This window comes from Agarivorans litoreus, assembly GCF_019649015.1.
Classification (GTDB): Bacteria; Pseudomonadota; Gammaproteobacteria; order Enterobacterales; family Celerinatantimonadaceae; genus Agarivorans; species Agarivorans litoreus.
The window spans coordinates 4,169,116-4,226,786 of record NZ_BLPI01000001.1 but is presented as its reverse complement, the minus strand read 5'-3'; the positions used below and the strand labels follow the sequence as shown (position 1 = coordinate 4,226,786).

At 42.8% G+C, this 57,671-nt stretch carries 50 protein-coding genes (2 of these 50 only partly in view); 12 read left to right on the top strand and 38 right to left on the bottom strand.

Features of this window, described 5'->3' with window-relative positions; genetic code table 11:
* From nifH to K5L93_RS19395, 6 genes are all read right to left on the bottom strand, one after another.
* On the bottom strand, window positions 1-355 hold the beginning of the coding sequence (nifH, locus tag K5L93_RS19420) for a nitrogenase iron protein (protein ID WP_016403298.1). It extends 524 nt beyond the left edge of the window; 355 of the gene's 879 nt are visible here — the first part of the coding sequence; the start codon lies at window positions 353-355; the stop codon falls past the left edge of the window.
* Between the two features lie 397 nt (window positions 356-752).
* Window positions 753-1,670 (bottom strand): 1-phosphofructokinase, encoded by a 918-nt coding sequence (gene pfkB, locus K5L93_RS19415; protein ID WP_220721310.1) that lies wholly within the window; start codon window positions 1,668-1,670, stop codon window positions 753-755.
* A 9-nt stretch (window positions 1,671-1,679) separates the two neighbouring features.
* On the bottom strand, window positions 1,680-3,410 hold the full coding sequence (locus K5L93_RS19410) for an alcohol dehydrogenase catalytic domain-containing protein (protein ID WP_220721309.1): 1,731 nt from the start codon (window positions 3,408-3,410) through the stop codon (window positions 1,680-1,682).
* Between the two features lie 32 nt (window positions 3,411-3,442).
* Window positions 3,443-6,067, bottom strand: a complete 2,625-nt coding sequence (ptsP, locus tag K5L93_RS19405) for a phosphoenolpyruvate--protein phosphotransferase (RefSeq protein ID WP_246615099.1) — start codon at window positions 6,065-6,067, stop codon at window positions 3,443-3,445.
* A 132-nt stretch (window positions 6,068-6,199) separates the two neighbouring features.
* Window positions 6,200-7,600, bottom strand: coding sequence for a PTS mannitol transporter subunit IIBC (locus K5L93_RS19400; protein WP_220721307.1), 1,401 nt, complete (start codon window positions 7,598-7,600; stop codon window positions 6,200-6,202).
* Window positions 7,601-7,612: 12 nt separating this feature from the next.
* Window positions 7,613-8,113 carry a PTS sugar transporter subunit IIA gene (locus K5L93_RS19395; protein ID WP_220721306.1) on the bottom strand — a complete coding sequence of 167 codons (501 nt, stop codon included), beginning with the start codon at window positions 8,111-8,113 and terminating at the stop codon, window positions 7,613-7,615.
* Between the two features lie 241 nt (window positions 8,114-8,354).
* Here K5L93_RS19395 and K5L93_RS19390 point away from each other — a divergent pair, with 241 nt between their 5' ends.
* On the top strand, window positions 8,355-9,122 hold the full coding sequence (locus K5L93_RS19390; protein ID WP_220721305.1) for a DeoR family transcriptional regulator: 768 nt from the start codon (window positions 8,355-8,357) through the stop codon (window positions 9,120-9,122).
* A gap of 44 nt (window positions 9,123-9,166) precedes the next feature.
* Here the strand turns inward: K5L93_RS19390 and K5L93_RS19385 are convergent, their stop codons facing one another.
* Genes K5L93_RS19385 through K5L93_RS19375 form a run of 3 tightly spaced genes read right to left on the bottom strand, consistent with a single transcriptional unit; the run spans window position 9,167 to window position 14,374 of the window.
* The gene (locus K5L93_RS19385; RefSeq protein WP_220721304.1) at window positions 9,167-12,226 is read right to left on the bottom strand and encodes an efflux RND transporter permease subunit; all 3,060 of its coding nucleotides are present in this window, start codon (window positions 12,224-12,226) and stop codon (window positions 9,167-9,169) included.
* A 2-nt stretch (window positions 12,227-12,228) separates the two neighbouring features.
* Entirely contained in the window at window positions 12,229-13,293 is a 1,065-nt protein-coding gene (locus tag K5L93_RS19380; RefSeq protein WP_220721303.1) for an efflux RND transporter periplasmic adaptor subunit, read from the bottom strand.
* A gap of 1 nt (window position 13,294) precedes the next feature.
* On the bottom strand, window positions 13,295-14,374 hold the full coding sequence (locus tag K5L93_RS19375) for an efflux RND transporter periplasmic adaptor subunit (protein WP_220721302.1): 1,080 nt from the start codon (window positions 14,372-14,374) through the stop codon (window positions 13,295-13,297).
* A 165-nt stretch (window positions 14,375-14,539) separates the two neighbouring features.
* Here K5L93_RS19375 and K5L93_RS19370 point away from each other — a divergent pair, with 165 nt between their 5' ends.
* A complete protein-coding gene (locus K5L93_RS19370; RefSeq protein ID WP_220721301.1) occupies window positions 14,540-15,253 on the top strand; it encodes a TetR/AcrR family transcriptional regulator in 714 nt (237 codons plus the stop codon).
* A 32-nt stretch (window positions 15,254-15,285) separates the two neighbouring features.
* On the opposite strand, the gene K5L93_RS19365 is transcribed toward K5L93_RS19370, so the two are convergent.
* From K5L93_RS19365 to K5L93_RS19350, 4 genes are all read right to left on the bottom strand, one after another.
* Window positions 15,286-15,642: a hypothetical protein gene (locus K5L93_RS19365; RefSeq protein ID WP_220721300.1), complete on the bottom strand. Its 357-nt coding sequence runs from the start codon at window positions 15,640-15,642 to the stop codon at window positions 15,286-15,288.
* Entirely contained in the window at window positions 15,643-17,001 is a 1,359-nt protein-coding gene (locus K5L93_RS19360; RefSeq protein ID WP_220721299.1) for a voltage-gated chloride channel family protein, read from the bottom strand.
* Window positions 17,002-17,190: 189 nt separating this feature from the next.
* Window positions 17,191-18,471: a 4-aminobutyrate--2-oxoglutarate transaminase gene (gene gabT, locus K5L93_RS19355; RefSeq protein ID WP_220721298.1), complete on the bottom strand. Its 1,281-nt coding sequence runs from the start codon at window positions 18,469-18,471 to the stop codon at window positions 17,191-17,193.
* A 15-nt stretch (window positions 18,472-18,486) separates the two neighbouring features.
* Window positions 18,487-19,944 carry an NAD-dependent succinate-semialdehyde dehydrogenase gene (locus K5L93_RS19350; RefSeq protein WP_220721297.1) on the bottom strand — a complete coding sequence of 486 codons (1,458 nt, stop codon included), beginning with the start codon at window positions 19,942-19,944 and terminating at the stop codon, window positions 18,487-18,489.
* A 102-nt stretch (window positions 19,945-20,046) separates the two neighbouring features.
* On the opposite strand from K5L93_RS19350, the gene K5L93_RS19345 reads away from it, so the two are divergent.
* Window positions 20,047-20,970 carry a LysR family transcriptional regulator gene (locus K5L93_RS19345; protein WP_220721296.1) on the top strand — a complete coding sequence of 308 codons (924 nt, stop codon included), beginning with the start codon at window positions 20,047-20,049 and terminating at the stop codon, window positions 20,968-20,970.
* 721 nt (window positions 20,971-21,691) lie between these two features.
* Here the strand turns inward: K5L93_RS19345 and K5L93_RS19340 are convergent.
* On the bottom strand, window positions 21,692-22,975 hold the full coding sequence (locus tag K5L93_RS19340; protein WP_220721295.1) for an L-cysteine desulfidase family protein: 1,284 nt from the start codon (window positions 22,973-22,975) through the stop codon (window positions 21,692-21,694).
* A 181-nt stretch (window positions 22,976-23,156) separates the two neighbouring features.
* Window positions 23,157-23,753 carry a cob(I)yrinic acid a,c-diamide adenosyltransferase gene (gene cobO / locus K5L93_RS19335; protein ID WP_220721294.1) on the bottom strand — a complete coding sequence of 199 codons (597 nt, stop codon included), beginning with the start codon at window positions 23,751-23,753 and terminating at the stop codon, window positions 23,157-23,159.
* 131 nt (window positions 23,754-23,884) lie between these two features.
* Between cobO and K5L93_RS19330 the strand changes: the two genes are divergently transcribed.
* Entirely contained in the window at window positions 23,885-25,810 is a 1,926-nt protein-coding gene (locus K5L93_RS19330; RefSeq protein ID WP_220721293.1) for an exoribonuclease II, read from the top strand.
* 68 nt (window positions 25,811-25,878) lie between these two features.
* Here K5L93_RS19330 and prc read toward each other — a convergent pair whose 3' ends face one another.
* The 4 genes from prc to K5L93_RS19310 form a co-directional block, all read right to left on the bottom strand.
* A complete protein-coding gene (gene prc, locus K5L93_RS19325; RefSeq protein WP_220721292.1) occupies window positions 25,879-27,891 on the bottom strand; it encodes a carboxy terminal-processing peptidase in 2,013 nt (670 codons plus the stop codon).
* 26 nt (window positions 27,892-27,917) lie between these two features.
* Window positions 27,918-28,547: an RNA chaperone ProQ gene (proQ, locus tag K5L93_RS19320; RefSeq protein WP_220721291.1), complete on the bottom strand. Its 630-nt coding sequence runs from the start codon at window positions 28,545-28,547 to the stop codon at window positions 27,918-27,920.
* 81 nt (window positions 28,548-28,628) lie between these two features.
* Window positions 28,629-29,108 carry a free L-methionine (R)-S-oxide reductase MsrC gene (msrC, locus tag K5L93_RS19315; RefSeq protein ID WP_220721290.1) on the bottom strand — a complete coding sequence of 160 codons (480 nt, stop codon included), beginning with the start codon at window positions 29,106-29,108 and terminating at the stop codon, window positions 28,629-28,631.
* Window positions 29,109-29,112: 4 nt separating this feature from the next.
* Window positions 29,113-29,373, bottom strand: a complete 261-nt coding sequence (locus tag K5L93_RS19310; protein ID WP_220721289.1) for a YebG family protein — start codon at window positions 29,371-29,373, stop codon at window positions 29,113-29,115.
* Between the two features lie 293 nt (window positions 29,374-29,666).
* Here K5L93_RS19310 and K5L93_RS19305 point away from each other — a divergent pair, with 293 nt between their 5' ends.
* The 4 genes from K5L93_RS19305 to rsmF are packed head-to-tail and all read left to right on the top strand — an operon-like array spanning window position 29,667 to window position 34,729.
* Complete coding sequence (locus K5L93_RS19305) at window positions 29,667-30,107, top strand: paraquat-inducible protein A (RefSeq protein WP_220721288.1); 441 nt, start codon at window positions 29,667-29,669, stop codon at window positions 30,105-30,107.
* Window positions 30,091-30,693, top strand: coding sequence for a paraquat-inducible protein A (locus K5L93_RS19300; RefSeq protein ID WP_220721287.1), 603 nt, complete (start codon window positions 30,091-30,093; stop codon window positions 30,691-30,693). Before K5L93_RS19305 ends, K5L93_RS19300 begins: the two co-directional genes overlap by 17 nt.
* On the top strand, window positions 30,686-33,289 hold the full coding sequence (locus K5L93_RS19295) for an MlaD family protein (RefSeq protein WP_220721286.1): 2,604 nt from the start codon (window positions 30,686-30,688) through the stop codon (window positions 33,287-33,289). The genes K5L93_RS19300 and K5L93_RS19295 overlap by 8 nt, the downstream gene beginning before the upstream one ends.
* Window positions 33,290-33,301: 12 nt before the next feature.
* Window positions 33,302-34,729 (top strand): 16S rRNA (cytosine(1407)-C(5))-methyltransferase RsmF, encoded by a 1,428-nt coding sequence (rsmF, locus tag K5L93_RS19290; RefSeq protein WP_220721285.1) that lies wholly within the window; start codon window positions 33,302-33,304, stop codon window positions 34,727-34,729.
* Between the two features lie 110 nt (window positions 34,730-34,839).
* Here rsmF and K5L93_RS19285 read toward each other — a convergent pair whose 3' ends face one another.
* The 13 genes from K5L93_RS19285 to yceD all read right to left on the bottom strand — a co-directional run bounded on the left by K5L93_RS19285 (window position 34,840) and on the right by yceD (window position 45,183).
* Window positions 34,840-35,619, bottom strand: coding sequence for a TatD family hydrolase (locus tag K5L93_RS19285; protein ID WP_220721284.1), 780 nt, complete (start codon window positions 35,617-35,619; stop codon window positions 34,840-34,842).
* Between the two features lie 5 nt (window positions 35,620-35,624).
* The gene (locus K5L93_RS19280) at window positions 35,625-36,548 is read right to left on the bottom strand and encodes a DNA polymerase III delta subunit-related protein (protein ID WP_220721283.1); all 924 of its coding nucleotides are present in this window, start codon (window positions 36,546-36,548) and stop codon (window positions 35,625-35,627) included.
* A gap of 11 nt (window positions 36,549-36,559) precedes the next feature.
* The gene (gene tmk, locus K5L93_RS19275) at window positions 36,560-37,189 is read right to left on the bottom strand and encodes a dTMP kinase (RefSeq protein WP_220721282.1); all 630 of its coding nucleotides are present in this window, start codon (window positions 37,187-37,189) and stop codon (window positions 36,560-36,562) included.
* Window positions 37,190-37,194: 5 nt separating this feature from the next.
* The gene (gene mltG / locus K5L93_RS19270; RefSeq protein ID WP_220721281.1) at window positions 37,195-38,190 is read right to left on the bottom strand and encodes an endolytic transglycosylase MltG; all 996 of its coding nucleotides are present in this window, start codon (window positions 38,188-38,190) and stop codon (window positions 37,195-37,197) included.
* Window positions 38,180-38,971, bottom strand: coding sequence for an aminodeoxychorismate lyase (pabC, locus tag K5L93_RS19265; protein WP_220721280.1), 792 nt, complete (start codon window positions 38,969-38,971; stop codon window positions 38,180-38,182). The genes mltG and pabC overlap by 11 nt, the downstream gene beginning before the upstream one ends.
* Before the next feature lie 73 nt (window positions 38,972-39,044).
* A complete protein-coding gene (gene fabF / locus K5L93_RS19260) occupies window positions 39,045-40,289 on the bottom strand; it encodes a beta-ketoacyl-ACP synthase II (protein WP_220721279.1) in 1,245 nt (414 codons plus the stop codon).
* Between the two features lie 75 nt (window positions 40,290-40,364).
* On the bottom strand, window positions 40,365-40,601 hold the full coding sequence (gene acpP, locus K5L93_RS19255) for an acyl carrier protein (RefSeq protein WP_016403339.1): 237 nt from the start codon (window positions 40,599-40,601) through the stop codon (window positions 40,365-40,367).
* Between the two features lie 165 nt (window positions 40,602-40,766).
* Window positions 40,767-41,501 (bottom strand): 3-oxoacyl-ACP reductase FabG, encoded by a 735-nt coding sequence (gene fabG, locus K5L93_RS19250; protein WP_016403340.1) that lies wholly within the window; start codon window positions 41,499-41,501, stop codon window positions 40,767-40,769.
* A 13-nt stretch (window positions 41,502-41,514) separates the two neighbouring features.
* Window positions 41,515-42,447 carry an ACP S-malonyltransferase gene (gene fabD / locus K5L93_RS19245; protein WP_016403341.1) on the bottom strand — a complete coding sequence of 311 codons (933 nt, stop codon included), beginning with the start codon at window positions 42,445-42,447 and terminating at the stop codon, window positions 41,515-41,517.
* Between the two features lie 15 nt (window positions 42,448-42,462).
* Window positions 42,463-43,422, bottom strand: a complete 960-nt coding sequence (locus K5L93_RS19240) for a beta-ketoacyl-ACP synthase III (RefSeq protein WP_220721278.1) — start codon at window positions 43,420-43,422, stop codon at window positions 42,463-42,465.
* A gap of 7 nt (window positions 43,423-43,429) precedes the next feature.
* Complete coding sequence (gene plsX, locus K5L93_RS19235; RefSeq protein WP_220721277.1) at window positions 43,430-44,455, bottom strand: phosphate acyltransferase PlsX; 1,026 nt, start codon at window positions 44,453-44,455, stop codon at window positions 43,430-43,432.
* Window positions 44,456-44,466: 11 nt separating this feature from the next.
* On the bottom strand, window positions 44,467-44,640 hold the full coding sequence (rpmF, locus tag K5L93_RS19230; RefSeq protein WP_016403344.1) for a 50S ribosomal protein L32: 174 nt from the start codon (window positions 44,638-44,640) through the stop codon (window positions 44,467-44,469).
* Window positions 44,641-44,652: 12 nt separating this feature from the next.
* On the bottom strand, window positions 44,653-45,183 hold the full coding sequence (yceD, locus tag K5L93_RS19225; RefSeq protein WP_016403345.1) for a 23S rRNA accumulation protein YceD: 531 nt from the start codon (window positions 45,181-45,183) through the stop codon (window positions 44,653-44,655).
* A 130-nt stretch (window positions 45,184-45,313) separates the two neighbouring features.
* Here yceD and K5L93_RS19220 point away from each other — a divergent pair, with 130 nt between their 5' ends.
* Window positions 45,314-45,898 carry a Maf family protein gene (locus tag K5L93_RS19220; RefSeq protein WP_220721276.1) on the top strand — a complete coding sequence of 195 codons (585 nt, stop codon included), beginning with the start codon at window positions 45,314-45,316 and terminating at the stop codon, window positions 45,896-45,898.
* Between the two features lie 41 nt (window positions 45,899-45,939).
* Here the strand turns inward: K5L93_RS19220 and rluC are convergent, their stop codons facing one another.
* The gene (gene rluC, locus K5L93_RS19215) at window positions 45,940-46,890 is read right to left on the bottom strand and encodes a 23S rRNA pseudouridine(955/2504/2580) synthase RluC (protein ID WP_220721275.1); all 951 of its coding nucleotides are present in this window, start codon (window positions 46,888-46,890) and stop codon (window positions 45,940-45,942) included.
* A gap of 413 nt (window positions 46,891-47,303) precedes the next feature.
* On the opposite strand from rluC, the gene rne reads away from it, so the two are divergent.
* Window positions 47,304-50,279, top strand: a complete 2,976-nt coding sequence (rne, locus tag K5L93_RS19210) for a ribonuclease E (protein ID WP_220721274.1) — start codon at window positions 47,304-47,306, stop codon at window positions 50,277-50,279.
* A 173-nt stretch (window positions 50,280-50,452) separates the two neighbouring features.
* On the opposite strand, the gene K5L93_RS19205 is transcribed toward rne, so the two are convergent.
* From K5L93_RS19205 to udk, 3 genes are all read right to left on the bottom strand, one after another.
* On the bottom strand, window positions 50,453-50,926 hold the full coding sequence (locus tag K5L93_RS19205) for a low molecular weight protein-tyrosine-phosphatase (RefSeq protein WP_281422588.1): 474 nt from the start codon (window positions 50,924-50,926) through the stop codon (window positions 50,453-50,455).
* 43 nt (window positions 50,927-50,969) lie between these two features.
* Window positions 50,970-52,838 (bottom strand): AsmA family protein, encoded by a 1,869-nt coding sequence (locus K5L93_RS19200; protein WP_220721273.1) that lies wholly within the window; start codon window positions 52,836-52,838, stop codon window positions 50,970-50,972.
* 115 nt (window positions 52,839-52,953) lie between these two features.
* Window positions 52,954-53,601: a uridine kinase gene (gene udk, locus K5L93_RS19195; protein WP_016401799.1), complete on the bottom strand. Its 648-nt coding sequence runs from the start codon at window positions 53,599-53,601 to the stop codon at window positions 52,954-52,956.
* Window positions 53,602-53,804: 203 nt separating this feature from the next.
* On the opposite strand from udk, the gene metG reads away from it, so the two are divergent.
* Complete coding sequence (metG, locus tag K5L93_RS19190) at window positions 53,805-55,853, top strand: methionine--tRNA ligase (RefSeq protein WP_220721272.1); 2,049 nt, start codon at window positions 53,805-53,807, stop codon at window positions 55,851-55,853.
* A 36-nt stretch (window positions 55,854-55,889) separates the two neighbouring features.
* Here the strand turns inward: metG and yccX are convergent, their stop codons facing one another.
* Window positions 55,890-56,165 carry an acylphosphatase gene (gene yccX / locus K5L93_RS19185; RefSeq protein ID WP_220721271.1) on the bottom strand — a complete coding sequence of 92 codons (276 nt, stop codon included), beginning with the start codon at window positions 56,163-56,165 and terminating at the stop codon, window positions 55,890-55,892.
* A 6-nt stretch (window positions 56,166-56,171) separates the two neighbouring features.
* Window positions 56,172-56,771, bottom strand: coding sequence for a GNAT family N-acetyltransferase (locus K5L93_RS19180; RefSeq protein ID WP_220721270.1), 600 nt, complete (start codon window positions 56,769-56,771; stop codon window positions 56,172-56,174).
* 335 nt (window positions 56,772-57,106) lie between these two features.
* On the opposite strand from K5L93_RS19180, the gene moeA reads away from it, so the two are divergent.
* On the top strand, window positions 57,107-57,671 hold the beginning of the coding sequence (gene moeA / locus K5L93_RS19175) for a molybdopterin molybdotransferase MoeA (RefSeq protein ID WP_220721269.1). 677 nt of this gene lie beyond the right edge of the window; only the first 565 of its 1,242 coding nucleotides appear in the window; it begins with the start codon at window positions 57,107-57,109; its stop codon lies beyond the right edge, outside the window.

The following is a 57,671-nucleotide window of genomic DNA, read 5'->3' as shown; positions in this document are numbered from 1 at the left end:
CTTCTTCATAAGCGCCTTCTTCTTCTAAGAAGTTAATCGCTGTGATTACGCCACGACCAGCACAACCAACACCTGGCTCTGGGCCACCAGACTCAACACAACGTACACCGCCGTAGCCCACTTTAAGTACATCTTCTAATTCGATGTCTTCAACCGAACCCGCTTCCGCTGCCATTTCCATAATGGTGTTTTGCGCTTTTGCATGTAAAATTAGACGTGTTGAATCGGCTTTTGGGTCACAACCAATAATCATCACCTTTTTGCCCGCTTCCGCTAAAGCACCAACTAAGTTTTGAGTAGTGGTAGATTTACCAATACCGCCTTTTCCGTAAATTGCACATTGACGAATAGCCATAACATTTCTTCCTATTAGCTTGATAAACGGTTCCCACTGTAGCTATTGCCAGAACCGTTCCAAACTCCATGAAACAAGATAAGTCATTGTATTTATTGTATTTATTGATAGTTATCGGCAAATTATTGAGTACACAAGACAAACAATTTAGGCCGCAAATGTAGGCTTTGTCGTAAATACAACTAGACGTTTTAGGGTAGCTAGAGAGATCTCTGCTAATCTGTTTAGAAAATCTAAAATAGGAAAGAAGTCGGGTTCGATGGGTAAGCGTAAGCAACAGTAATGGCATTGTTGCTGCTAACAATAGATAACACGATTGCCTTTTATTACTTAGCTAGGCCCAAGAAACAAAAAAGGCTTATCATTCGATAAGCCTTTTTGCTGCAGTTTCTAACACTTAGTTTATTTCTTTTCTAAGTTGCTCTACTTGATCAAGTGAACCTAAATCAGTGCCCTGTCGACTAGCAGATGCAGCACCACAGGCCAAGCCATAAGGTAAAGCCTGAGCTAATGATTCGCCTAAACTTAGGCGCCAAACCAACCCGGCCACCATGGAGTCTCCGGCACCAATGGGGTTAGCTTCAACAATACTCGGGCTGGTAAACTCGGCGCATTGCTGTTCATTCGCCATTAACGCACCTTTTTTACCTAGAGACACCACTAAGTTCTTCGGTCCCATGGCGAGTAAAGCTTGGGTCCAGCCCTGAGTTTGTTTTAACTCCTCGCTACTTAAACCCAATAGCTCTTGAGCTTCATCAAGGTTAGGTTTAACTAAGCTTGGCTGAGCCAATATCCCTTCTCGCAGAGCCTCTCCACTGGTATCTAATACCGCGTGTGCGCCAGCATTTTCAATCAGTGTAATAAGCTCTGCATAAAAGTTTGCTCTTACGCCCTTAGGTAAACTGCCACCCAATACCCACCAGTCACCAGCGTGGAGGTTTTGTTTAACTTGGTCGACTAAGCTTTTTAGCTCTTCTGGGCTAACTTCTGGTCCCGCTTCATTCACCTTAATATGTCGCTTATTCCCCGCTTCCACAACGGTAACGTTGGTGCGGGTTTCGCCTGCTATTTGAGTAAATTGGCATTTAATGTCCATTTTACTCAATTCGCTTGCTAGGCGTTGACCAGTAAAGCCACCAATAAAACCCATTGCGGTGCTTGTTACACCAAGGTTTTTAAGCATCCGAGATACATTAAAGCCCTTTCCACCGCAATCTAGGCGTGATTGATTGGCACGACTTACACTATCAAAAGCAAACTCATCTATTTGCAGCTCTAAATCAGCAGCTGGATTTAGTGTTAATGTGTAAATCATTGGCATTCCTTATAAGTAAGCTTCGAACAAGGCTTTTTCGGCTGCAATGTTCCAGGTGTTACCTTTACCTAAGGCGTTTGCCACAGTAGGTAACTGTTCAGCTAGTTCATCTAAACCTAATAGCGGTAAATCTTCTAGTTGTGGGAAGATCAGGATTTTACCTGGGTACTTAGCATCAATCATCGCTTCAATACCATCTTTAGCCACATTCATACCGCCAATAGCCGCAACACAAATGGCTGGAGCAATGTTACCTGCTACGGTGTTATCCATCACTACTGTTTGGTCTTCAATAGTTAAGCCTGACGTTCCTGTGTATTGGGCATTACTAAGGTAAACAGAACTAAAGTCTACCGGTGCCAAGGTGCCATTAGGAACACCAGCAAACAATACCAACATGCCGTCATCTTTCATAAAGGTTGCAGACTCGGCCATGATATCGGCATTTGGTACACACACCACGACGTCGTCGGCTAACTTGCCTTTACTATGAGTCTCTACAAATTCTGGCAGGCTTACTGGGTTGTTAATTGGGTTGTAAGTCACCAATTCACAGTTGTTGCTTTCAGTTAAACTAGCAAAACGCGCTTCAATTTCAGCTAAACGCTGGTCATTGATGTCGGTCACAACCACTTGACGAGGACCGTCTTTAAGCTCAATTGCGCGCTGAACATGCATTTGCCCCATTGGACCACCGGCACCAACAAAAACTGCAAAGCCATCTTTTCTTAAATCACAGCGGTTGCGCTGCTCACCGTAGGAGTCGGCTACATCTACACCACTATTACCAATAAAGGCAACGTAGTCGTAATGTAAACGGCCAACATCGGCATTGACTAAACCATCTACTGGTTTCTTACCCACCATATTCATAGTACCGCGACGAGCAACATATTTTGCAATACTTGTCAGTTCGTCGGCTGATTGTGGCGCTAGAACCACAATGTCATCAAAGCCCACGCCATCGGTAAACTCAGCCACTGCTTGCTCTAAGTTACTCGCGTTAATGTCGTTACGGATCAACACATTTTTAGCTTTGCTTTCTACCAAAAGACGAAAAGCTTCCGGTACGTTGCTAAGAATAACAGTAGCAGGTGCTTCTAAGCCTTTAGAAAAACCATAAGCTGTTTGGTCATCAGCTTGACCAGTAATCCACATTACACCGCCTTGTTTTGGCTCTAAGCGACGACGCTGGGTATATGACGCCCAAACACATCCCCAAGGCTCAAGTAAGGCTGCTTCAGCGAAACCTAGTTCATCAGACACTTTAAGCAAACATGAACCGGTATCAGTTTCTAATACTTCGGGCCCAATTAAGTGATATTGAGTTAAGCCGCCAGGAACCGTGTAGCCGTATGCGGTACTCTTACCATTTTGGTAAATATCTGGCTGCATCGCATAACGCTCACCCACTTTGTATTCACCACTAAGGCCTTCGCCCACTTTAACTACCGTGAGAGTGGCTTCATGGCCCAAACGCGTTGGTTCTTTGCGTAAATCTCGGTTGTACAGTTTAGGGTGCGAGCTACCTTGGTTAATTAACTTAACATCAGAAAAGCACAGGCCTACTGCGTCAACTCGCACTAGCAGTTGGTTATCTGCTGGTTCAGGTACATTGAATAGTTCTGGTTGATTATCTTTACCAATGTTTTCCACACCGGCGCCGTACATGTTCCAAGTGCTGGTGGTATTTGGTGTTGCTTGGTCTAGTTGTTGATATTTTTCGTATTGACTAGTCATCTTGATACCTACTCTTTATATTCTGTTTTCTACTAAATAAGATCATCATGGTTTTTGTACATCGCCATGACGGCTTCGGAGCTACACATTTGTAGGGCTTTTTCTGCTTTAGCCTGCAACTTGCTGTAAGACACCGAACGAATGATGTTTTTTACTGCTGGAACATTGGCGGGGCTTACCGACAGCTCTTGAACCCCCATTCCCACTAATAAACAAGCTATGTTAGGGTCGGCAGCCATGTTGCCGCACACGCCTACCCACTTACCGTTGGCAGTGGCTGCTTTAACGGTCATAGAAATTAACCTCAACAAACCTGGATGGTAGCTGTCAGCTTCACAGCACAACTCTGGGTTTAGTCTGTCCATCGCTAAGGTGTATTGGGTTAAATCGTTAGAACCGATAGAGAAGAAATCGACATGTTTAGCTAAGGTGTCGGCCACTAAAGCGGCAGATGGCACTTCAACCATAATGCCTAAGGGCAGTTCAGGTGCATTAAGTGACACACGAATTTTATCGGCCATTTCTTTGGCTTTGGTCCATTCAGACATTTTGGCGATCATTGGGAACATAATGTGGATCCCTGATTTACCAAATTGCTCTACTTGCCAAATTGCTGTGCGATAGATGGCTTCTAGTTGACGTTCAAACATGTCTTGGTGTTTAAACGATAAACGTACGCCACGAACCCCTAAAAACGGGTTATCTTCGTGCGGCATATCCATCCACGACACCGGTTTGTCACCACCAATATCCGCGGTTCTTACAACAAGTTGACGATCGCCAAGCTCTTTTGCGATGCTTTTAAGTGCGTCTATCTGTTGCTCAATGGAAGGTTCTTCGCTTGAAGCTTCAAACAAAAACTCGGTTCTAAGTAAGCCTGCGCCTTCTCCGCCATTTTCCAAGATACTTGGTGCATCTTTAGGTTTAGCAATGTTACAAACTACTTCAATATGGCGACCATCTTTAGTTACAGCAGGTTCATGTTGATGCTCTGCTTCGGCTAAACGCATTTGTAACCAGGTATCGATGTTTTGGCTTGCTTGCTCTAGTGTTTCGTGACTTGGGTTAATCACTACGCTAGCGCTTTGCGGATCGACCACTGCCATTTGTTGGTCTGCCACTTCGCACAACTTGCCAGCGCCAACACCAACCACTGCAGGAATACCCAAGCCTCGTGCAAGAATTGCCATATGACTGTTAGGTCCACCTAATTCGGTAGCAATGGCTTTTACCGCTTTGCCTTCTAAGCCAGCAGTTTGCGAAGGAGAAAGATCTTTTGCCAACAAAATGAATTCTTCATCAGGGAAACTGAGTGTTTCAGCTGAGGTAAGAATGGCGATAACACGCTGGCTTACATCATTTAGATCGGCTATGCGTGCCTTTAGTCGCTCGTCTTCAACTTTAGATAAAGCATCAATTTGTGACGTTAAGGCTTGTTGCCAAGACCAAGCTGCGCTGTTGCCTTGCTCTATGTATTGCAAGCATTCTTGATTTATCGTTTCGTCGCTTAGTAGCTGCTTTTGCGCTTTTAAAATAGCGGCCTCTTGTGGGGCTTTTTCTAACAGCTTGTTATGTAACTCGTCGCTTTGTTCAGCGGCTTTGCTTAGCGCTTCTTGCAGTGCTTGCTTTTCATTACTTTGGCCACTGCCCTGCTGCTCAACATTAATGTTTGAAGCACGCAGTACGAATATAGGTGCAGCGGCAATACCCGTAGAGGCTGCCATCCCCTGCAACACCGCATCACCCGTAGCATTAGCTAAAGCCGGCAAGCCTGCTAAAGGATTAAACTCCGCGTTAGCGTTATCTTCTTCACTGTCTAAGCCCGCTTTAATCATGTCTGATAAAAGCTGAACCGCTTGTTCGGCTTGCTCACCTTCGGCAGAAACAACGACTGAATCGCCCAATTTTGCGCCCATGGCCAATAATGCAGCCATAGATTTTGCATTAGCAGATTGCTCACCGTTTCGAATGCGAATTTGAGTATTGGCAAAACTGGCCGCTTGTTCACTAAGCAAACTTGCTGGGCGAGCATGCATACCTGCTTCATCCACAATAAGAGCACTTTGGCTAATAGCAAAATCATCTTCAACCACTGCTTCTGCCGAAGCACCAGCGCCTAAGGCGTTAATAATGTCGAACTTATTTTCAGTAATAGCTAGTTGGGCAGACAAAGTTTCATCCATTACAACCGTAGTTAGGGTTTGTAAAAGACTAAGATGGTCTTCGCCTTTAGCGGCAATGCCGACAACCAGTTTCACGCTATCGCCGTTGTCATTCCAAGTAATCCCCTGTGGAATTTGCACAATCACCACACCACTTTGCGCAACTAAGGGTTTTGCTTCGTTAACGCCATGGGGAATAGCCACACCGTTAATTAAATAGGTACTTACTTTGTTTTCTCTTGCTTGCAAAGCCTCAAAGTAATCGGCGTTTACTAAACCTAGTGCCAACATTTGTTCAGACACAAAACGCAATACTTGTTCTTTGCTATTAAAATTTTGATTTAGAAAGATTTGCTTAGTTTCCACCTGTAGCGAATCTGGCTCTTTTTTAGCAGCAACTGGCTGCTCAATAGTGGCTGACTGCACCAATTCTGGTTGAGAGGCAACCTCTGTCTCTTTCTCACTGGAAGCGAATAAACTTTTAAAAAAGGACATGCTTATCTCGTTTTGTTGATTTAGCAAAACACCGAGCCGCGTAGGCTGGGCTATTTGACGTAAATGGTTAATATAGATGCGGCCTACAGCGTAGCTGCTGTGCTGTAGGCGCAACCTAATAAATGACTAAGCTCAGGCTTTAAGGCTTGCGACTAACTTGTCGTAGAAGCTTGCATCCATGAAGTTTCCTATGCTCACGTGGCGAGCACTAGGTAACTTCTCTTTAGCTCTGGCAGACAACTCTTGTTGAGTAATTACAATGTCGGCTTCATGCAAATCGTTGATGGCTGAATTGGTAACATTGATATCTAAGCCTGCATCTTTAATCTTGCCTCTTAGCACTGTGGCGCCCATGGCTGATGAGCCCATACCTGCATCACAAGCAACAACAATAGATTTCACTTCACCGCCGGCTGCGATTGAAGCGCTAGCACCTGCAGGGATTTGACCTTTTGATTCTGCTTTGTTGGCATCAACCGCTGCTTGCGCAGCTTCTAAGTCATCAGTCTCTGATGCGTCTCGACGAATAATCACCGATGCAACGAGGAATGAAGTTGTTGCTGCAACAGCAATAGAACCTAGGGTTAGCATGATACCCATACCACCAGTAGACATAAGCACTAAGGCAAATACCGAACCTGGAGATGGTGGACCTACTAAGGCATTACCAGTAATCATATTGAAAGCAACGCCCGCCATACCACCAGCGATTACGGCGATGATTAAGCGTGGTTTCATTAAGATGTATGGGAAGTAAATTTCGTGGATACCACCAAAGAAGTGGATAATAGATGCACCATACGCTGATTTTTGAGCAGTGCCTTTACCTACAACCATGTAGGCAAGTAAAATGCCTAAACCAGGACCAGGGTTAGTTTCGATAAGATAGAAAATAGAAGCGCCAACTTCTGCAGATTGCTCGGCACCAAGTGGGGTAAATACGCCGTGGTTAATTGCATTATTCAAGAACAAGATCTTAGCTGGCTCAACAATAATCGATACTAAGGGCAACAACGAACGGTCTACAATCCAGCCCACACCATCGCCTAACGCGGTAGTTAGCACCGAAACCACCGGGCCAATAATCACATAAGCAACCATTGCCATGATCATACCGATGATCCCAAGTGAGAAGTTGTTTACCAACATCTCAAAGCCCGGTTTAATTTTGCCATGTACCCAAGTATCAAACTTGGCAATAGCAAGACCACCCAGCGGACCCACTATCATCGCACCCATAAACATGGGGATGTCGGTTCCCACAATAACACCCATGGTAGTCACGGCACCGGCAACAGCTCCGCGATCTCCGCCAACAATTTTACCGCCGGTGTAACCAATCAGTAGAGGTAGCAAATACAAGATCATTGGTCCAACTAGGGCGGCCAAACTCTCGTTAGGTAACCAGCCTGTTGGGATAAATAATGCGGTAATCAAACCCCACGCGATAAATGCCCCGATATTTGGCATAACCATCGCACTCAAAAAACGTCCGATTGACTGAACGCCAACCTTTAAATTGTTCGCAGACATTAGTCTAACTCCTTATTCCTTTATGCTCGTAGTTGCTTTGAAATTTGACTCAAACGCCAAATTCAAGCTGTCGAGTATCACTCGCTCTTCATTTGTTGTTAGCCATAGTTCTATCATCGAAGGATCTGTCATTAATTGAGCTATCGACGAAAATACGTATGACTGAGACTCTCTAAGCTTTTTTAAATTTTCTTTTAGAGGTACAGCAAGCAAGAAGATGATGCGAACATCCTCATCCTCTTCGTTCCAGTAAAACTCATCACCCTTTACTCGAACGAAACACAACACCGGTTCATTGATGTGCTGAGTAATTACGTGGGGAATAGCAGTGTGTTGTCCGGCAAATGTACTAACTATGTTCTCGCGTTTGATTATGTCGTTATATAAGCCGGTTGGGTCTGTGGTTTTGCGTAACAAAAACAATTGAGCACATATACTGTATAAAGCTTCATCTTTAGACTCAGCTTCAAAGTCGAGCAATATGCTTTGTTTTGTTATCAGATCCTGATTCATTGTTATCCCTCGCATCACGTTAAGCCGAGTATAGAAAGTGGAATTTATGTGTCAAAGAAGGTGATTAGATTTGACGTCATATAACGATTGGCTTTAACAAAACAATAACACCAGCGCACTTACAATCATTAGCAATCATTGCCAATCAATGGTAATCAAAAACTCTGTGATCGAGATAAAAGTTTTCAAATTGCAATCAATTACAATCATTTTGAATCACATACTTCTCAAGAGTTTTCAAATGCCAGCCAAGCTTCGTCATAACAAGATTTTAGAGCACCTCCAAGAGAATACTGTGGCCAGTGTTCAACAATTAGTGGAGCTTTTAAATTGTTCGCCGGCGACGGTTCGCCGGGATATTATCGATTTAGATATCCAGGGAAAACTAAAAAAAATACGTAATGGCGCCGAAAAGATACTCTCGCCCAATGTTGTTAGTTCACCTGGAATGGTGGGGTTTTATCCGAACATTTCTGACTATGAGAACTATGAAGAGTCAGACCGCATTGCGCGTAAAGCTGTGGACCTATGCGAAGTGAAAGACAATATCTTTGTTGGTGAAGGACAGATCCCATTCTTAATGGGGAAATATTTAACTGATACCCATGTGCATGTTTACTCTAACTACCTGCCTTTGCTTACTTATTTGATTTCACAGAGCTACCCTCACCTAGTTGTTTTGGGTGGGCAGTACATTAAAAGCCAAAGCTTATTAGTGTCTCCAGATAACCATACTTCGTATCAGGGGCGCTATCTAATTGTGAGCGGAGATGGTCTTACCGAAGCGGGTTTAACTAAGTCTGCTTTACTTACCTTTATGGAAGAAAAGAAAATGCTGCAATACGCCGACAAAGTTGTCGCGATGGTATCGGCAGATAAAGTCGGCGTATTTGGAGGATTATCGCTGTTTAGTTTAGATGAGATAGACATTGTGATTACCGGAGAAAATGCCGATAAGGCGATGATTGAACTGCTTCGCGGGAATAACATTCAAGTGTATTTGGTCTAAATATTACTGATAGTAAAAAGGGCGCTAATTGCGCCCTTTTTCATTTATGCTTGGCTAGGTTTTATTCGATAAAACAAGGCGTACAACACTGGAACAATCACTAGCGTTAACACTGTAGCAAAACCAAGTCCGAACATAATGGTTACCGCCATTGAGCCAAAGAAGGCATCAAATACTAACGGCATCATACCCAATATCGTAGTTAATGCTGCCATACTCACCGGCCTTACCCGGCTAATAGCACTATCAACTACCGCTTGGTATGGGTCTTTGCCTGAGTGAGTTTCAATGTTAATTTGGTCCATCAATACAATGCCGTTCTTTAACACCATACCACTTAAACTCAACACGCCTAATAAAGCAGTAAAACTAAAGGCCGAGTTGGTAGCAAGTAGGCCAATCGCCACACCAATCACCGCTAACGGCACCGTGAGCCAAATAACAATAGGCTGGCGAATAGAGTTAAACAAAAACACCGTAATGATGAACATAAACAGATAACCCATTGGCAATGAGCTAAATAGTGCTTCCTGTGCATCGTTTGATGACTCGTACTCACCTCCCCACTCTATCGAATAGCCAACAGGTAAAGCGATAGCTTCAACTTGAGGACGTAAACGACCAAACAAGCTAGCTGCCGTTTCATCCCCAAGGATGTCATGGTCTGCCAATACTGTAAGCGTGCGCTTGCGGTCCTGACGTTGAATAAGCGGTTCAACCCAGCCTAAGCTAATGTCATCCACTACTTGTTGAATAGGCACATAAGTTTGTAGCGCGGGGCTCCAAAGCTTTAAGTTTTGCACCGTTGAAAAATCAACCCGTTCTTCTTCTGGTAAACGAACAACAATTGGCAGCATCTCGGTGCCGTCTCTAAACAAGCCGATGGCGCTTCCACCAAAAGCCATTTGTAAGGTGTCAGCTAAATCCTGTTTAGAAATACCTAAGCGGCGCGCTTGAGACTCGTTAAACTGAGGCAGCAAGTCTTTAGTTCGTTCGCGCCAATCATGACGAATATTTCGCGCCCCCGGGTCGGCACTAAAAATGTCTTCGACTTGGGTGGCTAAATCTCTAAGTACTTGAGGATCCGACCCAATAATTCTCGCTTCGATCTTAGAGGCTGGAGATGGGCCTATTTCCATTAATCGAAATTGAAAGCTCACTTGCCTAAAAGAATCACGTAAGCTGGTATCAAGCTCGCGCATCAGATCTAGCATTTGTTCACGGTCCACCACTCGAATTTGCAGCTGGGCAAACGCTTCGTAGCTTTTCTCAGGGCTGTAAGTAAGGCTAAAGCGTTGCAAGCCTTGACCAGTTGTAGAAGTAACAAACTCTACTTGCTCTTTGTCTAACAAAAAGTCTTCTACTTTTTGAACTTGCTTATAGGTGTCACGAATATCGGTGCCTTCTGGCATCCACATATCCACGTAAAACATTGGCGTATTTGACGGCGGAAAGAATGAGTTCTTTACTAGGCTAAAGCCGTAAAATGCTCCAGCTAACATCATTATCATCACTGCTACCGTTAGCATTCTAAAGCGCAAACAAAACTTCAATAAACGGCCAAACACAACAAATAGAACACCTTTGTAGGGATCATCATCGTTTTGTTGTTTCTCGCTGCTTTTAGACGACAACAATAAGTCAGCAAGAAAAGGCGTTAAGGTAATGGCGGTAATCCAGCTTAAAAAGAGTGAGAAACAAAGTACCCAAAACAATGAGCCCATAAATTCACCCGTTGCATCAGGCGATAAACCGATTGGAGCAAAGGCAACAATGGCAATCACCGTTGCGCCTAGTAACGGCCACTTAGTTTGCTCTACGATGTCTTTAGCGGCTTGGACTTTGGTTCGACCTCGTTGCATGCCAACTAAAATACCTTCAACAACTACAATGGCATTGTCGACCAACATACCTAGTGCAATAATTAAAGCGCCAAGCGAGATCCGCTGCAACTCAATGTCGTAGATACTCATCAATATGAAAGTACCCATCACCGTTAATAGCAACACTGCGCCAATTATCACTCCACTGCGCAAGCCCATGGTAAACAACAGCACCACAATCACGATACCCACCGCTTCTGCCAAACTCAGCACAAAACCGTTAACCGACTGCTCAACTTCTTTGGCTTGATTATAAAGCGTGTGGATCTTAATCCCCGCAGGTTTAATATTTTCAAGCTCGGCTAAACGCGCATCTACAGCCTCCCCCACCTTAACCACGTTAACCCCAGAAGAAAACGAAATACCTAGATTTAGTGCAGGCTCGCCATTGTAATTAAGCAAGTTACTGGGTACTTCCTGCACGTCACGGGTAACTGTAGCTACGTCTTTTAAGCGAATAAGGTTACCGGTATCGCGGCCATGAATAATTAGGTTTTCAAAGGTTTCGATAGAATTTAGTTCACCAGTTGGGCGTAATTTAAGCGTTTGGGAGTTAACAGTAACCTCTCCGGCACTTATCACGGCATTTTGCTGGGCTAATAATCCGGCTACAGTGTTCATATCTAGGTTTAGCGCCGCCACACGTTTAAGCGACATTTCTACAAACAATTGCTCCTGTTGGTCACCCGCCAAGCTGATTTTGCCAACGCCATCAACTACTTCTAACTCACGGGTTAAGTAATCAACATAGCGCTTTAACTCAACGTAAGAATAGTTCTCGCCGGTAACCATTAACATGACGCCATAAACATCACCAAAGTCGTCCATAACCTGAACTGGGTTTACGCCTGGCGGTAACGAAGGCTCCAGATCATTTACTTTACGTCTTAGTTCGTCCCATATTTGCGGCAGTTCATCAGGACCATAGTCCATCTTCATGCTCACCATAATTTGCGACAAACCAGCCGAAGAGGTAGAGGTTACCTTATCTAAGTAAGGCAACTGGCGAATCGCCTTTTCTAGCGGGTAAGTTAGCTCTTCCTCTACTTCTGTTGATGTAGCACCAGGGTAAGAGGTAATAACCATGGCATCTTTAACCGTAAAGGCAGGATCTTCTAAACGCCCAAGGTCTGTAAAAGACACTACACCACCAACCGCTAGAATGACCAAAAACATCCAGCTAATAACTTTGTTTTTTATTGAATATTCAGCAATAGTCACGCTTATTGCTCCTGAGATTGAGTGGTTACAGAAAGTCCATTTCTAAGCTTGGCTAAGCTTGAAACAATGATTTGGTCGCCTTGGCTTAAGCCTTCGCTTACTAACACGCCTTCAGTGTGTATTTGTGCTACTTGAATCTCAACTTTCTGGGCACGCCCTTCGGTCACTTTCCATACATAAAATTGTTGATCGTTATTGCCTGGATCTAATGCTGTCATAGGTAACAAATATCCACTGCGCCCTACAAGGCCAGCCGCATCTAAATCAACAAACATAGTGACAGAGGTTCCAGGCAAAATTGCTGGCTCGACTTGCGGCATGCTCATCCACACTTCAAAAGCCTGAGTCTCGGGATTAGGCTCCGAGGTATGCTCTAAAAGGGTAACAGGATAGAGCGTATCGTTACCTGCGTATTTGGCTTTAGGTTGATAGCTATAATTACGCTCTGTTGGGTCTATTTGAGCAAGCAAGTTATCGGGTAGTTGCAGCCGAACATACACTAAATCATCTCGATAGATAGACAGCACTGTCTCGCCGGGCGTTATTGTTTCAAAAGACTGCTTTGGCACTTCAGCAATAAGGCCTTCAAATGGTGCGCGTAGCTGGCTGTATTTTAGTTGCGCTTTAGCCAACTGATAATCAACACCTGCCAACTCATAATTAGCGTTAAGCACATCGTATTCTTCTTGAGACAATAGGCTTTTACCTACCAAGCCTTGGGCGCGGTTTAACTGACGCTCAGCGAGGCTAAACGTTGCCAGAGCATCGTCGACTTGTTGTTTTAGCTTTCGATTATCAAGTTGCGCTAACAATTGGCCCTTTTTAACGTGTTGACCAGGCTTGATCGACATTTGTGTCAATTCGCCAGCAATACGAAAGGATAACGGCGTCAATTCTGCTGGCTCAACGCGGGCATTAAACTCTCGTTCCGGCTGAGCTGCAGATTCATTAATACTAACTGTTAATACCGACAAGGTATTATCGGTGACGGTTTCTACTGGCTCACTGCAAGCAGAAAGCAATGTGGTAACGGTTAACGCAGCCAATGTATGGAGTCTTAACAACATTTTAAATACCTCCTTCACGTTGCCAAGGCCGTATTATTTGGCCAGCATTTAGCGATTTAGCGCCAGCAACTACAATGCTATCTCCGGCATCTAAACCTTTAATAACCAAACCTTGTTGATTTAGTTGTACATTCACCGCTTCTATTCGCATCGTTTCAGGCACCACTCGCCACACTTGTGCTTGCTGCTCATCAACTTGGATAAAAGCACCTTTAGGTAAGGCTAAGCCATTATCGGTTTCAGACTCATTACGTACATAAACCTCACCAGACATGCCGGGTAAGATGTTTAAGTGCTCTGGTCTTATGATGGTTAAGGTAACCGTATAACTATTAGTATCAGGATCTGGTTGGGTAGAGATCTCTTTAAAACGAGCGGGTAACTCGACACCTTTAAAATTACCTAAAGTAACCCAGAGTTTTGCTTCACGCAGTTCGGCTAAATTCAGGCTCTCTGTAATGCTTACCGGTAAGTTGAACACTAAGTCTAACTGCTCATCGCCTAACAAACTCAATACCGGCTGTTTTGCACCGGCAAACTGGTATTGTTTGGCGTAAGTCAGCGATACAACGCCAGAGAAGGGTGCGTGAAGTTTGGTGTAGGCTAAATCAGTGGTGGCTTGATCCAAATTAGCCTGTGCTTCTGTGTAGGCTGTAAGAACTTGATCGTAGTTATCCTCAGAAATTAATTTCTTAGCAAATAGTTGCTCAGATCTTGTGCGACGGGCTTTTTCTAAATCAAATTGAGCTTTACGCGCATCAACAGCCAACTGAAAATCATGAGGGTCAAGAGCGGCAAGTAAATCCCCTTTATTTACAAGCTGCCCCATTTTCACGTTCATTTGCTGTATTTCACCGGACACTTGAAAGGCCAATTGAGCTCGGCTAGTTGCCTGAACCTGCGCCACAAAATTGTAGTCAACAGCGTTAAAGGTTTCAGGTACTTCCAACAACTTGACGGGTTTTACAATTTCATTAACAGGCTCTGAATGAGCAGGTTCACAGGCTTGCAATACCAGCATCATCAGGCCTACAAAACTAAGCCGCTGCCAAACAGCCTTGTTTGTTAGATATGTTCTCATTAGTTGCTCCGTTTGAACAAACAGTCCAATATACTTTCCAGTCGGAAAGTATATTGATCACCCTCTTGCTGATCAAGTTTTACTTTCCGCGTGGAAAGTAAAACTTATGATAGACTACGCTTAGTTTTAAAAGCACCGTGAATTAGAGTTAAGTAATTGTAGAAGATGACTGAAAAACGCACCGGACGACAAAGCGCCAAAGTAGCAGAAGAAACCCGTACCAAGATTTTAATCGCTGCCGCAGATCTTTTTGCCAGTAAAGGCTATGCCGTTGTATCACTGCGCGCGATTAGTGAACAAGCAGGTGTGTCTCATACCCTCATCCGTCATCATTTTGGCTCTAAGCTGCAAATTTGGCAGCATATATGTGACTGCATGCACCAGCGGTTTTTAAACTATGTAAACTTGCTAGTTTCAGAGCAAAAACAAGGCCTGTCTTGTCGTCATCAGTTGTTTGATTTACTGGTTAAGATCTTAGCTGCACTTCAAGTCGATCCTCAGCCGGTTAGGCTGCTTAATGATGCAGTAAACAATGAACAAGAATTGTTTGAGTATTTTTTAGAAGAAGATGCTCAAGTACGAAAGATTCTTGAAGACCTAGTGATTGAATGCCACAAGCAAGGGTATGTAAAACACTTCAACATTGCTGAACTAAAATGGTTATTAACCATTTTTGCTACCTCCTCTTCAACCTTAGCGCCACTGTTAGCTAAACCCTATCCGGGTGAAACCGAAGAGTTTTGCCAATTAAAAAGCTGGCAAATGTTTAGCCGCTTACTGGCTAGCCAACTCGATATTGATGAACAAGATATACCAAAACCCGAGAGACTAAGTGATTTAGTCATTGACGGTTCACCCTGCCCATTTAAAGCTCAGTAACAAGCTATAGAAATGGCTTAACATTGCCAAGGCTAATCTGGAAAGATGACCTTATTCCACTCAGGAATGGGAGTATTATAGGGGTTTAGTCGCCAAGGCCTTGCCTTGGTCTTCTGTTCGATGATCTTGCAATACAGGCTAAGGTGATGAGTTTTGTAGCCTTTGGCAAATTTAAAATTCTCTTGTTTGTCATCAATCTCCATCCACACAATATCTGGGCCCGCAGAAAGTTGACAACGGATAGGTCGATCAGTGTTTGAGCTTACGGTTGCTTTTAACTCTTCACCTTCAAAATGAGTGGTTAAATTGCCAGGGTAAGCAAACGCTATATTAGGCCATAGCAATATAACCAATACTAATAAAGATGAGTGAGGCGTTTTAACTTGCATTTATTTGTTTCGTTTTTTCAACCAAGACACCAAACGGTTATTGGCCGCCCTAATTTCACCCAAGGTTTTCTCGTGCGCCGCAAAGTTTGTAGACTTTGGCACTGCCACCCGTTGCGCAGAATAAATACCGGTGTGACCGCTAAAGTAATAGGCAACGAAACAAGCTACAGCAAAATAGAGTAAATGATCAGAGCCAAACAACTCAACACCCATAATGGTACAGGCTAACGGTGTATTGGTAGCTGCGGCAAACACTGCAATAAAGCCAATTGCTGCAAATAAATCCACTGGTGCGCCCATTATCCACGCCAAGGTGTTACCTAAGGTAGCCCCGATGAAAAACAATGGCGTTACCTCACCACCTTTAAAGCCAGCAGCAAGAGTGATTGCCGTTAGCAACAACTTAAGCATCCAGCTGTACCATTCTGCTCCTCCTTCGTTAAAGGCACTAATGATACTTACCCCACCTTCTCGGTAACTGTTAACTCCCAAACCTATGTAGTCTTGATTGCCTATTAAGCTCACAATGCCAATAACTATGAGTCCGCCAATTACTGCTATCAAATAGGGGTTCTTAAATAGGTGTTTAAAGATATCTTTAAGTACAAACACCGTTTCGCCAAACAGGTAGCCTGTTATACCAAACGCTATAGCGGCGATAAGTACCTTACCTAACATGATCAAATCAACATGAACCAGATGCTCAAACAGCATCACGTGTTCCAGAAAATCGATTTTATATTGGGTATGAGGCGTGCCCCAAGCGGAGCATACTAAGTCAGCTAAAATCGCTGCAAATAAAGCGGGAATGACTGAGTCAAAGCGGATCCTACCAACCGCCAACACCTCAATTGCAAAAATAGTAGCGGCAAGAGGCGTACTGAATAACGCGGAGAATCCAGCAGCTACCCCTGCGCTAAGCAAAATTTGATAGTCTCGGCCACTAAGTTTGAATAGCTTCCCGTAAGCGGCACTGCATGCTCCGCCGATTTGCACAGCGGTTCCTTCGCGACCAGCAGAGCCACCAAACAAATGCGTAACTACTGTAGAAATTAGCACTAAAGGCGCCATACGAGCAGGAATACCTGCACCAGGTTGATGGATCTCATCAATGATGAGATTGTTGCCTGATTCGGAGTTTTTTCCAAAACGGCGATAGATAAAAACCACCACTACGCCGGCCAAAGGCAAGAAGTACAACAAGTAAGGGTTATCGGCTCGGGTATGGCTAGCATAATCGAGCAAATACAAAAACAAGGCGTTTAACGAACCTACCACAAAGGCCAAGGGGATTAGCAATAACAGCCACCTTAGTAAAACAAGTAAAGTGCTCGGGCTATTGGGCAAAGGGTGCGGCATTCTATTTCCTATAAAACGTTAATTACTTAAGCAATTTAGAAAGCGAGGCTATCACAAAACATTGCTTTTAATCATGACCTTAGATAACAACATAGCTAAGCAGCAAGCGCTTGTATAGCTTTAAAACAACAAAAAAAGCAGCGCTTAGTGAGCGCTGCTTTAAGTTAACTTGTTTGAATTTGCTTTGAATTAACTGGCTAAAGATCTAAACAAGCGACAAAACTGCTGCATGCCTTCATCAACTATCTCATCCTCAATAGTTAGTGCTGGTAGAAAGCGAATCACATTCCCATAAAAACCACAGGCTAATAGTACAAGGCCATAATTTGCGGCATTGGCAATAAGCGCTTGAGTTAATGCGGTATTGGCTCTAGTTACATCACCATTTTCGATAAGCTCCATGGCAATCATCGCCCCTGAAATGCGAATGTCGCCAATCAGGCCGGGAAATTGCTGCTGCAACGGATGCAAGTATTCGCCAAACTGTTGGCCAATTTGATTAGCACGCGCCACCAAATCTTGCTCTTCAATCACATCAAGTACTGCTAAAGCCGCACTACACGCTACCGGTGAGCCACCGTAGGTACCGCCCAATCCACCAGGTAAAGGAGCATCCATTATTGATGATTTACCAACCACCGCCGATAATGGAAAGCCGCCGGCAATGCCTTTTGCCATGGTAATCAAATCAGGCTCAACATCGGCGTACTCGCAATTAAACATTTTACCGGTTCTTCCAAATCCAGTTTGGATTTCATCCATGATTAAAACGATACCGTGTTGGTCACAAAGCGCTCTAAGTGCCTGTAGGAATTCTTTAGGAGCAGGATAAAAACCACCCTCACCTTGAATCGGCTCAACGATTAATGCCGCTACATCTTCTGCAGCGATATCGACCTTAAAGATATTGTTGAGTGCTTGCAGGCTCTGCTCACTGCTTATACCGTGCATTTGCATAGGATAAGGGGCGTGATAAATATCTCCGGCAAAGGGCCCAAATTGATGTTTGTAAGGGGTAATTTTTCCGGTTAACGCCATAGTAAGATTTGTTCTCCCATGGAAACCGCCATTAAACGCAATAACCCCGCGACGCCCAGTAGCAGCCCGTGCGATTTTAACCGCATTTTCTACCGCTTCTGCTCCGGTAGTTACAAACATGGCTTTTTTATCACTATCACCTGGCGCAATAGCGACTAGCTTTTCTGCTAACTCCACTGCGCTCTCGTAGGGATTAATCATTACACAGGTATGGCTAAACTTATCCAGTTGCTGTTTTGCTGCAGCCACAACTTTTGGGTGGCTATGGCCGGTATTACATACAGCAATACCAGTGGCAAAATCTATATAGCGCTTACCTTCTACGTCCCACAGCTCAGCATTTAACGCTCTCTCAGCATAAACTGGATAAACATTGCCTTGGCCGCGTGCAATGACACTTTGTTTTCTTTCTTGTAGTTGCTGGTTATTCATCCCTGTCTCCTATTGTTAGCTGTTTACGCCGCCCATACACAAATACTTAATTTCTGTGTAGTCATCTAAACCATAGTGCGAGCCTTCTCGCCCATTACCCGATTGTTTAACGCCACCAAACGGTGCAGCAGCATTTGAGATAATCCCTTCGTTGATGCCAACCATGCCATATTCCAACGCTTCACCAACACGCCATACTCGACCAATATCGCGAGTGTAAAAATAAGCTGCTAAACCATATTCAGTATCATTGGCTAAGGCTATGGCCTGCTCTTCTGTATCAAACATAATTAGTGGTGCTACAGGGCCAAATATCTCATTTTTGGCAATCGGCATATCATTGCTTACCTGAGTCATAATGGTGGGTTGATAAAACTGTTTTCCTGCTTGATGAGCTTGCCCGCCATAAATAACCTTTGCGCCGGCTTTCTGTGAATCAACCACCAATTCATGCACAGCTTCTTTTGCTTGCTCACTTATCATTGGACCTATATCGACATTCGCTTGCATCCCGTCACCCACAGTGAGTTTTGCTAGTGCTTCTGCCAGCTTTTCGCTAAATTGTTGATAAACACCCTTTTGAACCAGAAAGCGGTTAGCACACACACATGTTTGACCAGCATTTCGGTATTTTGAAGCTATCGCTCCTTGCACCGCGGCATCAATATCGGCGTCATCAAATACAATAAATGGCGCGTTTCCTCCTAACTCCATAGATACTTTTTTAACCGTACTCGCACACTGAGCTATAAGTTGTTTGCCCACCGCCGTGGAGCCAGTAAAGGTAAATTTGGCCACATCTGGGCTTTCGGTTAGTAACTTGCCCATGCCCCTGGCATCTTCACCTACAACTACATTAAACACACCTGGTGGAATGCCGGCTTCTTCGGCCAATTGCGCCAACGCTAGCGCCGAGATTGGGGTAAGCTGAGCTGGGCGAACCACAAAAGTACAACCTGCCGCTAAGGCAGCTGCAGCTTTTCGTGCAATCATGGCGTTAGGAAAATTCCAAGGCGTTACTGCAGCCACTACACCCACAGCTTGCTTAACCACAACAATACGTTTGTCACTAGCTGGCGCTGGTATTACATCGCCGTAACAGCGTTTACCTTCTTCAGCAAACCAGTCTAAGAAAGCGGCACCATAAGCTATTTCTCCCTTTGCTTCAGCTAAGGGCTTACCTTGCTCTTGGGTGAGAATGCTCGCTAAATCGTCTTGATGCTGCATAATCAGTTGATACCATTTTCTCAGCAAATTACCCCGCTCATTGGCCGATTTAGCAGCCCACGCTTTTTGGGCAGCCTTAGCAGCCTGGATTGCCAATTCAACACCTTGTAAGCCGCAGTCATCAACCTCAAGCAAGCATTGCTGATTAGCCGGATTATGTACTGGAAAACGCTGCTGAGAAGCATGCCAACAGCCATTGATGTAAGACCGTGTTTTTATCAAACTTGAGTATTTAATCGCTTCCATTAGTGCTCACTTCCCTTGTAACTTGTTTTAGTCCATTGAATACCAATCTAAAACGATGTTAAATATCAAACAATAAAACTTTAGTTTGGTATCTATAAAACTATGTTAGACCCCTTATCTGGAAAACAGCTTAGTGAATATGATTTGCGCTTGTTAAGAGTATTTAAGGCAGTCGTTGAGCATGGTGGCTTCGCGGCTGCTGAACATAGTTTGGGGATCACTCGTTCAACCATTAGTGTTCATATGTCTAGCCTTGAAAGCAGAATGAACATTAAGTTATGTGTTAGAGGCAGAGCCGGTTTTGCCCTTACCGAGCGAGGCCAAACTGTTTACCAGGCTTGCCTACAGCTGTTTTCGTCTATTCAGGAATTTGCTTCGCTGGTAGATAACTTGGGAAAACCTCTTACTGGCGAGCTTGTTATCCTTTATTCCGATCTGCTTGATCACAGGAGTATTGAAAACATAGCCAAGGCAGTGACCGCAATTAAACAGCAAGCACCAAGACTTTGTATATCACTTAACATGGAATCAGTAGCAAACATTGAGTCAGCCTTGATCAACAACCAAGCTCATGTTGGGTTTTACCCTGCTTACCGAAGCATTGACGGACTCTTGAGTGAAGTAGTGTTTAGTGAATCTATCTATTTGTGTGCCAGCAAGCAATCACCGTTGTTTAGCACTCTCGACGCAGATATAGATCGCGAGCTACTAGCTAAACATGCTGCGATTCACCCTAGTATTGAGCTAAACCCAAAAGGACGCGCTCAACTTCAGCAACTTAACTTTGGCGCTAAAGGATACCAATTCGACAGCCGGTTAGCCCTAATACTATCTGGCGCCTACATTGGCTATTTACCCTTAAGTGAAGCGCAGCGCTATATAGACCAGCAAACCATTCGTTTAATAAAACCCAATGAATACAGTTATCCCTTTGAGCTTAGTTTGGTACATAAAATTAACCCCAACGAAAAGCAAAAAGTCCAACTAGCCATGGATGCTTTACAAACGCAATTTGTCACTCATTAAAAGTTAGCCATAGCGACAAACCAAAGTGCCCAACTAAGGCTATGCACCAGCCCGGCTATAATAGCGATGAACCAAAGCCATTTGGCGCTAACACTTGGCTGCTGAAGTGACCGGGTGAACCGATAAACAGGAAACAATACCACCACTATAAGCATTAACGGCGGTAAAATTTCCCCCATATTCGGACCAAAGCTGAAGACCCTCAACGCACGAGTTAATCCGAAGAGCAACAGAAAATTGGTTAACGACCTACAAAGGTTTGCCTTAGAAGCTGCCACTAAAACTAAGTAACTATAGGTAGGAAAAAGCAAATAAGGCATCAGTAATATTTGCTCTATGGCTAGGGTCTGTTGATCTTTGGTGTTGAAATTTTGTTCGAGATAAGCGGGCTTTAATCGCGGCGAGCACTTAGAAGCCTAGTGGGCTAAGCAAGAAGTGCTTAACAAAGAGTAAAGTTCGATTATCCGAACCCTTCGGGCAGCATTTCTTAGCCATTTATTCAGCGTTAGCGAGCGAATATTAAGCCCACTTAACTGCACACTCACTGCCTTGCCTAAATGGCTAATAAATTGCTTTAAAAACCATCAGCAAAGATCAACAGACCCTAATAATTGTTTTGGGCGAAAGTGTCATAAATTCATTGTTTAAGACTAGCAAATCTTATTAGCAAAGCGCAAACTCACAGCAAAGCTTGGTTTTCAATTGCTCTTAATTTACAAGCTTAGCTAGCCTGCTTGTTCTGCATAGTGGCGATAATGGCTTCATCCGTAGAAAGCATGGCAGTTTTGGACATAATTCCGAGTTGAGCGATACTATCATCGGCTGATTCAAACACAATTCCTTGCTGAGCCGATACGCTACTACCCGCAACAGCGAGAATGGCAGACTTAACTGCACTACTAGCTCCAGTTGATACCTTCATTGCACAACCGGCTTTGGCGCCATCGCAAAACACCCCTGAAACATCTCCAACCATAGAGTTAATTGCACGATGAATTGCAGCCAACTTACCTCCCATCAACCAAGTGAGTGCTGCACTAGCCCCCATAGCCGCGGTAGTGGCAGCACACAAGGCTGACAATTTGTTTTGCTTCGACTTAACGTAAATAGCAACCAAGTGGCTTAGCATTAAAGCGCGAACAAAAGCATCATCATCTAACTGTTTTATTTCTGCATAAGCCACAACCGGCATGGTTGCAGCTATGCCTTGATTTCCGCTACCCGAGTTACTCATTGCCGCTTGTTGCGCTCCGCCCATTCGAGCATCTGATGCTGCCGCGCCCAAACGCATCGCACGATTTATCAAATCATCGGCAAGTAGCCCCTGCTCTACTTGCGCTTGTAAACTAGCGCCTAGCGCTAAGCCGTAGTTCCCCGACAACCCAGTCTCAGCTAACGCTCGGTTTAAGCTAGCGGCACGTTTAATAAAAGCAATCTGTGTAAGCGGCACGTTTTCAACAAAGTCTACGATCTGCTCTATTGAAAGTTTAAGGTGGTTCGTTTCAGTGGTTTGAACACATTGCACAGCGTTGGCTTGCTGCAACACTGCTCCATTCTTTACGATGTATTCAAAGCGGGTATGTGACTTTGCTATGCAAACCTCAACCTTATCTTGATTGCGGCTGGCATTTACCACCGTATACAACACATCATCATTGCTTACCATTGATACACTAACTTGGCGTTTACTCAGCATTTGATTTGCCTTGCGAAGCGCGTCTTCCGAGATTGTCGCCAGTACCTCTAAGCCTTTACTCGCATCTCCAGCTGTCGCTCCTACAGCAGCAGCTATAGGTAAACCAGCCTTACCAGTGCCAGGTACAAATACTCCCATGCCATTCTTGTATAGATTTGGAGTTACCTTAACTTGAATAGAGTCTGGTAAACCGCCAAGTAATTCTGCAGCTTTAGCGCTAGCAAGCGCAACAGTAACGGGTTCGGTGCAACCTAATGCAGGTACCACTTCAGATTGAACTAAGTCTATGTATTGTTGCCACTGTTTCATGGATTATCTCGGCTAAGTGCGTTTGATACAGTGTACGAATATGTTTTTAGAAAAGGTTGGCACAGTTTTAATGGATAAGCCGAATATTAAATTTATTCTCTAAGAAAAAGGAAAATAGCAGAAAATACTTTCGCATACTTAAATATAGGTGAGAAAGTGGCCCTAAAGCCACTTTAGAAATTTACCAATCAATGCCCTGGCGAGCTTTAATTCCTGATTCAAAAGCATGCTTAACATTTTTTACTTCAGAAATGGTGTCTGCAATATCAAGCACTTTGCGATGACATGCACGGCCAGTTACCACTACAGTTTGCTCTGCAGGTCGTAGCTTAATTGCTTCAACAACCTCTTCAACATCTAGGTAGTCATAACTTAACATGTAAGTAATTTCGTCCAACAACACCAAGTAGATGGAAGAATCAGCTAGCCACTGCTTACAGCGTTGCCATACTTCTTGCGCAGCTTGGGTATCAAGTTCTCGGTTTTGAGTCTCCCAGGTAAACCCTGTTGCCATAGTGGCAAACTCTACTCCGTTGTTTTGCAAGAGATTGCGTTCTCCGCATTCCCAGCCGCCTTTAATAAATTGCGCCACCGTAGCTTTGTAACCATGCCCAGTAGCACGCGCAACATTACCAAAACCAGCCGTCGATTTACCCTTTCCATTACCGGTAATAACCAGTACTAAGCCCTTTTCAATTTGCGCATCTTCAACTTTAGCATCCACACTTGCTTTCAACTTTTCCTGTCGTTGCTGATGCTTTTCTTGATTTTTACTCATCCCTGCTCTTTAGTCATTACTGATTTGTTTTTAGTTTAGCTCGAGCCAAACCCAATAAACCAGTACTGTTTCGCTAGAATAGCGATAAACCTTTGGGTATAGTGCCTTCACGATAAAAAATGGAAGCCTTTATGCTTAAAGATAACCCTCTATTGGCTCAACTAAAGCAGCAAATTAGAGAGACCATTCCCACTGTTGAAGGTGTAGTAAAAGCTACTGAGAAGAACTTCGGTTTCCTTCAAACAGACAACAAAAAAAGCTATTTCATCTCACCTCCAATGATGAAAAAGTTGATTCACGGCGACCGGATTAGCGCAGCTATTCGCAATAATAATGGTAAAGAAGCAGCAGAGCCAGAAACACTAGTAGAAGCCGCTTTAGATACCTTTGTGGCCCGTGTGAAATTTGTTGATAAACGCACTAAGCTGCAGGTTGACCATCCATTGATCAACCAGTTGTTAAGTGCAAAAGTGATAAAAGATAGTGGATTCTCAATCAAACAAGGTGATTGGGTGTTGGCTAGGCTGGTTAAACACGCACTTAAAGAACAACACTTCCAAGCTGAGATCTTCGAGTTTATCGCAGAAAGTGATGATAACTTTGCCCGATGGAAAGCCACAACTAAAAAGCACCAATTAGCTTGGGATCAGCCTGAACTCACTGAAGACCTGACGATTATTGATCAAGAAGTTGAGCGTCGTGATCTAACCAACGAGTTGTTTTTCACTATCGACGGTGAAAATACCAAAGATATGGATGATGCTGTTTCGATCACGCGCGAAGCAGAAAATTGGAAGCTAAAAGTCGCTATAGCGGATCCAAGTGCTTACATTAACAGTGAAAGCGAACTTGAAAAAGCAGCCAAACAACGAGCATTCACTTTGTACTTACCTGCACGCACTGTGCCGATGATGCCAAGTAAGTTGGCCAACGAACATTGTTCGCTAGTCGCTGACCAAGTTCGTCCAGCCTTAGTATGTGAAATGCTTATTGGACTTGATGGTGAACTACACAAAGATGCTGAGTTTTACTTAGCCACTGTTCAGTCCAAACATCGCCTAAACTACAATCAGGTGTCTGACTTTATAGAACAAAATACGACTGAACTTGCAACAAACGCAGAGTTAGCTGAAGCGTTACAACAACTTAACTTGTTTAGTGAGCAACGTAATCAATGGCGCGCAGAGAACACTTCTGTGTTTGGAGACCAAGCCGACTACGAGTTTGTCTTAGACAATAAAGGTCAGGTTATCGATATTCTTCGCCAATCTCGTCGCAGTGCAAACCGCATGATTGAAGAAGCAATGGTGGCAGCCAACATTTGTGGTGGACGCTTCCTAGATGAAAAACTCGGCTTCGGTGTGTTTGCATGTCATTCTGGTTTTAAAGAAGAGAAGCTAGACGGACTAGTAGAGCTTCTGGCCAAGTTTGAGTTACCAATTGAGCGAGAAAAGCTCAATGACCTCGACTACTTCTGCCAACTAAGAAGAAACATCGCAGCGACTGGCGATAAATGTTTAGATCAGTTGGTAAAACGCCACTTTAATTTTGGTGTTTATAATGAAAAGTGTTTGCCTCACTTTGGTTTGGGCGAAGCTAAGTATGCAACTTGGACCTCTCCAATACGTAAATATAGCGACCTGCTGAATCACCGCCTTATTAAATCAGTGATTAATGGCGAAACACCTTCTTCACCATTATCTGAAGAGCTATCCGAACATCTAAGTGAAAATCGCAAGAAGCAAAAGTTTGCTGAACGAGAAATGGCTAACTACTTGTATTGCGAGTATTTTGCAGAACAAGATCCAAATACATGTTTGCTGGCAGAAATTAGCAATATAAACCGTGGGGGCCTTAATATTCGTCTAGTTGACAGTGGTGCCTCGGCTTTTGTGCCAAAAACTAAGCTTGCTGGTAAAGATGAAGAACTCACTATCGAAACTGAGTTGGGCCGTTTAGCTACTAAAGACAAACAATATAGCGTGGGTGATACCATCTCCGTAAAGATTGTAGAAGTGAAAAAACTACAACAATCGATCGTTGCAGCCCCTTGTTAGAACAGTTTCAAGTTAAAAAACAAAAAAGCCAGCGATTAGCTGGCTTTTTTATCGATAACAAAATGAGTTTAACTAGGGTTACGAAGTTCCAAGTAATCAACTGCAATTTCTGCAGCTTCTGTTAAGAAAGCATCATCTAAATCAATATCTTTAGGCGCGTCATCTAAGTCTTTAACCGGATCTAAGCCTAGACGAACTAAACGTTCATTTAAACGAGCAAGTTGTTTTTGCTCTTTTTCATCTCGCTGAGAAATTCTGGCTTTCTCATTAAGACTTACCGACTTTATATCTTTATCTTTGCGATAATCAGCTATGTCGCTAATGATATACTGAAACTCTGGATCGTTCGCAATACGTGCTTGATGCTTTTTATCTAAAACTTCAATATATGGGCTAACATCTCCAAGCAACTTGTAATTAGCCGCTTTAATTTTATCCCAAGGCAAAGCATTATCTTCAACGCTCTCACCGGTTTCTTCTGGTAACAAAGCGGAAGGATATGAAATATCCGGAATTACTCCACGATGTTGAGTACTTCCTCCGTTTATACGGTAAAACTTAGCAATAGTGTACTGAACGTGGCCGAGTTCATTTTCATATAAGTCGTAAATTCGACCTAAACCGCGGTGCTGCTGGACGGTACCTTTACCATAACTTTGCTCACCAATAACAATTGCTCTGCCATAGTCTTGCAAGGCAGCGGCAAAAATCTCAGAGGCAGAGGCACTATAACGGTCGATTAAAACAACCATTGGTCCACTATAAGTTACTGAATTACTTGTGTCGTTATTTACTGTAATTCGACCAAGCTGATCACGTACTTGTACTACTGGACCTTGTGGAATGAATAATCCGGTCAAAGCAGTAGCCTCAGTTAATGCACCACCTCCATTACCACGTAAATCAACAATCAAAGAACTGATATTTTCTTCATCTAATTTACGTAACTCTTTGCTGGCGTCTTCACTTAAATTCACATAGAAACTAGGAACATTAAGCACCCCTACTTTCTTGCCTTCAATGTCTATAACTTCGCTTTTAGCTGCGCGATCTTCAAGGCGAACTTTATCGCGAACGATATCAACGATTTTCGTTTTACCATCTACTTTGCCACCTGATGCAAGAATCTCAAGACGAACAGTAGTTCCTTTTGGACCTTTAATTAGATCTACAACGTCATCTAACCGCCAACCGATAATATCAACAATTTCATCTTCGCCTTGAGCAACACCAACAATTTTATCTTCAGGGCCTAGCTGGTTGCTCAGTGCTGCTGGCCCACCTGGAACCAAACTTCGAATGACTGTGTACTCATCTTCACCTTGAAGTACCGCACCAATACCTTCTAAGGAAAGATTCATTTCCATTTTAAAGCGTTCTGCAGTGCGTGGTGATAAGTAACTGGTGTGTGGTTCGATAGCGCGAGAATAAGCATTCATTGCAGTTTGAAAAACATCTTCGCTGCTAGTTTGCACTAAACGTTTGATAGCACTGTTGTAGCGTTTGGCCAATACTTCAACAATTTTGTCGTGTTCTCGACCAGCTAACTTTAGGTTCAGCGCATCGTATTTTACTTTTAAGCGCCACAGCTCTTTGATCTCAGCTTGGGTTTTGGGCCATTCGGCTTCACTGCGGTCAAATTGAAACTGTTCGTCTTTAGTAAAATCCATTGGCTCATCGAGCACTTGCAAAGAATACACTAATTGTTGGTAGCGACGTTTAAGCGACAGGTCGAACATTGAATAAAGCGGTTCTAATCTACCTGCTGGTATATCTTGATCGAGGCTGTAACGATAACGCTCGAAGCGTAAGAAATCTTCTTCCAAAAATAAGCTACGGTTGTAATCGAGTTGCTGAATAAACTTATCGAAGATTTCACTAGATAATTCATCGTCGAAAGGAACACTGCGGTAGTGAGAGCGGGTGTATAAAGCACTAATTCTTTTTGCCGCTGTAGCATGTTGGCTTTGCTGGCTTAAAGTGGGTAGCGCATCTTGTCCTAATGTAGGCGTTTGAGCCAACAACAGAGTTGAGTAACTAAGCGTTAAAAAGAATAGCCACAGACGGCTCAAATATTTCATAGGCACCTATCTCACTACTAAATCAATTATGCAACGATATGTTCTGCTTTAACTTTAACTAACATACCGCTTTTAAGCGTAACAGCAATGCCATCTTTTGTTACTTCTGAGATCTGACCCGGCATTGGTGTTTTTCCAACCAATACACGAACATCTTTCCCTGCAACTAAATCTTTACTGTCGATTTTTTCAATCGGCTTCTTGTCAGCTGCTGGTTTACTGTCGCTAGTTTTAGGTTTACTGGTACGCTTAAAATCAGCTTTTGGTTTACGTGCAGCAGCTTTGTTTTTGTCAGCTTTTTCGGCTTGAGCCTTTTTGTTAGCAAAAGCTTTATCTTTGCTTTCTTTTAAGGTCTTTTGCGCATGTTCTACATGCTCTTGTTCAATTTCAGCGCCTTCTACACCGTCTAAGTCAACGCGTTTAGAGCCAACTTTTACGCCATGTAGATAACGCCAGCTAGACGTATATTGACGCAATGCAGAACGTAGTACGGTATTACTTACTTTCTCGTCTTCTTTTAGACGTTCAGCTAAGTCCTGAAAAATACCAATTTTAAGCGGCTTGGCTTCACCTTCTGTAGAAAAACAGTTTGGGAATTGTGTCGCCAAATATTGAATGACTTCTTTGCTATTTTTCAGTTTGTTAGTTTGTTCCATGATGACCTTTCTTATACATCTTTACTGGTACAGCGACAGGGCTGATTTCGGCTATTATAGTGAGCGTATATTGAAAAGCCATTAAAAATGCACATCACTTAGTTTATTTTCCAACACCTTAACTAAATACTCGATGCCAATTTGGTCACTTAGCTCGAATCGTTTAAGACGAGGACTATCAATATCCACCACACCAAACAGTTCCCCATTAAGATATAGAGGCACTACGATTTCTGATTCGCTAGCACTATCACAAGCGATATGTCCTGGAAACTCATGAACATTTTCAACACGAAAGGTTTGCTGCTGCGCAAAGGCCGAACCACATACACCTTTACCAACTTGAATTGAAGTACAGGCAGGTTTACCTTGAAACGGCCCTAAGAACAGCTGTTTTTTAGCTTTATCGGCCAAATAACACCCCACCCAGTTAATCTCTTCTAACTCGAGCCATAATAAGGCAGAAAAATTAGCTAGATTAGAAATATAAGGTAAGTCTTTATCTAACAAAGCGTCTAATTGCTTACCTAGTGTTAAATAACGCGAAGATACGTCTGCCACTGCATTACTCCTCTTCTTCAATCATCGATGCATCAAACTCCTGGCCTTTAAGCACTTGTTGCAGTGCATTTCGCTGAGAAGAAAGGTAGAAGCCTAAATTCTCGGCTTGTTGCTCGTTCATCTTAGGTTCTGCGTGCTTTATCATTAATGTAAGCTGATCAGCTACGTCTAACATTTTGTCGTAATTGTCGGCTTCTTTTTTTGAACTAAAAGTCATTTTCTCTACACCGTTACGTTCGACGACATATTTAATAATTACAGCCACCGCTGCCTCCATTTACTGTTTTTATATACAGGGTAGTATGCACCATTCACTTTTAAACTACTAGTGACAAATTTTTACAGCATAGTTAGCCTGATTTAGCTAATATGTACTGTATGAAATCTTCTGAGTTATCAAAGCTATCCATCTGCCCAAGTTGCGATTTGTTGGTCGACACCCAAGCACATTGTAGGGCCGGAAATGTATTAATATGCCCACGCTGCAAACACACACTAGCACGGGGGCGTAGAGCCCGTTTCTCCAGCCAATTTGCATTGGCGTTAACGTGCTTGATTATGGTCACTCTTGCTAATACTTACCCGCTGTTAAGCTTTACATTTCTTGGGATCCCCAGTTCCGCCAATATCCTGCGCGGCACCGTACTATTACTCGAAAACGGTTATTATTTGGTGGGATTCAGTGTGGTACTGGCTAGTTTCATCGCGCCAATTCTGCTATTCAGCTTAATTTGTTATACCTCTTTGTCTTTAAGCAAAGGCTGGAAAACGCCCTTTTTGGCAACAGCGCTACATTTTCAAGACGACCTTATTCACTGGAGTATGATTGAAGTCTATATCGTGAGCTTTTTGGTAGCCTTGGTTAAATTGGTAGAATACGCTGACATCGATTTAGGCTATGGACTATGGTGTATCTGTATAACCTTATTGCTTTCTACTCACTTAATTCAGCGCATAGAGCCAGCGGAATACTGGGAGCGATATGTACACATCCGCTAAACAATTAGGCATAAAGCTTTGTAGGCACTGTAAGCTATCGATGCCCGAAGAACAAAGTCATTGTCAGCGCTGCCACATGCAAGTTCATTCAAGAATCCCACAAAGTTTACAAAAATGTTGGGCTTTTATCATTGCCGCTACTGTTGGCCTTTTCCCAGCCAATTTAATGCCAATTACAGTATTAAGTACCCGTGGTGCCCCGCAATATGAAACCATTATGTCTGGCGTGATTAGCTTAATTAAAGATGACATGGTAGGTATTGCTATTGTGGTATTTGTCGCCAGTATCGTTGTCCCTGTAATGAAACTAGTAGGCTTGGTAGTCATTTTATTAAGTCTACAATTTAATTTGAACCTTAATAATCGACAACGTATTGTTGTATATAGAATAATTGACATAATTGGCAAGTGGTCAATGCTCGACTTATTTGTGCTTTCTATCATGATTGCGGTATTTGAACGCAATAATCTGGTAGGAGTAGAGGCTGGCCCCGGAGCCACCGCTTTCGGCGCAGTAGTATTGTTAACACTGTTCGCAGCAAAATCTTTTGACACAAGACTAATATGGGATAAACAACTTGAATAACGCTAGTAAACCGGAACTTAAAAAAGAGAAGGTAATTTCCCCTATCTGGCTGCTACCCATTTTGGCTTTGCTTCTAGGTGCTTGGCTATTGTTTAAAGCTTGGTCTGAAGCTGGAGTGAAAATTAACATCGTGTTTGATAGCGCTAAAGGCATTACCGCTGGACAAACTCAGCTGTTTTACCAAGGATTGGATATTGGTGTTGTAAAAACCGTAGAGCTTGCACCAAATTTGGAAGGTGTAATTGTAGTCGCAGAAGTTAAACGAGAAGCAGAACAGTTATTAAAAGAAGATAGTCAATTCTGGCTAGTTACTCCCAAAGCATCTATAACAGAAATTAGTGGTTTAGACGCTCTGGTTTCAGGTAACTACATTGAGCTAAACCCAGGTAAAGGTAAATTCGATGACAGCTTTGTCGCGCTCAATGAACCACCTAACATCATTAGGGGCAATGGACTAAATATACGTCTCACAGCAAGCGATTTAGGTTCGTTGAACATTGGTTCACCAGTATACTTTAAAAAAATTAAGGTAGGGGAAGTTCAACGCTACCAACTAAATGACCAACACCAAGTCGAATTTGATATCCACATTAAACCTCAGTTTTCTCAACTAGTTAAAATTGATACTAGATTTTGGAATGTAAGTGGCTTTGAAGCCGATATTTCTCTTGATGGTATGCAATTTTCTAGTGAAAGTTTAGCCAGTGTAATTTCAGGGGGGGTCAGTTTTGACAGTCCAGTCCAATCTGCTCTAGCGGATAAGGGACAAAACTTTACCCTTTATAAAAACCTTAAAGACTCTCAACGCGGAAAAGCGATTCAAATCACCATGCAGCAGCAACATGGTCTTGCAGCAAACCGCAGCAAGCTAGTTTATCGCGGCGCGGTAATTGGTTTTATCAATGATATTCAAAATACCGGAAGCCAAGACCATTTTTTAGCAAAAGCCTTGGTCGAGCCTAAATATGAAGATCTGTTTAACGATACAACCCAATTAGTCCTGATAAAGCCTGAAATAGGATTAAACGGGGTTAAAAATCTTGGTGCGCTAGTCGGTGCAAAACAAATCGAAGTCATTGCAGAGCAGGGAGAACTTCAAACTGAGTTTACCCTTACTACATCACCAAAGCCTCCGGTTGGAAGCACATCCATTAGCCTTAGCACTAACAATGTTAAAGGTATAGCAGTTAACAGCCCGATCGTTTACAACGGACTAACTATTGGTAAAGTGACCGAAATCGAATTAATAGATCGCAGCTTTGAGTTAAAAGCTTTTATTCAGCCCCAATATACCAAACTACTTACGCAAGGCAGTCGATTTTATAACCAAAGCCCGCTAGCAGTGGAAGCGAACCTCAATGGAATAAGTGTTGAAAGCAGCGGCCTAAGTGGTTTTATAAATTCCCCAATCATATTGATGCCCGGACATAGCAATACTCTCAGTAAGCAAAGTCAATATGCCCTGCATCACAACAAACAAGCTGCTCAATTGTCTAAAGCGAAAATAGAGAAACCTTTATCGCTGCGCTTAAATACTGATTATTTGGGGTCATTAGCAGAAGGTGCGCCAGTGCTGTTTAGGCGAGTACCGGTAGGAGAAGTTGAGCACTACAGTTTGTTAAAAGATGGCAGCATTGACCTAAAAGTCAAAATTTTTGGCAACTATCGACACTTAGTAACCGATAACAGTCGATTTTGGCACGCATCAGGACTGGAAATTAAAGCCAGTTTAGATGGTTTGTCGGTAAACAGTGAATCACTTAAATCACTGGTTATGGGTGGTATCAGTTTTGATCACTTCGAAGAACTAGCTAAGGAAAGTATCCGAACTGTTCATAAAACTAAACAGGATGCTACTAAGCGTCATTTAGCAATTAGCCTAACAACTAACGATAGCCACGGCCTCTACAACAACATGCCGATTAAATACCAGGGGCAGCAAATTGGTAAAGTCACCAACTTGCATTTCAATGATAGCCTTTCCGAATTGCAAGCAGATGCTGAGTTGGACTTCCCCTTTTATAGAAACTTTGCCCGCAGTGGCGCTTTATACTGGCAAGAAACAGCCTCTATCAGTTTATCCGAAGTAAAAAACCTAGATACCTTGGTAAAAGGCGACTTTATCAATGCCCTCCCAGGAAAAGGAAAGCCCTCGCAACAGTTTGTTTTACAAAAACAAGCACCAAATACCGACACAAATGCTTTACATATTTGGCTTAGCAGTAGTCACTTTGGCTCGTTAAAAGTTGGTAGCCCAGTACTTTATAAGCAATATCAAGTAGGTTTTGTTGATGATGCAAAGCTTGCTATGGATGGCTCAAAAATCTTAGCTCGCCTCAACATAAATTCAGCTTATCGACACTTAGTGCGAGAAAATAGTATCTTTTGGAATGCCTCGGGCGTTGATGTAAAACTTGGTCTAGGTGGCGCCAATATTCGTCTTGATTCAATGGAAACGCTATTAACTGGTGGCATTGCATTTGCGACGCCCGAATCGGAACCGACAGCTAAACCGGCCAAGGATCAGGATAAGTACGAACTACAGCCCATTTATGATGAAAAATGGTTACAATGGAGTCCTTCCATTGAGCCATAGAAAATCTGCATTTTGACCAAACCAATAAATTTTCCAGCTAAATTCATAGAGCGCATTGAGAAAGATCTTCCAAGCGACTTGAGTTTAGCTGGCTTCAAAGCCATTTGTCACCTGCCGATGCGCAAAAGCATCAGAGTAAATACGCTTAAAATAAGCCTTGAGGCTTTTTTTAGCTTAGCCAAAACCAATCAATGGCAGCTTGAGCCCATACCTTGGTGCGAGACTGGCTTTTGGATTATCCGAGAAGATGAGAGCTTATCGCTTGGGAATACTGCGGAACATCAAGCAGGTTTGTTCTACATTCAAGAAGCCAGTTCTATGCTGCCAGTAAGCGCCCTATTTCACTGTTTTCAGGCCGAAGAAGACTGTTTGTTACTAGACGCCGCTTCTGCTCCAGGGTCTAAAACAACACAAATGGCAGCCATGCTTCAAGGTAAAGGTGCAATAGTTGCCAATGAGTTCTCTGCTAGCCGAGTTAAAGTGCTTAGTGCCAATTTGTTACGTTGTGGTGTAACTAATGCGGCTGTAACACACTTTAGTGCCGAGGTTTTTGGTACTTGGATGAGCGAGCAGTTTGATGCTATTTTGCTAGACGCTCCCTGCTCTGGTGAAGGTACCTTACGCAAAGATCCTCAAGCTCTAGATAATTGGAGTGAGCAGCATGTCGATGAAATTTCTCAGCTACAAAGCACGTTACTAGAAAGCGCGCTACAAGCCCTAAAGCCTAATGGCGTATTAATTTACTCAACCTGCACCTTAAATCAACAAGAAAACCAGCAAGTGATTAGTCGCATTGCGACCAAATACCCCAATAGTTTTTCTACTATTAATCTTGAGCAACTTTTTGAACACAGCCACAAAGCCATAACTAAAGAAGGCTATTTACACGTTTGGCCACAATACTATGATAGCGAGGGTTTCTTCGTTGCAGCACTACGCAAAACCGCTGCAACCATCGATACGCCAGCAATCAACAAACGAATAAAGCCGTTTGCTTATCAAACTGCGACTAAAAAGCAGCAAGCATCAATTGCGCAGCATTTTAAATCTCAGTTTGGAATGACGCTCCCTAGCGACTACAGCATATTTACCAAAGCTAATGATTACTGGTTACTTCCTAACAGCTTTTTGCGAGTAAAAGATGAAATGCGATTTGAACGTGTTGGCCTCAAATTAGCTGAAGAGTTTAAACATGGCTTTAGAACAAGCCACGATGCAATTACTGCTCTTGGACATTTAGTTGCAAAAAATTGTATTGAACTAGAGCCCGAACAAGCTCATCACTTTTATCAAGGCAAAGATATCGTCTATCCGAATAACAACAAAGGCGAAGTGGCTCTAAGCTACCAAGGTTATGTTATTGGTTTAGGTAAATGGGTAAGAAACAAGATTAAGAACTCCTACCCTAGAGAGTTAGTGAAAGACAAGGGGCTTGGCTAAGCTTGCAAAGCACGCAACTCGGTCTACACTTAACAGACTATTAGCGCAAGGCTCTTACACAGAGCCATTCCCCTACGCTCCGCTCAGGGACTAGAGTGGAGCCGTTTTTTTCAAGGCTTTGCCAAACTAAACAAATCAAAAAAGTTTTGGGTAGTTTGTTCTGCAACTTCCTCTAAACTAATGCCTTTTATTTTTGCTAAACACTCAGCTACCTGCCGAGTATAAGCAGGTTGGTTTTCTTCTCCCCTAAACGGGATCGGCGCTAAGTATGGGCTATCTGTTTCAACCAAGATCCTATCTAAGGGAATTTGTTTAAAGGTTTGCTGCAACTCTTTAGCCGAGTTAAAGCTAATGATCCCTGAAGCTGATATATAAAAGCCCATTTCGATGGCTGCCTCTGCCATCTCTAAACTTTCAGTAAAGCAATGAAGTACCCCTTTACATTGCTCCGCCTTATGCTCCGACAGTAAGCGCAAAGTATCTTCTCGGGCATCTCGGGTATGAATAATCAATGGTTTGTTATGTTTAACAGCTAACTTTATCTGCTCAATAAAGACTCTCTGCTGTAACTCTTTATGTTCTTTCGCATAAAAATAATCCAAACCTGTTTCACCTACAGCAACAACTTTTGGGTGAGCCAGGTAAGATTCCATATTTTCAAGGTCAAACTCTTGGTCTTGAACATAAAGTGGATGCATACCACAAGAGGCGAACACTTGATCAAAGTGTTGCACTTTCTCCATCATGCTCGGAAACTTGTCAGGTGATATAGCCACAGCAAGGCAATAATCTACACCAGCATCTTTGGCTTTAGCTAAAGCATCCGCTACGTTTACATGCTTACCTTGATAATCAAGTCTGTCCAAATGGCAATGTGAATCTACTAACACGCGCGTTAATCCTTAAATCGTGTAAACAGCGGGTAAAGCTGTTGGCCAACATTTAGGCCCGGATATTCTTCTATCTGTTTGAGCAAATCGAGCCAGTCTTGATAGGCCAGTTCAATAGTTTTGTCTTTAATTCTAACAACAGCAAACTGGGGGAAGTCATCTTTGTTAGCCAGCCCTTTAGCTAAACTAAAGGATAAGGTTAAGCAATGGCCTAGCCATTGTAAGTACAAAGGCTGCTTGTGAACTAAATCAGCCAGTTTATTAGCTTTAGCTTGCACCATTAATTGATATTGATGGATAAACTGTTCTAGCTGAGTAAACTGCTGTTCGCGATAAAACTCTTTGATTTGTAAGGGAGAACCGTTACAGAAACGATAAATTAGAGCAAAGTTTTCGTCTACCCTGAGCTTTTGTTTTACCAACCATTGCTTCACCCAGCTTTGCTCTGGTGTGGCGATATTTAAAACTTGGCATCGACTCATTATTGTTGGCATTGCTTTAAACGGCAAATGGTTAACCAAGATAAAGTGTGTATCTGCCACGGGTTCTTCTAAGGTTTTTAACAAAGCATTGTTTGATGCCGTATTTAGCGCGCCGATATCGCTTATGATCGCCACTTTTGAAGAACCAAAACTACTAGTCTGGTTTGCCCACAAACTTAAAGCACGAATATCATCTACTTTAGGCTTTTCTTGTTCTAGCAAAAACAAACTGCCATGAGCGCCAGACTCTACTAGCTGGCAACTATGGCACTGATTACAAGCTTGATGTTTTTGCTCGCTACATAAAATAGTTTTAGCAACAAACTTTGCTAGCTGCAGCTTACCTAAACCTTTTTCTCCACGAAGCAGCAGGCTTTGCGGAAAGCTATCTTCACTTAATTGATGTGATAATTGTTTCCATGCCTTGCTTAACCAAGGAGAACTCATAGTAAATACCGTTACAGTGTATTTAGGTAATTATTTAATGCAGCCTGAATATCACTAGCTACTTTGTCTATGCTTTGGCTTGCATCGATTTTCACGATATTTTCATTAGCCTCTGCTTGCGCAAGATAAACCTCTCTACTTCTTTCAAAAAAGCTTAAAGCTTGCTGCTCTATTCTGTCTAACTCGCCGCGATCACGTGCTCGGCTTAGCCCTAATCCAGGTTCAATATCCAAGTATAAGGTTAAATCAGGTTCAAAACTTCCAATAGCAATCTGTTTAATCGCTTGTAGTTTATCTACACCTAACTCTCTGCCACCACCTTGATAAGCTTGTGAGCTTAAATCGTGGCGGTCACCTACCACCCATTTGCCTTCACTTAAAGCGGGTTTAATACGTGTTTCCACCAATTGAGCGCGCGCCGCATACATGAGTAACAACTCAGTGCTATCGCAAACCTGCTCACCATCAACACCTTGTTTTACTATCGTTCGTAAAGACTCAGCAATCGGCGTACCGCCGGGCTCACGAGTATTTATGTACTCTATACCTTGTTGCTCTAACAAAGTTTGGATCGCGGCAACTGCGGTACTTTTTCCAGCACCCTCTAAGCCTTCAATAACTACAAATTTTCCACGCGTCATAATAACTATTTCTTAAGTATGTATTTTCTAACTGCGCGATTATGCTCAGCTAAGTTTTTAGAAAAATAATGTTCACCACCACCCTTAGCGACAAAATAATAATAATTAGATTGCTCAGGGTTTAGCGCAGCGATAATGGCATCTTCACTAGCCATAGCGATGGGTGTTGGCGGAAGAGCTCGAATAACATAGGTATTGTATGGCGTAGCTTCGCGTAGATCTTTACGGCGAATATTTCCATCATACCGCTCTCCCATACCGTAAATTACAGTAGGGTCAGTTTGCAGACGCATCCCCTTATTAAGGCGATTTACAAATACCGAAGCGATCCGAGGCCGTTCAAACTTAGCACCGGTTTCTTTTTCGATAATTGACGCGAGAATTAGCGCTTCATAAGGTGTTTTTAGTGGAACATCTTGATTACGTTTATCCCATTGCTCGGCAACTACTTTGTCTAATGCAAGCTTGGCGCGCTTGATGATGTTTTCTGCAGGCGTATTGTGAACAAAAAAGTAAGTTTCTGGTAGCAACAGTCCTTCTAACTTACTTTGCTCAACTTCAAGCCACTCAATTAACTCTTGCTCATTCTTAGTGCTAGGTTTAATCCCGTCAGTTTGGTTAAGCTTTTGCCAAAACTGGGCAAAGGTCTCACCTTCAATTAGGCTAACTTTAAACTGAACGACTTTTCCGCTCGCTAATATTTGGCTTAGTTGGGCATAACTAAGCTGCTCATCTAACTGATATAAGCCCTTTTTAATTTGACTGTGGTGAGGATGAAGTTTGAACCAAACTCGCAACCACCATGCATCTTGGTCTGCGTTAGCAAATACCTTGTTGGCTACACGATAAATGTTAGTTCCCGAGCCTACCGACACTTGTTGAACTTCGGTTGCACGCGGCAATTGCCATTGTTCAACTAAGTAATTATCAAACCACTTATATGAAAGGAAACCAGCAATTAAACAAAAACCAATAAAACCAAGTACTACCTTACGAAGCATTTTTCACCAAATTTTGGAACCAACGACAAACAGGAAAGCGCTCGTAATTGCGCTCATTAAAAGTATTAACTGGGGCAAACTGCAATACCGAGTTACTTACAAATATTTCATCAGCAGCGAATACATCTTCAATTTTAAACTTACCTAATTGGATTTGATAAGGAGAATGTTTCACGTTGTCTAGCAAAAACTGGCGTTGCACACCGGCAACCCCCGCCCCCTCCAGATCACTTGTATAAATCACTTTATCTTTAACCCAGAACAAGTTAGATGCAACACCCTCAACCACCTGATCAAAAATATCACAACAAACCAAGTCGCCAACCCCGCTTGAGTCAGCCTCTCTTTTTAATAGCACTTGCTCTAAACGATTTAAGGTTTTAATTGATGAAAATGCACTACCACTTGCCAAACGTTGCTTGGCAATACCAAGTGTTATTCCACTAGCTCTAAAGTTTACATAGCTTTGCGGGAACTCAGAAATAGACATAAATACGCTTGGTTTAACACAATCTGGCAAGCCATAACCTCGGCCACCTTCTCCGCGAGTAATAGTGACTTTTACTACGGCATTATTCGCTTTAGAAGCGTGCTTATCGGCATCTTTTTTAATCGTAGCAAAATCAAGAGCAGGAAAGCCAAGCTGTTGTCGAGCGCGTTGTAAACGTTTTAGATGGTAATCCCAAAGCGTCAACTTTCCAGACTGCACCAGCATGGTTGTGAAAAAACCATCGCCGTAGTTTAAGCCTCGATCAAGCGTTGATAAATTAGCGTCTAGCAAACTCAACAATCCTAGATATAAAAAAGCCTGATGATAACATCAGGCTTCAATTAGCTATAGCGCAATACGCAGATTAGGCATCAATTTTCTTGAATACCAGAGATCCGTTAGTACCACCAAAACCAAATGAATTCGACAATGCGTAATCAATTTTAGTTTCACGCGCTTTGCCCACTACATAATCTAAATCACAACCTTCACTCGGGTTTTCCAAGTTAATGGTTGGAGGAGCAATTTGGTCGCGAATAGCCAAAATAGACACAATCGCTTCAACGGCGCCAGCCGCGCCTAAAAGGTGACCTGTCATAGATTTTGTTGAGCTAACCAATACTTGTTTAGCATGTTCGCCAAATACTGACTTAACCGCTTGAGTCTCGGCAACGTCGCCTGCTGGTGTTGAAGTGCCGTGAGCATTGATGTAGTCAATTTCTGATGCATCGATACCTGCATCTTTAATAGCAGCAGCCATAGAACGAGCGGCACCATCACCGTCGGCTGGAGGCGACGTCATGTGGTAAGCATCACCACTCATACCAAATCCAACCAGCTCAGCGTAAATTTTGGCACCACGCGCCTTAGCGGATTCGTACTCTTCTAGTACAACAACACCGGCACCATCGCCTAATACAAAACCATCACGGTCTTGATCCCAAGGTCGGCTAGCTTTAGTCGGGTCATCGTTACGAGTAGATAGTGCTTTTGCTGCGCCAAAACCACCCATACCTAAATGCGTAGAGGCTTTTTCAGCACCACCAGCTAACATTACAGTAGCGTCGCCGTAGGCAATCATACGCGCAGCAAGGCCAATAGCATGAGCACCAGTAGTACAGGCAGTAGTAACAGCGATGTTAGGGCCCTTTAGACCTTTCATTATTGAAAGGTGGCCAGCGACCATGTTGATAATGGTTGATGGCACAAAAAACGGACTGATTTTACGTGGTCCATTCTTTAAATAATTTTCGTGATTCTGTTCAATTAAGCCAAGACCGCCAATGCCTGAGCCAATTGACACCCCAATGCTATCAGCATTTTCCTCGGTAACTTCAATACCAGCATCATCAAAAGCCATTAGGCCAGCTGCAATTCCGTATTGAATAAACGCATCCATTTTGCGCGCGTCTTTTTTACTCATGAACTCTTCTACATTGAAGTCTTTAACCAAACCGGCAAAACGGGTTGGGAAAGCTTCGGTATCAAAGTGTTCGATAGGGCCAATGCCACTTTGACCAGCTTTAAGGGCTTGCCAAGTTAATTCAGCGGTATTACCTACTGGTGATAGTGCACCAATACCAGTAACAACGACTCTACGCTTAGTCACTGAAATGCCTCCAAGGGGGGATTTACTTATCTTAGGGGGATGCAAAATGGGCGACTGATGCCGCCCACTTTTTTATTAATCTTGATTATTTAGAACGTAATCAATTGCAGCTTGAACAGTAGTGATTTTCTCAGCTTCTTCATCAGGGATTTCAGTATCGAATTCTTCTTCTAAAGCCATAACCAATTCAACTGTATCCAAAGAGTCAGCACCTAAGTCGTCAACGAATGAAGCTTCGTTTTTAACTTCGTCTTCGCTTACACCTAGTTGCTCGATGATGATTTTTTTAACACGTTCTTCAATTGCACTCATGACAATATTTTTCCTTAGTAAATACGCTTCTGCGTTGTTGCGATAGTGTATTCAAACCGAATTACTTTGCAAGTCTAACCGTAGTGGTCTAACCACGTTTTTCGTAGTTATTTTTGTAAAAAACTTGCGATCTATCAATTTTTTGCACATTTTTTAAGCCGCTGCTTAAACCATGTACATCCCGCCATTAACGTGAATAGTTTCACCAGTAATATAGGCAGCATCGTCGCTTGCTAAAAAAGCAACCGTTTTGGCGATTTCTTCAGCATCACCTAAACGCGCCATAGGCACCTGCGACAAGATAGCACCACGCTGATTATCGTCAAGTGCTCGCGTCATATCTGTTTCAATAAAACCAGGAGCAATCGCATTAACTGTGATCCCACGAGAAGCGACTTCGCGCGCTAATGAGCGAGTAAAACCTAATACGCCTGCTTTGGCAGCAGAATAGTTAGCTTGGCCTGCGTTGCCCATGGTGCCAACAACCGAACCTATACTAATAATACGACCATTGCGCTTTTTCATCATTGCACGCAATACCGCTTTGCTTAAACGGAAAATAGACGTAAGGTTAGTATTGATAATATCTTCCCACTCGTCGTCTTTCATACGCATTAATAAGTTGTCACGGGTAATACCGGCATTGTTCACAAGAATATCGATATCGCCATATTTAGCTTTGATATCAGCAAACAGCTGAGCAATTGAATCGCTAGACGTTACGTCTAAAGCTAAACCAGTACCATTTTCGCCTAAATAGGCAGCAATGGCTTCGGCGCCCTTCTCTGAAGTAGCAGTTCCAATAACGGTGGCGCCGCGAGCAACTAAAGTTTCAGCCGTTGCACGACCAATACCACGGCTTGCGCCAGTTACTAAGGCAACCTTACCTTGTAGAGACATTGAAAATTCCTCGTTACTTATTATCTAAAGCAGTTTTTATAGAAGTTGTATCATTAATTGCTGCTGCAACTAATGGCTTGTGGATCCGCTTAACTAAGCCACTAAGTACTTTACCTGGGCCGCACTCATAAACGGTTTCAATACCGCGAGTGGCCATTGCTTCAACGGTTTCAGTCCAACGTACTGGGCTATAAAGCTGCTTAATTAGTGCAAGCTTAATTGCTTTAGCATCTCGTTCGATTGCTACGTCTACGTTATTAATAACATCGAATTTTGGCTCAGAAAAAGAGATACCCTCAATGTAACCCGCTAATTCGTCGGCTGCTGGTTGCATCAAAGCACAGTGGGAAGGCACACTTACTGGCAATGGTAAGGCTCGCTTAGCACCTGCTTCTTTACACAATACGTTAGCTCGGTCTACCGCTTCTTTATGGCCCGCGATAACCACTTGACCAGGTGAGTTAAAGTTAACCGCTGTTACAACTTGGTCTTGAGCAGCTTTTTCACAAGCGTCAATGATTTCTTGATTACCTAAACCAATGATTGCAGACATTGCCCCAACACCGGCTGGTACGGCTTTTTGCATTAACTGACCGCGATATTCTACTAGCTTAAGAGCATCAGCAAACTCTAACACTCCGGCACAAGTTAATGCTGAGTACTCGCCTAAACTGTGTCCCGCTAATACTGCTGGCGCGCTGCCACCTAGCTCATTCCATAAACGCCACAAAGCCACAGAGGCGGTTAGTAGCGCTGGTTGAGTACGACTGGTTTCATTCAACTCTTCAGCTGGGCCGTTGGCAACTAAACCGGCTAAATCATAACCTAGCACCTCAGAGGCTTGTTTAAAGGTATCAGCAACTACCGGATACTCACTAATAAGCTCGGCTAACATGCCAACGCTTTGTGAGCCTTGTCCTGGAAAAACAAATGCTAATTTACTCATCATCTATCCTAATAATTAAAATCTAACTAGGGCACTGCCCCACGCAAAACCACCACCAAATGCTTCTAGTAATACTAGCTGGCCTCGTTGAATACGCCCATCTGTTACAGCTTCGTCTAAAGCAATGGGTACGGAGGCAGCCGAAGTATTGCCATGTCTGTCTAAAGTAAGCACTACTTTATCGAGTGGCATAGCGAGCTTTTTGGCTGTAGCTTTAATGATTCTGAAATTAGCTTGGTGTGGCACTAACCAATCTAATTCTGTTTTTTCAATACTGTTTGCGGCTAAGGTTTCTGTAACAATTTCACTTAAACGAGTTACCGCAACTTTAAATACCTCATTTCCACTCATCGTCATGTAAGACTCCATTTCGGTGCCCGACATTCCACGTTGTGGATGAGGTAGTTTTAACAAATCGCCATAACGGCCATCTGCATGGATATGGGTAGACAAAATGCCTGGTTCTTCGCTAGCCCCTAATAGAACAGCTCCAGCACCATCACCAAATAAAATAATGGTTGAGCGGTCGTCCGGATCGCACATATGTGAAAGCTTATCAGCACCAATGACTAGTGCTTTTTGAACCAAGCCACTCTTTATGTACTGGTCGGCAACACTTAATGCATAAGTAAAGCCGGCGCAGGCCGCTGCAATATCAAAAGCAGGCACCCCCGGAAGCGCTAACTTTGCTTGAACCTCACAAGCAGCGGCAGGAAATGCATTCTCGCTTGAGGTTGTTGCTAGAATAATTAAGCCAATATCATTTTTGTCGATATCTGCTCTTTTAATCGCTAACTCAGCCGCAAATGCGCCCATATCAGCAACAGACTCGTTATTACCTGCAATACGGCGTTCTTTAATACCGGTACGATCAGTAATCCATTGATCACTGGTTTCTACCATTTTCTCAAGATCTGAGTTAGTTCTTACATTTGTTGGCAGATAACTACCTGTAGATAATATTTTTGAGTACATAAAAGACTTAATGCTTATCAATTAATAAAGATTCAAGTTTGTCGGTAATGCGACCTGGCACTTGCTGTTGTATCTCTGCGACGGCTTGGTGAATAGCTTGCAAAAATGCCTTTTCATCGGCATGCCCATGACTCTTAATTACAATGCCGCGCAATCCTAACAGACTCGCGCCATTATACTGGTCGGGGTTCAGTTGTTTTAGTTGAGATTTAAGACTCGGCAAAAACAGTTTGAGGATAAATCTAGCAAACCAGTTTACATCAAACTGTTTCTTTAGTTTTGCGAGTATAAGCTGGGAAACCCCTTCAGCAGTTTTAAGTGCAATATTGCCTACAAACCCATCACATACTATTACATCTGCTTTACCACTAAATAGTTGATTCCCCTCAACAAAGCCAATGTAATTAATCGCGCTTGAGTTTTCAAGAAGCTGCGCCGTTTGTTTTACTACATCATTGCCCTTTATTTGCTCTTCACCAATATTCAACAATGCAACACGAGGCTTAGATAAGCCCCACACACTTTCGGCTAAAGACGCTCCCATTACCGCAAACTGCATTAATACCTCTGAATCACAACTAGAGTTAGCGCCTAAATCCAGCAGCAAACTACCTTGGCCGTTTTCTTCAGGTAAATGAGTGACTAATGCAGGGCGTTCTATACCTGGCAATAGTTTAAGTACCACTTTAGCCATGGCCATAAGTGCACCAGTATTCCCTGCGCTCACACAGGCATCAGCTTGCTGTTGGTGAACTAAATCAAGGGCTAAGCGCATTGAAGATTGGCGTCTAGAACGCAATGCAGTAATAGGTTTATCGTTAGCGGAAACAACTTGGCTGGAATGAACAAACTCTAAGCGCGGATGCTGACAAATCTTATATTCTATTAACAGGGAGTTAATAAAGTTCTTGTCACCGATTAAGGTAACATGTAAATGAGGGTAATAGTTAAGTGCCTGCGCAACGGCAGGCACTGTAACATGGGGGCCAACGTCGCCCCCCATTGCATCAACTGCAATAGTAAGTTTTTGCAAAATGCAAAAATTTACTTGTTGATTACCTTGTTACCGCGGTAGTAACCGTCAGCAGTAACATGGTGACGACGGTGAAGCTCACCTGAAGTAGCGTCAGTTGTTAATGCAACATTGTTTTCGATAGCATCGTGTGAACGACGCATGCCACGTCTTGAACGTGTAACTTTACTTTTCTGAACAGCCATTGACCCAGTCTCCTAGTCTTTCTTTTTTAAACTTTGTAACACTGCAAACGGATTTGGTTTAGATTCTTCCTCTACAACGTCGATTTCACCAAATACTTGTTCGTTTTGCTGAACCTTACAATCCTCTAAAGAATGTTTAGGTATGATTGGCAACGCTAATAACAATTCGTCTTCAATCAATTCAGCTACTAAAAAGTAGTTGTCTTCATTTAGTTGCAGTGGTTCGTAATCTTCTGGTAACTCTTCCACTTGCGATTCATCGCAGACTGGCGAGTAAGTAAACTCAACATTAATAGCGTAACTAAAAGTTTCACTACAACGTTGGCACTCTAACTCCACCTCAGTTAACGCTTTGCCTTGAACGACAACTAAACCTTGCGGATCAGTTCCAAAGCGCAACCAGACGTCTACATCACTATTCACTTTCAAGGTTGCATCGCTAAAACGAGGCAATCGTTTGATCTCGAGGAAGCCCTCATAATCCAACTTTCGCTTAGCCGTCTTAAACGGGTCAATCTCTACTGGTAATTTCACTTTTTGCATAAGGCGCGCATAATATAGTTACACTCAGTGATAGTCAAAACAATTTGTGCTTTTTTCCTGCCTTTAAAGCATCGCTATCACTAAAGATTGCGTTTAAAATCAGCAGACTGTTAATTTTGGTTAAAAAACGATGAAAAATCGACTAATTCTTGCCTCAAGCTCTGCTTACAGAAAACAACTATTAGAAAAAGTTTGCTCTACATTTGATTGCTTTAATCCAGATATCGATGAATCACCAAAACCTAAAGAAACACCAGAGTTGTTGGTATTACGTTTAGCCGAGCAAAAAGCACTTGCAGGAAAAACACAGTTTCCCAAAAACCTGATTATAGGTTCTGATCAGGTGTGCTGCATAAACGGAGACATTGTTGGGAAACCCGGCAACCATCAAAATGCTGTGAAACAACTTAAAGCAGCAAGCGGACAAGCCATCACCTTTTATACAGGGCTAGCGCTATATAATAGTGAAACGCAACAAATGCAGAGTTTGGTAGACACCTTTGAAGTTGGCTTTAGAGATCTCTCCGACAGCCTCATTGAACGTTACCTGCAGATAGAACAACCTTATAACTGTGCTGGAAGCTTTAAAAGTGAAGGCTCTGGCATTGTGCTATTCAAGCACTTAAAAGGTGACGACCCGAACAGTTTGATTGGCCTTCCGTTAATAAAACTATGCCGGTTGTTAGAAAGCCAAGATTTTGAGTTGTTAAGCTAGCATACGTAAAAGGAGCTAAGCTCCTTTTATCTCAAACCCCACTATAAAGGATCAAGTTGATCACAAAAGTGCTGAAGACTTGGCTCCAACGGTGCGGTTAAATGCATTTCTTTTTGTGTGGCCGGGTGCTCAAAGCGAATTTGCCATGCGTGTAAAAACAAACGATTCAAACCTTTCGCTTCGGTAGCAGCCAATAGTTCTTTATCAGTATATTTATCATCACCCGCAATGCTATGACCTTCATAAAGGCTGTGCACACGAATTTGATGGGTTCTGCCAGTCACCGGACTTGCTTTCATCAGGGTCATGTCTGCATATCTGCGCTCTATTCGATAACGAGTAAGCGAGGGTTTACCTTCTGCTTGATCGACAACCACCATTCTTTCGCCTGACGACACAGCGTTTTTACGTAATGGAGCATCGACCGACCTCACCGATTTTGGCCATTGGCCATGTACCAAAGTTAGATAGTCTTTTTGAACAACCTTTTCTCTTAGCTGTCGGTGCATTTCACGCAAGGCGCTACGTTTTTTAGCGACAAGCAGTAGACCAGAAGTATCTCGGTCTATTCGGTGAACCAATTCCAGATAACGACAATCTTGACGCAACGAGCGCAGAGCTTCAATCACCCCAAAACTTAACCCACTACCACCATGCACGGCCATGCCAGAAGGTTTATTCAGAACTAACAAGCAGTCGTCTTCATAAACGATTTGCTGTTCTAGCTGAACAACCTGATTGAGCTTGTTCGACGGCAAACCGGTTTCTTCCGAAACTCTAATTGGCGGAATTCTCACAGCATCACCAGCTTGAACTTTATATTCTGGTTTAACTCGCTTTTTGTTAACCCTAACCTCCCCTTTGCGTAAAATGCGATAAATACGACTTTTAGGTACCCCTTTTAGCCGTTTTAGTAGGAAGTTATCTATTCTTTGTCCAGCCTCGTCGTCACTCACCGTGACCATCTGAACTGCTTTATTTTCGGTATTCATAGCAAAAATTGTAACATGCTCATAAATAATTTGATGGAAAAATATAGCTTTGCTATATTTGTAAGGCTTAAAGTGCCCGTTTTTAAAGGTTTTCCTTATTTGGCACCGTATTCGAAGCCCATTAATTTGTAAATTTTGGTGCTATCGAAACTAAGAATTTTCATAGCAACCTGATAGGCAATCACAATTATTTGCCTTAAATCAAAGCTATATAGAATAGATTGTAAAGTTCGGCAAGCTCAGTTTGCGGGACTCATATTTATACAAGCGCCAAAATGCGCCCTAAGGACTAGAGAAGCTAACCGAGAGGTTACCTAGACGCTCTTACATTAAACACAGGGTCTGGCCATTTAAGGCAGGTTAATTGCTGCCCATGAGGTTGTTTAAATCAAACAAACCCCAAGGCAACATAAATGAAAAGAATGTTAATTAATGCAATGCAGCTAGAAGAAATGCGCGTTGCATTGGTCGATGGCCAGAGGCTATACGATCTAGACATAGAAAGTCCTGGTCACGAACAGAAAAAAGCAAATATTTACAAAGGCAAAATTACTCGTGTAGAGCCTAGTTTAGAAGCTGCATTTGTTGACTACGGCGCAGAGCGTCACGGCTTCCTTCCAATGAAGGAAATCGCTCGCGAATACTTCCCAGAAGGCTACGTCTATCAAGGACGTCCAAGCATCAAAGAAGTGGTTAAAGAAGGTCAAGAAGTCATCGTTCAGATTGATAAAGAAGAACGTGGCAACAAAGGCGCCGCATTAACGACTTTCATCAGCTTAGCCGGTAGTTATTTAGTATTAATGCCAAACAACCCTCGTGCAGGCGGCATTTCTCGTCGTATCGAAGGCGATGAGCGCACACAGCTTAAAGAAGCGATGAATGGTCTAGAATTGCCTAGCGGCATGGGGCTAATCGTTCGTACAGCTGGCGTGGGTAAATCGGCTGAGGAGCTTCAGTGGGATTTAAAAGTACTACTTAATCACTGGGGTGCAATTACCGATGCAGCTGAGTCTAAGCCAGCACCTTTCCTTATCCACCAAGAAAGCAATGTAATTGTTCGTGCAATTCGTGATTATTTACGTCGCGATGTTGGCGAGATCCTCATCGATAATAAAACTATCTATGAGCAAGCTAAAAAGCACATCGAGCTGGTTCGTCCTGACTTCGTAAACCGTGTAAAACGTTACGAAGGCGAAGTACCGATGTTCAACCACTACCAAATCGAATCGCAAATTGAATCTGCTTTCCAACGCGAAGTTCGACTTCCATCGGGCGGTTCAATTGTTATCGATCCCACCGAGGCCTTAACCTCAATTGATATTAACTCTGCTCGCGCAACTAAGGGTGGAGACATTGAAGAAACAGCACTTCAAACCAACCTAGAAGCATCAGATGAGATAGCTCGTCAACTTCGCTTGCGAGACTTAGGTGGCCTAGTAGTTATCGACTTCATCGATATGACGCCGGTCAAAAACCAGCGCGAAGTAGAAAACCGTTTCCGAGAAGCGGTTCGCCAAGATCGCGCTCGCGTTCAGGTAGGGCGTATTTCTCGCTTTGGCTTACTAGAAATGTCTCGTCAACGCTTACGTCCATCACTTGGTGAGTCAAGCACCCATATTTGTCCGCGCTGTAGTGGCCAAGGAACCATTCGCGATAACGAGTCTTTAGCACTGTCGATCCTTCGCTTATTTGAAGAAGAAGCACTTAAAGAGAATACCTCTGAAGTTCATGCACAAGTTCCTGTGCCAGTAGCTGCTTACTTGCTTAACGAAAAGCGCGTAGCAATCAACAAACTTGAGAAACGTCATAACGTTCGATTAGTGATTATCCCTAATCAACACATGGAAACGCCGCACTATGATGTTACACGAGTGCGTAATGGTGAAGAAACCCAAGAGACTAGCTACCAATTAACTACAGAGAACCCATCTCCTGTTTATCAACCTAATCAAGTTGCGAAAGAAAAAATTGAAGCTGAACAGCCAGTACTGCAAGGCTTTAGTGCTCCTGCTGCGCCCAATGTTCCAGCCAAAGCCAACAAACCGGTTAAGAGTGCTGCAGAGCCTTCTTTAATCGCACGTATCGTTGCATTCTTTAGTGCAATGTTTGCAAGCGAAGAAAAACCGACACCAAAGAAACAAACACGCAGCAATAACAATCAGCGTGATAAACGTAATAATCGCCGCAATAATCAACGTAATGACAAGCGCAACGACAAGCGCCAAGATCGACCAGAGCGAAAAGAACGCGGAGATCGCAGCGAAGGTTCTAATAGCAACCGTCGCCGCAAAGATCAGCGTAACAAACCTGCTAGAGATAAAGTTGAAAATGAGACTACTCAAGAAACTAAGTCTCAAACCAAGCAACATGCTCCAAAAGAACAGCAAGTTAAAGAGCGTAGAGAACGTCGTAACTTGCGTAAAAAAGTAAGAGTAAAAGCTGAAAAAACCAACGAAGCGATAGCTGAACAAGCTGCAGAACAACCAGTTACTGAAAAGCCTGTAGCTAAAAAAGCAGAAGTAGCTTCGCCAAAAACTGAAGCTCCAGTAGCTAAAGCGAGCGATAGCTCAGAAGCTCCAAAGCCTAAGCGTCGTCGTCGCTCATCGAGCAGTGCGGGTCGTAAACGCTTTAATGATCTGCCAAAAGCAGAGACAAGTACTCAAGAAGCAGTTATCGACTCTCGCTATCCTGAAGCAGAAGTGAAAGCCGACGCTCCTGTAGTTGAAACTAAAGCTGAAGCACCTGTAGCTGAAACTAAAGCAGAAGCGCCTATAGTTGAAACTGTAGCTGAAACTAAAGCAGAAGCACCTGTAGCTGAAACTAAAGCAGAAGCACCCGTAGCTGAAACTAAACCAGAAGCGCCTGTAGCTGAAACTAAAGCAGAAGCACCTGTAGCTGAAACTAAAGCTGAAGCACCTGTAGCTGAAACTAAAGCAGAAGCGCCTATAGTTGAAACTGTAGCTGAAACTAAAGCAGAAGCACCTGTAGCTGAAACTAAAGCAGAAGCACCTGTCGCTGAAACTAAAGCAGAAGCACCCGTAGCTGAAACTAAATCAGAAGCACCTGTAGCTGAAACTAAATCAGAAGCACCTGTAGCTGAAACTAAAGCAGAAGCACCTGTAGCTGAAAACATTACGCTTGATCCGGTTAAAGCCGAAGTAAAACCTAAACGCAGTAATCGCGGTAAGCTAAAACCTAGCAAAGTTGTAGGTAAAGGTAATGCTTCAGCTGCTATGGCAAAACCAGCTCCTGTTGTTGCAGCACCTAGCCAACCAGAAGAAGTAGTAAAAAAACCTTATGTACGTAAACCTATTACTGTTGGTTCGCGCCGCGTTCAGTCAAGCAGTTCTAGTACTTCTGCACAAAGCCCTATGAGTAAACCAAACTAGAGCTTTAGCTTAAGATCAATAAAGGCCAGCGACATGCTGGCCTTTTCAATTTTCAACCCTAAACCACCTACTTCACTGCGGTTTTTATATTTGTTTAGATAGACCTCAATACCATACATTATTGGTGTTTACGCAAGACAGTTCCCAAACCTATGAGCGACTATTTATAGTGATTAACTCTTTATCCGCTCGACTATGCCATCGCTGGCTTGCTCTATCATTGCTAATACTTGCTTAAAGCCCTCTACACTGCCGTAATAGGGATCGGGCACTTCTTCCTGCTCCAGCCCACCAAAAGGTAAAATCAATGCCAACTTATGCGCATATTGTTCTGGACAGTGCTTATGTAAATAGCTTAGGTTTTTCTTATCGGATGCCAAAATCAAATCAAACTTAGTAAAGTCTTTAGCTAATACTTTGCGTGAGCGAATGCCTTTAAAGCTGTAGCCCTTTTCTTCAGCAATTCTTACTGCACGTGGATCGGGTTTATCACCTTTGTGATAATCCGTTGTGCCAGCTGAATCAACTTTGATCTTCAATTTTTGTTGTTTAAATTTAGCTCGCAGTACGGCTTCTGCAGTGGTTGAACGACAAATATTCCCCATACAAATAACCAGCACCGATTTAACACCGACAAGTTTTTTCACATATATCCCTTATAAAAAAGGCACCTAAAGTGCCTTTTACCATCTAGTTGAGGAAACCGCCTAGGCTATCTAGTAGCTTCTTGCTATCTTCATTGTCGCCCAAGGCTTTTTTAAGTTCCTTGTTAACCGCTTCTTTAGCTTGACCTTCAAACAATTTTTTCATGTCTAAGTTAACTTTAGGCTCAGTCCAGCTGCCCTTTACATTAATTGGAATATTCAATCCGGCAAGTTCATTTTTAGAACCTTGCCCCTCTAGGCTAGCAACAACTTTGGTAATAAAAGTGAAATCCAAGCTTTCATTAATCAAATGAGTTTGACCACTACCGTCGATGCGTAACAAAGGTGAGGACATTTGCATCTTATTTACCTTAGCTAAGGATTTACCTAAGGTTGAATTTATCACCAACTCACTAAAATCTGTTTTTTGCTCTTGCTGCGCTTGCTGCTTATCACCGCCCTTAATAGTAGCCTTAGCGGAGCGGATCATTTGCGGAATATTAACCCCATAGATAGCGCCGTCGGTAAACGTAGCGTTTATGGGACCAGATATCTTCTTTTTAATGGCAGTAGGCGTTAAACCAGTACCTTTAAGATCAAGCTCTACATTTAGCCCGCCTGCAACAAAATCAAAGTCTGCAGCGTCACTTAACAAGGGCCTCGCTTGAACACCATTTAATTTTGCAGTCATTGAGTAACTAGCCACTGGCTTTTGCCCGTTAATGACCGCGTTACTCTCTAACCGTCCATCGTACAAGTTAGCACTTAACTCTTTTAAACGTAGGATTCCGTCTTTAATCTGAACTTGTTGTTTGATGTCCTCTATGTGGAGTTTCTGATGTTGTAATTTATCTATTGTTAGAGTGCCGTCTAAATTGAGCGTTTTCAAAACGGTTAAATCAGGCTCTTGTTCTTGGCCAGGCGCTTCACTTGACGAATTTGCATCATCAGTTGTATTGCTACTTGCAGACGACTCACTAATAAAGTTGGAGGTATCGAGTAATGGAATATTTAAATCAAATTTGATACTAGGTATGTTATTTAGTACTACGCTGCTGGTACCTACTAATTGCGTTTTGCCATCAATATCTACTGCCAGTTTAGAAAGCTCTGCTGTTTTGCTTGCTACTGTGTAAGACAGCGCTAAATCAGTTTGAACATTCATTGCACCATTTGGAATAGCGCTGCCTTGTAAGTTCAAGCCATTACTAACATCGCTTAAGGCAATTCGACTAAAGTCTTCGGCTATGAATAGCAAACCTGTTGCCTGTTGCTCTACCAACATTTCGCCATCATCAAACTTTAATGAAAGGCTAAAACCGTTATCTTGACCTAGTTCTAAACCGTCTAAAGTAAAGTTAACAGGACCTAACTTTTGAGTTTTATTTAGCGCTAAATCGATGAGTTCAACATTAGCATCAACAATTTCGATACCAGCTAATCGAACGTTCCACCCAGCAGCGGATGTACCAGACGACTCTTCTGTACTTTTAGGTTCGCTTGAAGCTGATTCGGTTTCTTTAGACTGGCTTAAGTCGTCAAAACTGGTTGTTCCATCCGCTTTAGTTTGGTGGCGTAAGGTCAAACCTCGAACTGAGATATCCCCCACTTCAATGCTTTTACTAAACAAAGGCATCAAGGCCACTGACATTTCAGCTCCTGCGATACTAACAGTATCCCCGTCACCAAAGTCAGGGTTGTCACGCAGGCGCAAGCTACCAAGTTCAAAGCCAATACTAGGGAAAAAGCGCCAAGCTAAATCCCCATCAATCACTAATTCTCTTCCGGTTGATTCTTTGGTTTTCTCTACCAAAAGCGCTTTAATATCATCGGTATTTACCATTGATACCGCAACGACAACACCGACAACCAATAAAACAATCAGGGCTGCGACAACATAGAGCAACTTTTTCATAATCTTCCCTATTTACAAAGCTGTTGAGTAAGTATGTGCTTAATTATTAATGATAATTTAAAACTTATATTTCTATTACTTATCTAGTCTGTTTTGGCTGTGTTTAGTTAACCCGCTAATTAGAGGCCAACAAGTCACGAATTTTAGCGTTAATAATGTCGATAGCGATTCGATTTTTACCACCTCTTGGAACAATCACATCAGCGTATTGCTTAGAGGGTTCTACAAATTGAAGAAACATAGGCCGAACAGTATTGTGATATTGAGACAATACCGAATCCAAAGTTCTGCCTCGTTCTTTTACGTCCCGTTGGATTCTTCTTGCTAAACAAATATCTAAAGGTGTATCTACAAAAATGCTGATATCTAACTGCTCACGAATAGCAGGATCGGTGAATAACAAAATACCCTCTAATACGATAATTTTTGTAGGTGCTACCGTCTTGGTTTCTGCCATACGGTTATTAACTTTATAACTGTATTGGGGCTGTTCAATGGACTCACCGCTTTTAAGCTGTTTTAAATGTGCTACCAATAAATCATGATCCATAGACTTAGGATGGTCATAGTTAGTTTGCTTGCGCTGCTCAGGCGTTATATGGCTTTGGTCCTTATAGTAACTATCTTCATTAATTACTGCGATGCAGCTATCACCCAGTTCGGTGCGAATATCGTTAACAATGGTTTGAGAAAATAAACTTTTACCAGAAGCTGACGCCCCAGAGATCCCAATTACTACGATATTATGATCTTGATTTTGCATAGAAATAACCTAGTTCTTTTGCCGCAATTATAGGTGCAATATACCCATTAGTCATTATGCGAATGGCGCCTAACATTATTTTTCAACTTAATTACCTATAAGTTATTCAGGCAAGCGTTAGGATACTAGGCATCACCTGCCGCTTAAGGTAATATTGGCACCCTTGAATTACCCGTTAATTGACTGAGCTAACAGTAGATCACATGACAAACGAACAACGTAAAATTCTGGTTACCAGTGCCTTACCTTATGCAAATGGCCCTATTCATTTAGGCCACTTACTCGAATACATACAAACAGATATTTGGGTTCGTTTCCAAAAGCTACGTGGTAACACGTGTACCTATGTATGTGCAGACGACGCACACGGTACACCGATCATGCTGAAAGCTCAGCAGATGGGCATGACCCCTGAAGAAATGATTAACCAGGTTCACGTTGAACATAGTGCTGACTTTAACGAGTTCCACATCGAGTTTGATAACTATCATTCTACCCATAGCCCAGAAAACCAAGCGCTATCGGAAGAGATTTACAACAAGCTTAATCAAGCGGGTCACATAAAAACTCGAACAATTTCTCAATTGTTTGACCCTGAGAAAAACATGTTTTTGCCAGATCGCTTCGTAAAAGGCACTTGCCCTAAATGTAAAAGCGAAGACCAAAACGGTGATAACTGTGACAACTGTGGCGCTACTTATAGCCCAACAGATTTACTGTCACCTAAGTCTGTAATCTCTGGTGCCGAGCCAGTTCTTAAAGACTCAGAGCATTACTTCTTTGATCTACCTGCATTTCAAAACATGCTAAAAGACTGGACAATCTCTGGTTCGCTACAAGAAGAAATGTCTAACAAGCTTAACGAGTGGTTTGAGCAAGGCCTACAGCAGTGGGACATTAGCCGTGACGCGCCCTACTTTGGTTTTAAAATTCCAAATACAGAAGACAAATACTTTTACGTATGGCTAGATGCTCCAATTGGTTACATGGGCAGCTTTAAAAACCTATGTGACAAGCGCGACGATTTAAACTTTGACGATTATTGGAACAAAGACTCTGACGCAGAGGTTTATCACTTTATCGGCAAAGACATTATCTATTTCCACAGCCTATTTTGGCCAGCCATGCTAGAAGGTGCCGGATTCCGCAAACCTAGCAGTGTGTATGCCCACGGTTATGTAACGGTAAATGGCGCCAAAATGTCTAAGTCACGCGGCACATTTATTAAGGCGCGTACTTATCTTGACCATTTAGACCCTGAGTATTTACGTTACTACTATGCTGCTAAGTTAAACAACAGAATTGACGACTTAGATCTAAATCTAGAAGATTTTGCGCAACGTGTTAACTCTGACTTAGTAGGCAAAGTGATTAACATTGCTAGCCGTACCGCTGGATTTATTAGTAAGCGCTTTAACGCCACACTGTCTCCAGTGGTAAGCAACCAAGCTTTATTAGACGAATTTGTAGCTGCTGAAGCAAACATCGCTGCCTTATATGAAGGCCGAGAGTTTGGTAAAGCGATGCGAGAAATTATGGCGTTAGCCGATAAAGCAAACCAATACATCGCAGAAGAAGCACCATGGCAGTTAGCCAAAAATGAAGAAACCTTAGAACGTGCTCACCAAGTATGTTCAATGGGAATTCATTTATTCCGTGTGTTAATCACTTACTTGAAGCCAGTACTACCAAAGCTAGCAGACAAAGTTGAGCAATTCTTAAATGTAGAACTCAAGTGGGCTGACATAAATAACACCTTGGTTAATCATGAAATACAAAGCTTCAAAGCACTAATGCAGCGCATTGATATGAAGCACGTAGAGGCAATGGTTGATGCTTCTAAAGATAACTTGGTTAGCGCTAACGCAGCCCCAAAAGAAGAGAAGCCAGCAAGCAAAACTAACAGCGAGATTGAACCGATAGCTGATACCATCAGTTTCGAAGAGTTCGCAAAAATAGATCTACGTATCGCTCGCATTGTTAAAGCAGAGCATGTAGAAAAAGCGGAAAAGCTACTTCGTCTTGAACTGGATATTGGTAGCGAAACTCGCCAAGTATTTGCAGGCATTAAGTCAGCTTACGCACCAGAAGATCTCGAAGGTAAGCTAACCGTTATGGTAGCTAACCTAGCACCTCGTAAGATGCGCTTTGGAGAATCTCAGGGAATGGTTCTTGCTGCAGGCCCTGGTGGTAAAGACCTCTGGATTTTGAGCCCTGGAGAAGGTGCTCAACCGGGCATGCGAGTAATGTAAAACATAAAAAGGCGCTAATCAGCGCCTTTTTTAATTTTAGTAAGTATTAAAACCTGAGTAGCTTAGTTGCTCTATTGGTAACATCTTTAGCGTTTTAACTTCTTGCACCGCCGCATACGGAGATGCTTGATGAAGATGAGACAACAGCTCAAGAAGCTTGTCTTCTTCTCCCTCCGCGACGACTTCAACATCTCCAGAGTCTAGATTTTTTGCATAACCTACAAGATCTAATTTAAGGGCTTTAAGCTGGGTGTGATAACGATAACCAACGCCCTGCACCTTACCCTTAACTAAAGCCTTTAAACAAAACACCAGCTGTTATCCCAGCACTGGTTTTACTTCGTTTAGACCTGTAAATTCGAAGCCGATGCTCTCAACCGGCATATTCTCTAAGGGAACGCTACAGCGATCAAGGTCTAAACAAAAATAGCGTTGCAATTGATATTGCGCGTTCAGCTGCTCTACTTCATCAAAACCAAACTGACTAAGCGTCCAGCGTAGCCGTTCATCTCTACAATTACATATAAGGCTAAGTAACGTGAACCCTTGGTTTAAAGCATAACAGCGGGCCCAATCAACCATTAGTTTAGCCAGCCCTTTTCCGGCGAAATGCCGGTTAACCGTAAGTTTGTGCATAAACAAGCTTTCACGTCTTACTTCGGCTCCTACTTCAATTGCTCCACTACGATTATTTAGAATCATGGCTGCTACAGGTTTGCCTGCAATATACCCCATGTACATTTCATCTAAACGATGATTAGCAAGCAAAGAATGTGGGGTAATTTGATGAAATTTCCAAAGCGGTTCGCCTCTGGATTCGAACCAACTTGCAGCTTCCATCAGTAATTCGCAAAACTGATAAAGCTCAATACTTGAAATAGAACGAACCACCAAATTAGGTGTCGCTTCGCTTGACATATCAACTCCCTTGATAAGCGTCTAAACTGTGACCGATGATCAGTTGTGAACAACATGTTACACAGATTACCTTTAAGTTAAAAGCATTGTTGGTGAAAATAAGCTCCTCATTTTAGCCTTACAAAGCTAGTCTTGCAGCACAAAAACTAAAATTTAACCTGTGATGCAAACTTAATCACCAACATTGTGCTAACTTGCTGACAAAACTATACAAACTTCAACGGGATTGAAGAAATTTTCGCTGCTTTATAAATTGCCAAGAATCACTGATAAACACCCATATAAATGCGATAATCTTCAGCTATATTCAAACTCATTACCCTATAGGAAGATACATGGATTGCTGTAGCCAACCAGGTCTAATGCCCATTGAACAAGCAAAGTCTTTATTACGCGATAGCGCTAGCCTAAAAACCCAAATACAGACCGTGAGTTTAGAAGATGCGCTAGGTAGAGTATTAGCAGAAGACATCGTGTCGCCTATTAATATTCCTCCCTTCGATAATAGCGCGATGGATGGTTACGCTATTTGTGCAGAACAACTACCTAACAATAAAACTCTTCCACTTAGTCACAAAGTATTTGCTGGAGATACGCAGCAACTAGCTTTAGAAGCTGGTCATTGTGTAAGAATTATGACCGGCGCACCACTGCCTCCCGGCTGTGATGCTGTAGAAATGCAAGAAAACACTGAAATTAACGCAGACAATGAACAACAGATCATATTTAAGCAGCCAATCAACAAAGGCAAAAATGTTCGCTTAAAAGGTGAAGATGTTAAACAAGGGCAAATTGTAATCCCAGCGAAGACCCGTTTAAATTCAAGCCACATAGGTTTACTTGCCACGCTGGGCATTAACGAAATATCAGTTCAAAGCCTACTAAAAGTGGCATTATTTT

What these genes read in the sequence shown, in the direction of transcription:
- K5L93_RS19330 (WP_220721293.1), top strand. Translation starts at nt 23,885, where the DNA reads ATGCTTAAAGATAACCCTCTATTGGCTCAACTAAAGCAGCAAATTAGA.
- K5L93_RS19370 (WP_220721301.1), top strand. Translation starts at nt 14,540, where the DNA reads ATGACTGAAAAACGCACCGGACGACAAAGCGCCAAAGTAGCAGAAGAA.
- gabT (WP_220721298.1), bottom strand. Translation starts at nt 18,471, where the DNA reads ATGAATAACCAGCAACTACAAGAAAGAAAACAAAGTGTCATTGCACGC.
- K5L93_RS19395 (WP_220721306.1), bottom strand. Translation starts at nt 8,113, where the DNA reads ATGAATCAGGATCTGATAACAAAACAAAGCATATTGCTCGACTTTGAA.
- K5L93_RS19300 (WP_220721287.1), top strand. Translation starts at nt 30,091, where the DNA reads ATGTACACATCCGCTAAACAATTAGGCATAAAGCTTTGTAGGCACTGT.
- pfkB (WP_220721310.1), bottom strand. Translation starts at nt 1,670, where the DNA reads ATGATTTACACATTAACACTAAATCCAGCTGCTGATTTAGAGCTGCAA.
- K5L93_RS19365 (WP_220721300.1), bottom strand. Translation starts at nt 15,642, where the DNA reads ATGCAAGTTAAAACGCCTCACTCATCTTTATTAGTATTGGTTATATTG.
- K5L93_RS19220 (WP_220721276.1), top strand. Translation starts at nt 45,314, where the DNA reads ATGAAAAATCGACTAATTCTTGCCTCAAGCTCTGCTTACAGAAAACAA.
- K5L93_RS19390 (WP_220721305.1), top strand. Translation starts at nt 8,355, where the DNA reads ATGCCAGCCAAGCTTCGTCATAACAAGATTTTAGAGCACCTCCAAGAG.
- metG (WP_220721272.1), top strand. Translation starts at nt 53,805, where the DNA reads ATGACAAACGAACAACGTAAAATTCTGGTTACCAGTGCCTTACCTTAT.
- rne (WP_220721274.1), top strand. Translation starts at nt 47,304, where the DNA reads ATGAAAAGAATGTTAATTAATGCAATGCAGCTAGAAGAAATGCGCGTT.
- fabG (WP_016403340.1), bottom strand. Translation starts at nt 41,501, where the DNA reads ATGTCTCTACAAGGTAAGGTTGCCTTAGTAACTGGCGCAAGCCGTGGT.
- mltG (WP_220721281.1), bottom strand. Translation starts at nt 38,190, where the DNA reads ATGCTTCGTAAGGTAGTACTTGGTTTTATTGGTTTTTGTTTAATTGCT.
- K5L93_RS19360 (WP_220721299.1), bottom strand. Translation starts at nt 17,001, where the DNA reads ATGCCGCACCCTTTGCCCAATAGCCCGAGCACTTTACTTGTTTTACTA.
- K5L93_RS19380 (WP_220721303.1), bottom strand. Translation starts at nt 13,293, where the DNA reads ATGTTGTTAAGACTCCATACATTGGCTGCGTTAACCGTTACCACATTG.
- acpP (WP_016403339.1), bottom strand. Translation starts at nt 40,601, where the DNA reads ATGAGTGCAATTGAAGAACGTGTTAAAAAAATCATCATCGAGCAACTA.
- K5L93_RS19410 (WP_220721309.1), bottom strand. Translation starts at nt 3,410, where the DNA reads ATGACTAGTCAATACGAAAAATATCAACAACTAGACCAAGCAACACCA.
- rluC (WP_220721275.1), bottom strand. Translation starts at nt 46,890, where the DNA reads ATGAATACCGAAAATAAAGCAGTTCAGATGGTCACGGTGAGTGACGAC.
- K5L93_RS19240 (WP_220721278.1), bottom strand. Translation starts at nt 43,422, where the DNA reads ATGTACTCAAAAATATTATCTACAGGTAGTTATCTGCCAACAAATGTA.
- fabD (WP_016403341.1), bottom strand. Translation starts at nt 42,447, where the DNA reads ATGAGTAAATTAGCATTTGTTTTTCCAGGACAAGGCTCACAAAGCGTT.
- K5L93_RS19180 (WP_220721270.1), bottom strand. Translation starts at nt 56,771, where the DNA reads ATGTCAAGCGAAGCGACACCTAATTTGGTGGTTCGTTCTATTTCAAGT.
- K5L93_RS19350 (WP_220721297.1), bottom strand. Translation starts at nt 19,944, where the DNA reads ATGGAAGCGATTAAATACTCAAGTTTGATAAAAACACGGTCTTACATC.
- K5L93_RS19305 (WP_220721288.1), top strand. Translation starts at nt 29,667, where the DNA reads ATGGTCACTCTTGCTAATACTTACCCGCTGTTAAGCTTTACATTTCTT.
- tmk (WP_220721282.1), bottom strand. Translation starts at nt 37,189, where the DNA reads ATGACGCGTGGAAAATTTGTAGTTATTGAAGGCTTAGAGGGTGCTGGA.
- K5L93_RS19400 (WP_220721307.1), bottom strand. Translation starts at nt 7,600, where the DNA reads ATGTCTGCGAACAATTTAAAGGTTGGCGTTCAGTCAATCGGACGTTTT.
- rpmF (WP_016403344.1), bottom strand. Translation starts at nt 44,640, where the DNA reads ATGGCTGTTCAGAAAAGTAAAGTTACACGTTCAAGACGTGGCATGCGT.
- yceD (WP_016403345.1), bottom strand. Translation starts at nt 45,183, where the DNA reads ATGCAAAAAGTGAAATTACCAGTAGAGATTGACCCGTTTAAGACGGCT.
- ptsP (WP_246615099.1), bottom strand. Translation starts at nt 6,067, where the DNA reads ATGTCCTTTTTTAAAAGTTTATTCGCTTCCAGTGAGAAAGAGACAGAG.
- proQ (WP_220721291.1), bottom strand. Translation starts at nt 28,547, where the DNA reads ATGGAACAAACTAACAAACTGAAAAATAGCAAAGAAGTCATTCAATAT.
- K5L93_RS19345 (WP_220721296.1), top strand. Translation starts at nt 20,047, where the DNA reads ATGTTAGACCCCTTATCTGGAAAACAGCTTAGTGAATATGATTTGCGC.
- udk (WP_016401799.1), bottom strand. Translation starts at nt 53,601, where the DNA reads ATGCAAAATCAAGATCATAATATCGTAGTAATTGGGATCTCTGGGGCG.
- K5L93_RS19280 (WP_220721283.1), bottom strand. Translation starts at nt 36,548, where the DNA reads ATGAGTTCTCCTTGGTTAAGCAAGGCATGGAAACAATTATCACATCAA.
- K5L93_RS19375 (WP_220721302.1), bottom strand. Translation starts at nt 14,374, where the DNA reads ATGAGAACATATCTAACAAACAAGGCTGTTTGGCAGCGGCTTAGTTTT.
- cobO (WP_220721294.1), bottom strand. Translation starts at nt 23,753, where the DNA reads ATGAGTAAAAATCAAGAAAAGCATCAGCAACGACAGGAAAAGTTGAAA.
- K5L93_RS19340 (WP_220721295.1), bottom strand. Translation starts at nt 22,975, where the DNA reads ATGAAACAGTGGCAACAATACATAGACTTAGTTCAATCTGAAGTGGTA.
- prc (WP_220721292.1), bottom strand. Translation starts at nt 27,891, where the DNA reads ATGAAATATTTGAGCCGTCTGTGGCTATTCTTTTTAACGCTTAGTTAC.
- K5L93_RS19200 (WP_220721273.1), bottom strand. Translation starts at nt 52,838, where the DNA reads ATGAAAAAGTTGCTCTATGTTGTCGCAGCCCTGATTGTTTTATTGGTT.